Origin of the sequence: Cytobacillus gottheilii (assembly GCF_900166665.1) — a bacterium.
Lineage (GTDB): Bacteria > Bacillota > Bacilli > Bacillales > Cytobacillaceae > Cytobacillus > Cytobacillus gottheilii_A.
Genome location: NZ_LT800493.1, coordinates 3,451 through 61,121, shown reverse-complemented (window position 1 = coordinate 61,121; position 57,671 = coordinate 3,451). Strand labels below are relative to the sequence as shown.

Genomic DNA, 57,671 nt, shown 5'->3' with positions numbered 1-57,671 from the left:
TGCCAAGAACCTGTTTTGCAATATGAGCAATCATGTTTTCTGTCAGACTCATGATATCTCTGTAATCCGCATATGCTTCATACAGCTCAATCATCGTAAACTCAGGGTTATGACGAGTAGATACCCCTTCGTTTCGGAAAACGCGGCCGATTTCATAAACCTTCTCAAGTCCGCCAACAATCAGTCTTTTAAGATGAAGTTCGATGGCAATACGCATATAAAGCTGCATATCTAGAGCATTGTGATGTGTAATAAATGGTCTTGCAGAAGCTCCGCCAGCAATTGAGTGCATCATTGGTGTTTCAACTTCAAGATAGCCATTAGAATCAAGATAGCGTCTCATTTCTTGGATAATGCGGCTTCTGGCTACAAATGTTGCTTTACTTTCCTGACTCATAATAAGGTCAAGGTAACGCTGACGATAGCGTTGCTCAACATCCTTAAGTCCATGGAACTTCTCAGGAAGCGGACGCAGAGATTTTGTTAAAAGAACAAATTCTTCTACTTTAATTGAAAGCTCCCCTACTTTAGTTTTAAAAAGTGTACCCGTAACCCCTACAATATCCCCAAGATCAGCAGTTTCAAAGATAGCGTAGCTTTCTTCACCAATCGCATCCTTACGTACATAGATCTGAATTTGACCAGTCAGATCCTGAATATGAGCAAATCCAGCTTTCCCTTTTCCGCGCTTTGTCATGATTCTGCCCGCTAAAGTGACAGAAACATTCTTCTCTTCAATCTCTTCTTTTTCAAGACCGCCATACTGATCTATTAAAACATCGGATTGATGTGAACGGTCAAAGCGCTTGCCGAAAGGATCCATTCCTTTATCACGCAAGTTTTGCATTTTTTCGCGTCTTACTCTTAACTGGTCATTTAATTCTTCATGACTCTGACTCACTTATATCATCTCCATTTTTTCATTCGTGAAATATGTAACGCACTAGGCGAAGTATCACATTTTCAGTACATGTTTATTATTTTACACAATATGATTCAAACAGACAGCATAATTGATTATAAAAATTGAATGTTCTAGTACTTTTATTTCCAATAAACTTGAAGTTAAAAAGCATTTTCCAGCTTGGATAATAAAAAACTGCCAGTTCATCCACTGGCAGTTGTCTAATCAAAGCTATTATAGGCAAAGAAATTTTCCATGTCAAACAGCATTAGCCAACCTGTGACTCCATGCGCTCTTTTTCTTCCGCATCCAAGACAATAGCATTTAAAATGGCAACAAGTTCATCACGAGTATTACTTTCATTAACAGCATTGCGGAATCTTGCATTTCCGCGGATCCCCTTCAGGTACCATGCGGTATGCTTTCTCATCTCTCTTACCGCAATATGCTCGCCCTTCAATGCAACCAGGCGGTCAAGATGCAGGATACATACATCCATTTTTTCTCGCACTGATGGTTCGTCGATCAATTCACCCGAATCCAAATATTTTACCGTCTGATAGATCATCCAAGGATTCCCTAAGGCGGCCCGGCCAATCATGACACCGTCACAGCCAGTTTCATCAAGCATCCGCTTTGCATCCTGAGGTGTTTTCACATCTCCATTTCCAATGAGCGGAATCCCAATGCTTTGCTTTACTTCACGGATAATGTCCCAGTTTGCTGTTCCTTCATACATCTGCACGCGTGTACGGCCATGAAGGGAAACAGCCTTCCCGCCAGCCCGTTCAATTGCCTGTGCATTACGGACAGCATAAATATGGTTATCATCCCATCCCATTCGCATTTTTACTGTAACCGGCTTTTCAACAGCATCTGTTACCGCTGCAACCATTTCATAGATTTTATCCGGGTCTAATAGCCACTTTGCACCCGCATCACATTTTGTGATTTTCGGCACTGGGCAGCCCATGTTTATATCAATGATATCCGCATTGGTATTTTGGTCAACAAATTTGGCAGCTTGTACAAGCGTATCTTTCTCTCCGCCAAAAATCTGCAGACTAAGCGGTTTTTCCTGTTCGTCGATATAGAGCATATTTAACGTTTTTTCATTTTGAAAAACAATGCCTTTATCACTAACCATTTCCGCACAAACCAGGCCGGCACCAAATTCTTTAACCGTCAGACGAAAAGCAGAGTTGCAGATGCCAGCCATCGGTGCCAGCACAACTCGGTTTTTCATTTCAATATCGCCAATTTTAAGCATAGTGGTACCTCCTTCTTTATCTATTATTATTCCTTTGGAGCAATCTCATCAACTGACGTTTTCAGCACATCACTGATCTTCATAAGGAGCTGCTCGCTCGGCATCCTATTTCCTCTCTCAATTTCTCCGAGGATTGATACTGATATTCCAATTTCGCGCGCAAAGCTTTCTTGTGTAAAACCCTTCAGCTTTCGAAAAGCGCGAATGCGTCTTCCCCATTTTTCCGCTTCCATATTTGAACTCCTTTTTTGTCTGGAATCTCCTCAGCCAATATACGCAAAGGCATGTCCATCGCCGGAAGGGTGATGTCAGGCTTTATCTCTAAAAGAGGTATCATAACAAAAGCTCTTTCTTGTATCCGCGGATGAGGAACAGTTAGCTTCTCTGATTCAATATTGTCTTGATTATATAGCAGAATGTCAAGGTCTATTGTCCGGGGTCCCCATTTGATCAGCCGTTTTCTTCCAAGTTCCTTCTCAGCCGCCAAGCATATTTCTAACAATTCATAAGGACTAAGCTCCGTATCTACCTGGATGACCATATTCAGAAACCGATCTTGATCTTCATAGCCCACCGGATCTGTTTCATAAACAGAGGAGTAATTTACCATATTTATTTTGTTATTTGACGAGAGCATTTCAATGGCATCCTGCAAATAAGAGAATCGGTCTCCTATATTAGAGCCTAAAGAAATAAAAGCACTATTCATGATCGGGACCTCGTAATTTCAACTGCAACGGATTCATAATGTCCAGGAATAGGAGGATCTGGCTTAATCACTTTTACCGTAAGGGAATCAATTGTACTGAAACGCAGTAATAAAGCTTCAGCAATTGATTCAGCGACCGCTTCAACAAGCTTATAGGGCTTCCCCTCCACAATCTGCTTACAAACATCATAAAGCTCCCCATAGTTAATTGAATCATCAAGCTGATCGGTTTTTCCGGCCTGGCGCAAGTCTGTTTCTACCGTTAAATCCAGGATAAATCGCTGCCCTAGCTTTGTTTCTTCAGGAAAAACGCCATGATATCCATAAAAAGTCATCTTATTCACATAGATTTTATCCATTATATTCACCCTTTCCGCAAAGAGCATCCATCATTTTAGCCATTCTTGCCATTTCCTTTACATCATGAATGCGGATGATTTGGCAGCCCTTCTGTATGCCATAGCAAATTGTCGCTCCAGTGCCTTCGATGCGTTCGTTTATCGGCAAATGAAGCACTTGTCCGATTATGCTTTTTTTAGAAGTGCCCAGCAAAACCGGATAGCCGATATCGACAAGCTTATCCAGATTCCGCATCATTTCAAGGTTGTATGTTAAATCCTTCGCAAAACCAATGCCCGGATCGAGAATGATTTGTTCATCCTTTACTCCTGCCTTTTTGACAAGCATGATGCTTTCAAACAAATCATTTATGACATCTCGGTGAAAATCATCGTAAGCCATGTCAGAGCGGTTATGCATTAAGACAATTGGCGCTCCCGTATCTGCTGCAACACTCGCCATGTCTTCGTCCGCTTTCGCTCCCCATACATCATTAATGATATGTGCTCCAGCCCTGATCGCCTGTTTGGCCACCTCTGCCTTATATGTATCCACCGAAATAGGAACGTTAACTCTAGAGGAGACAGCCTCAATCACTGGAATGACTCTCTGAAGTTCTTCCTCTACTGAAACAGCCGTATGTCCCGGTCTTGTTGACTCTCCGCCGATATCAATGATATCGGCGCCAGCATCCACCATCTCCTGCGCCCTGATAACCGCCGCTTCTGCACGGTTATATTTTCCACCATCTGAAAAAGAGTCTGGTGTGGTATTCAAAATCCCCATAATCAGTGTTTTCTTGCCATAATCCAGCGTATAGGGACCACAGTTTAAACTATTTTTTTGCATTCTTTGCCCTCCTATAATTCATGCCGGCTTAACAGCTGTGAGGTTAAACTCTTATACTGATGGGATAAAAGCATCGTATACCTTCCATTCATACCCGGCATTACATCATTTTCAAAAGCTGAAACCGGGACAATCTCCTGAATAGAATTGGTTACAAATATCTCATCTGCTTCGGTAAGAGCTGAAGGCAAATAGTGCCCCTCCTCAACTGATAGTCCGTTCTTTTCAGCAAGCCTCATCACAAATAGACGCGTAATTCCATTTAAGATCCCTAAATCAACTGAGGGGGTATAAAGTGTTTCCCCCTTTATCCAAAAGATATTAGATGCAATTCCTTCTGCAGCAAACCCGCCTGCTGTTAAAAACAACCCTTCCTTTTTCGAGTCATCTCCTAACTCTTGTTTAGCTAAAAGATTGTTCATATAGTGGTGAGATTTTAATCTGATTTCACCTTCAGGAGTATTGCGCCGGAGGTTTAATACTACGACCTGCTTTTCATGGGTAATGGCATGCTCAGGTAATTCCTTCGCAAAAATAATCATATTCGGTTCAGTATATGGTGCCGCTCTTAAACCAATTTCACCTGTACCGGCGGAAATATTCATGCGAATATAAGCGTTGGACAGTTGATTTTTCTGCAGCAGTTCTTCCAATGCAGCTTTTACTTCTTCTTCACTGATCTGCCTGCGGATATTCATAGCCTCCAGTCCATGGTGGAGGCGCTCTATGTGATCTTTCAGCAAAAAGGGATGCCCGTCATAGATCCGAAATGTCTCAAATAGGCCCATTCCATATAAAAATCCATGGTCAAAAGGAGAGATCAAAGCTTCCTCTTGCTTAACCATTTGGCCATTTAAATAGATATACATACCTACACCTCTTTTACTTCAGTAACTCCTGTACAGAAGAAATTTCTCAGCAAATCCTTCCCTTCAGCGGTCATGATCGATTCAGGGTGGAATTGCACTCCCTCCACTGGAAGCTCTTTATGGCGAATGGCCATAATTTCTCCTTCATCTGTCCAAGCAGATACTTCCAGGCAGGATGGCAAGGTTTCTTTTTTAACAATTAACGAGTGGTATCTTGTCGCCGTAAACGGGTTTGATAGTGTCTGAAAAACCGTCTGACCATCATGATAAACAGGAGACGTTTTCCCATGCATCAGCTTTTCAGCACGCACTACTTCCCCCCCGAATGCCTGGGCAATAGCCTGCTGCCCTAAACAAACACCAAAGATCGGAATAACCCCTGCAAAAGCAGTGATTACTTCTAAGCTTATACCTGCCTCATTGGGGCTGCACGGCCCTGGGGAAATCATAATATAATCTGGCTTCAGGTTTCTAATCTCTTCGATTGAAATTTCATCGTTTCGTTTTACAACTAATTCATGTCCCATTTCACCTAAATATTGAACGATGTTATACGTGAATGAATCGTAGTTATCGATCATTAAAATCATTGTAATGCTCCTTTAGCTTCTTCTGCTGCTTCTTTTGCTTTCCATAGAGCAATTGCCTTCTTCATGGATTCTTTATATTCATTTTTCGGATTAGAGTCGATGACAATTCCAGCTCCTGCCTGCACATGAGCCATACCATCTTTTATAAGCATCGTGCGAATAATGATATTTAATTCAAGATCGCCGCTGAAATTCATCCATCCTAATGAACCAGTATAAACTCCCCGGCGCACCGGTTCGAGTTCCTCAATGATTTCCATCGTACGCACCTTTGGAGCCCCAGTAATCGTCCCTCCCGGAAAAGCTGCATCAATAAGATCAACACCATGCTTTCCTTCAGCAATCTTTCCTTTAACATTCGAAACAATGTGCATGACGTGTGAGTACTTTTCAATGACCATAAACTCGTCCACTTCGACTGTTCCATATTCACAGACTCTGCCAAGATCATTTCGTTCAAGATCAACAAGCATCACATGCTCCGCCCGCTCCTTCTCATTTTCAATCAATTCATTTGCAAGCCGGATGTCCTCAAGTTCATCTTTTCCTCGAGATCTAGTGCCGGCAATCGGCCTTGTGCTGACCGTGCTGCCTTTCTTTTTCACGAGCAGCTCTGGTGACCCGCTGACAAGCTCATATTCATCTGTTTGAAAATATCCCATATACGGAGAAGGATTCAGCAATCTTAGCTGATCATACACTTCAATCGCTTTAACATTTAGCGGCTTACTTTGGCGAACAGACAAATTGACCTGAAAAACGTCTCCCGCAGCAATGTATTCCTGTATTCTTTCAACTGCCTTTATAAACTCTTCCTCACTCATGGATACCTCTAGTCGCTGTTCAGGCGGAGAAAGATACTTCGGTTCCTCTTTCATCTCAGCAGATCCTCGCCACCTCTGCAGCCATAAAGCTTCACGTTCAGGCAGCTTGTCCGCTTCTTCCTCTTTATATAGCAATAACATCCACATTACTTCTTCTTGATGATCATATACAAACCACTCATTGTGAATGAAAAAATGAATGTCCGGCAAATGAAGATCATCTTCCGAGAGAGCAGGCAGCTTTTCAATGTAACGGCCATACTCATAACTAATATATCCAATTGCTCCACCTTGAAAATCGGGGAGATCACTGATCGGTTCAACTTTATATGCTTCCAGCCACTGTTTCATACTATGAAGCTGATTTCCTTTGATAATTTCTTTTTTCTCTCCTGTTATAATCTCAAGCTGATGATCTTTCCCCTTTAAAACCACTTCAGGCTCAAAAGCAGCAATGCTGTATCTTCCGCCTCTGCCGCTTTCCAGAATAACATGCTGTATACATGATTCTGAGAGGAACCTATATCTGCTGTAGAATTGTTTATATGAAATGGATTCCTTTTTTGCGTATATCTTATATCCCATTAAAACACCCTCTTTAAGATAAGTATAACCTTCTAAATAATAACATGTTTTTAGAAAGCGAATATTGTTTTGGAAGGAGCCTGTTATAAAAGTAAATTCCATAACTTTCACATTACCATTTGCTTTATAGGTTTATAAGAAATGCGGTATTACATCAGAGCAATTGCTTAAATCATGAATGTACCATTCCTTAAGCAGCAAAAAGACAGCTTTCTGAGAAAGCTGTCTAATACACTCTAGTGAACAATCTTATTCATTTTCAAATTGGTACAGAGGTGTGCTTAAATATCTCTCACCGTTACTTGGAATGATGGCAAGAACTTTTTTACCTTTGCCTAGTTCTTTTGCTACCTGTAGAGCAGCATAAATGGCTGCTCCAGATGAAATTCCTCCAAGAATTCCTTCTTCCTTAGCTGCACGGCGGGCATATTCAAAAGCCGTTTCATTTTCGACCTTAATAATCTCATCATAGATTTTTGTATTTAGAATATCAGGAACAAAACCAGCTCCAATTCCTTGGATTTTATGCGGACCCGGCTTTCCTCCAGATAGGACTGGAGAATCAGAAGGCTCAACTGCGTAAATTTTAATATTATCATATTTCTCTTTTAGCACTTCACCTGCACCGGTAATCGTTCCGCCTGTACCGATTCCTGAAATAAATGCGTCAAGCTGATCGCCCATTTGCTCTGTAATTTCCTTGCCTGTTGTTAAGCGGTGAACTTCAGGGTTCGATTCATTTTTAAATTGCTGCGGCATAAAGTAGCCGTGTTCCTTTGATAGCTCTTCAGCTTTGCGGATCGCCCCGCCCATACCTTCTGGTCCTGGAGTTAAAACTAATTCCGCTCCATATGCACGAAGCAGGTTGCGGCGCTCCATACTCATTGTTTCCGGCATAACGAGAATGCTTTTGTATCCTTTTGCAGCAGCCACCATCGCCAAGCCAATTCCAGTGTTTCCACTTGTCGGCTCTATGATGGTATCTCCTTCTTTAAGACCACCGTTTTCTTCTGCAGCTTCAATCATTGCAAGAGCGATTCGGTCTTTTACACTGCTGCCAGGGTTCATGTATTCTAATTTAAGATAAACTTCAGCAGATCCATCTTCTACAATCCGATTTAACTTTACAATTGGTGTCTGTCCAACTAATTCAGTAATTGAATTTGCTACACGTGCCATATTCCCACCTCTTATTCCGAGTATTTTTATTGGTTTTATTAAAACTTACCAATTGATGATTGAAAAGTCAATTATTTTGCAGAGTTGTGTTTTCTTTCTATGATCGAAAAATGCAACAGCCTTATATATAGCATACTCTCAAGAATGGGATTCTTTCCGTTTTAACAGAAAAAAATAACACGGAGTTCATCTCCGTGTTATTGTGTTTTATCATAAAACCATTCAACTTCTGCTTCATCCCAGAAAGGTCTTGCAGAGACTGGTGTATCCATCTGCTCAATGGCCAGCTGCCGGCGAATTTGCGCTTTCACATCTTCATACTTATACGCTTCTTCTTCTATATACTCATGAAGCAGCACAATCGCATAGCCATCTTCAACTTCGATTACATCGCTCCACTCACCAGGCTTTAATGCGCTTATTTCTCCAAGCATCGTTTCACTTACATGCTCCGTATCAGCACTTACAAAGCCTGCGTCTCCACCTTGACCCGCAGTGAAATCGTCAATCGAACGTTCCATAGCCAGTACAGAGAAGCTAGATCCTTGTTCGAGCTCTTGCAGGGTCTGTTCTGCCTCACCTTTTGTTTTTACAACAATTTTAGAGATATGGTAAGAATCAGGGAACGTAAACATAGCGCTATTTTCCTCATAATACCTTTCCAACTCTTCATCTGAAATATCAGCATCTTTTGTCAGCAGTTCTTCTAATACTAAGCTGTTTTCAATTTGTTCAGCCAACTTTTCTTCATCATATAAGGAATAACTGCCTGCTGGACCATATACAGTTTTCATCATCTTCATTTCACGATCAATATCTTCCTGTGAAATAGCAATATCGTACTTTTCTCCAGCTTGACTAATAACCTTTTCATTCACAAGCTCATCTAATACTTCTTTTCCATATTTTAATTCAATTTCACTGAGCCATTCCTGTCTTGTTATTTCCTGATTGCCGATCGTTGCGACAACCTCACTACCCTTTTGGCTATCACCGGAAAGAAGGAAAGTGAGAGTGACGCTATTTGTTATGATTAGAGCAGCAATGATCAGCCATAAATGCTGTTTTTTCATTTCTCCCTCTCCCTATAGAAAAACACTAAAGCTAAACACTGTGCTGCAGCAAATGATTAGCTCTATTTAGTTTGTGCAGTCTCTCTCATTTCCTCTAACTCTTCCTTAGAGAAGACATAGATTTCATTACAAAAATGACATTGCACCTCAGCTTGTCCATCTGATTCGATCATATCTGTAATCTCTTCCGCTCCAAGCGTTACGATCGCATTAGAAAAACGGTCTTTTGAACAAGTGCATGTAAAGGCGACAGGCATTTTCTCCAGAACCTTCACTTCATCTTTTCCTAGCACCTCTTCTAAAATTTGTTCTGGTGTTAAGCCCTTTTCAATCATTTTAGAAACAGGATCGATTAGAGTCAGACGTTTTTCAATATGTGAGATTACCTCGTCTTCTACACCTGGAAGCAGCTGAATAATAAAACCGCCAGCAGCTAAAATGGTGTTATCTGGATTGACAAGCACACCAACCGCAACAGAAGAAGGCACTTGCTCTGAAGAAGCAAAATAATAGGTGAAATCTTCTCCTAGCTCACCAGAAACGATTGGTACTTGACCAGTAAAATGTTCGCGCATCCCAATATCTTTTATGACCGTTAAAAATCCTTCTGTTCCAACAGCTCGGCGAACGTCCAGCTTTCCTTGTGCATTTAGATCAAAGTGCACTTGAGGATGTGTCACATAACCGCGCACTTCCCCTTTTGCATTGGCATCCACTAAGACAGGACCAAGCGGACCGCCACCTTCAATTTTAACTGTGATTTTCTCCTCACCTTTTAGCATAGCACCCATCATTACAGATGCAGACATTGCTCTTCCTAAAGCTGCTGAAGCAGTTGGCCATGTTTGATGACGGCGTTGTGCTTCTCCGATGGTTTCTGTGGACGATACTGCGTATGCCCGAACTTGTCCGTTGTAGGCAAGTGCCTTAATTAAATAATCACTCATATTTCAATCTCCTTTATTCAGATGTCATAAGAGCATTTACAACAGCCCCTATGGCAATCGTTTATGCCTTATCTTTTATACTATCCATGTTGCGTTTATAAATAAGCTGTAATCCTTTTAAGGTTAAAAAAGGATCAACAATATCAATCATCGTGGATTCCTTTGCTATTAATGTAGCTAGACCTCCCGTTGCAATGACAGTTGGCGCAACGGACGATTCGTCCTTCATTCTTTTTACAATTCCTTCAACCTGTCCAACATAGCCGTAAAAAATACCAGCCTGCATAGCAGAAACTGTATTTTTACCAACAACTCCATCAGGACGGGCAATTTCAATACGAGGAAGCTTAGCAGCCCTCGAATATAGAGCCTCTGTTGAAATGCCTATTCCCGGGGCAATTGCGCCTCCCATATACTGTTTATGTTCATTTATATAGCAGTACGTAGTAGCTGTTCCAAAATCAACTACAACAAGCGGGCTTCCATATTCATGAATAGCCGCAACTGCATTTACAATTCGGTCTGCCCCTACTTCACGAGGATTCTCGTATTTTATATTTAAACCTGTTTTAATCCCAGGTCCAACAACTAAAGGTTTGAGCTGAAAATATTTCTGACACATTCTTTCAAGCGAAAACATAATGGGCGGAACAACCGAGGAAATAATAATGCCATCGATCTCATTAAAGCTTAATCCTGCATGATCAAATAATGATTTAATCATCATTCCATATTCATCTTCTGTTTTATTGCGGTTTGTTTCAATACGCCAGTGATGTTTTAACACATCCTTGTCATATACTCCAAGCACAATGTTCGTGTTGCCTACATCAAAAACAAAAATCACCATTCTCACCACTTTATTTTTATTCTTGCCTATTATACTGCAAACATCATACCATAACTAACAACTGATCGTGTAATTGAAAAATCGCATGAAGAGAATCAGCAAGAGCCTTTGGAGTATGATTTACTTTGAAGGAATGAAAAAATGCCCCAATGTCAATGACATTGGGGCATTCTTCTATCTATTTGCGCTCTTCATCGATGGCTGGAGGATCAACAGATTCTTCAGGAGAGGTATTCTCTCTGCTTTCTGTGATTTCACCTTCACCTGTTGTTTCTTCTTTTTTCATGTTGATGTTTACTTTCACATCATTAGAAGTTTCGATTTTTTTAGCTGACCGATCTGGAAGTGTTCCATGATCAACAAGGTGTTTAATTTGTTCAGCATCAAGCGTCTCAACATCTAATAGCGTATTGGCAATAAGGTCTAGCTTCTCGCGGTGTTCAGTAAGAAGCTGCTTACATCTTTCATAAGACTCCTTAATAATACGCTGAATTTCTAAATCAATTTCGTATGCAATAGCATCCGAATAGTTTTGTTCATTATTGAAGTCTCTGCCAAGGAATACTTGCCCGCCCCCGGATTGACCAAATTGAAGCGGTCCAAGCTTATCACTCATACCGAATTCTGTTACCATTCGGCGAGCAATACCTGTTGCTCTTTGGAAGTCGTTATGAGCACCTGTGCTCACTTCTCCAAACACAATTTCCTCAGCAACACGTCCTCCAAGCAAGCCGACAATTTTATCAAGCAATTCTGGTTTTGTCATGAAATAACGATCTTCTTTTGGAAGCATAACAGCATATCCGCCTGCCTGGCCTCTAGGTACAATCGTTACCTTATGAACCATTTCCGCTTCATCAAGCACAACTCCGATCACTGTATGACCAGCTTCGTGGAATGCAACAATATTTCTTTCTTTCTTTGAAATGACACGGCTCTTCTTCGATGGACCAGCAATAACGCGGTCTGTCGCTTCGTCCACGTCCTCCATGTCTACCTTCTTCTTATTTCGGCGAGCAGCTACCAGCGCCGCTTCGTTTAATAAGTTTTCAAGGTCAGCTCCAGAAAAGCCTGGTGTACGCTGTGCAATGGACTTTAAGTTAACTGATTCATCAAGCGGTTTATTGCGTGCATGTACTCTTAATACCGCTTCACGGCCTGTTACGTCTGGTCGGTCAACCGTAATTTGACGGTCAAAACGTCCTGGACGCAATAAGGCAGGATCAAGAATATCTGGACGGTTAGTTGCGGCGATGATAATAATACCTTCGTTTGCACCGAAGCCATCCATTTCAACTAGTAACTGGTTCAGCGTTTGTTCACGCTCATCGTGACCGCCGCCAAGGCCGGCTCCACGCTGACGTCCGACTGCATCAATCTCATCAATAAAGATAATACATGGCGCATTTTTCTTCGCATTTTCAAACAAGTCACGAACACGGGATGCACCGACACCGACAAACATTTCCACAAAGTCAGATCCGCTGATTGAGAAGAACGGTACGCCCGCTTCACCTGCTGCAGCACGTGCAAGCAATGTTTTACCAGTTCCCGGAGGTCCAACTAAAAGGATTCCTTTTGGAATTCTAGCTCCGAGTTCGGCAAATTTGCGCGGATCCTTCAAGAAGTCAACAACCTCTACAAGCTCTTGCTTCTCTTCATCTGCACCGGCAACATCTTTAAAGCGGACTTTCTTCTTGCTTTCATCATAAAGCTTCGCCTTGCTCTTTCCGAAATTCATTACTCGGCTGCCGCCGCCCTGTGCTTGATTTAAAAGGAAGAAGAACAGGATAAAAATAATGATAAATGGAATGATTGAGGTGAAAAATGTCACCCAGCCGCTTGTTTCTTTAGCAGGCTGAATGTTCACTTCTGATTCTGAACCTGCTGCTAATGCATCAATTCGAGTAAGTACTGAATCACTATTCGCTACATAAGTAATAAATTGCTGACCCTCTTCTTGGGATTCTAATTGACCCGTTACTGCAAATACTCCTCTTTCAGGCTGCAGTGAGACAGATTCAATATCACCATTTTCTAAGTGTTCAACAAAAGTGTCGTAGCTCATTGGTTCTGCTGGTTCATTGCCGCCGTTAAAGAAGCTGACAACCCCTATAATCACTAAAAATATTAATAAATAAAAGATGGTATTACGGAAGATCCGATTCATCCCTTACCTCCTCCCACGGTAAACAAACTACATAGTATAGTATCATAGAAAATCGTGCCAATTCAAATATTTACACTTTTCACACCGGGCTAATTCATGCTGTAAGTAAAGGGCTTACCAAGATTATTTCCTTTTATCTTTCTCTTAATCGTTGCTGCTGTATACCTCTGGTTTCAGAACCCCAATATATGGAAGGTTGCGGTATCTTTCAGCATAATCTAAACCATAGCCAACAACAAATTCATCTGGAACGATAAAACCGACATAATCTGCTGTTATATCTACTTTTCGCCCAGTTGGTTTATCCAATAGCGTCACAATCTTGATGGATTTTGCTTTTCTGTAACGGAAAAGCTCTACTAGATAGCTTAACGTTAAGCCGCTATCGATAATATCCTCAAGAATCAGAATATCTCTTCCCTCAACTGAGGTATCAAGGTCTTTTAGGATCTTAACTTCTCCTGAAGAAACAGTGGAATTTCCGTAGCTGGAAACATCCATAAAATCCATTTCTAAGTATGTATCCATGCGTTTGAGCAGATCACTCATAAAAGGCATAGCCCCTTTTAACACACCGATTGCAAGCGGGAAGCGATCTTGATATTCATCTGTAAGCTCTTTTGCAAGATCAGCGATTTTTTCTTGCAGCTCTTCCTCTGAAATCAGTACCTTTTCAATATCATTTTTCATTTTTGTGCCCCCTAGAAGATCATTGCTTTATGTATTTTAAAAGAATATAACAAGGATGAGCATCACCCAGCATTGGTTCATCTGACTTCCTTAAACCCGGTAGCCATAGAATTTTCCCTTTTGCATCTGTCAGGACTGGCCATTGATCCCTTTCATTCCGAGGAACCTTTTGATCGATAAAGATATCTTTAATCTTTTTCGTCCCTTTCATTCCTTTTAAGTTGATTCGATCTCCACTTTTTCTCGTTCGGATAATGAGCGGCAAGGGAATACTGGCCGCAGATAAAAGGAGGGATTCGGAATGACCTTCCACATGTTGACTGCAGGTATATTCAAATTCAATTCTGCTGCCATTCGGAAGATCGATTTTCCCAGGTTCATCTAGCTCATAATGATAGGATGCCCGTAAAGTTTCCGTATAGAAATAAAACATACACTTTCTATACGAGCGTTCAATAATCAATCCACCTGGCAAATGCAGGACTCCTGATGGGTGAGGATTACGTATTAAAGAAAAAACATTTTCAATATGCACCGCTGATAAAGAAGAAGGTTTTTCCTTATAAAGATAGTTTAATATTAGTTGAATCCCTCTTCTTTGTAAAGGCATTGGCATATCTAGAAACAAATCAATGGCTAATCGCACTTCATTATCTTTTTTCTTCTCTATTACTTTATTCATTTCTCTGAAAGTTAATTCCTGCAGCAGAACCTCATCACTCTCCAATTCCTCACTAAATCGCTGGAATTGTTCATGCATTTGCGGATTTTCGTGTTTTAAAAACGGCAATACATGATGGCGAAACCGGTTTCTGCTATACGTATCCTTCTCATTGCTAGGATCACGCCTGGGGTTTAATTGATGCTCTGTGCAATAATCTTCTATTTCTTCTCTGTTAAGGCATAAAAATGGTCTAATAATGGTACCTCCAGCAAAGCTCCTCTCAAAAGGAATCCCTGCTCTAGCTGCTCCTGTACTGCCTCTTACAAGCCTCATTAGAACCGTTTCTGCCTGATCATCCCCGTGATGTCCTAGTGCCAAATAAGTGAATTTTTCGTTCTCCATCACTTCCTCAAAAAAACGATAACGGCACTCCCTGGCTGCTACTTGACTGCTTTTACCTGTTTCTTGCATATAAGCCGGAACATCTATTCGCTTCATTCTAAAGGGGATCCCTTGTTGTTTACAAAAACGTTCAACAAATCGCGCTTCTTCGAAAGATTCTTCTCCTCTAAACATATGATCGACATGCAGAGCAAGAATCTCTAGATCGAAGTGTGAACTTTTCTCTTTTAAATAGTGGAGCAGCGCTAACGAATCCGGACCGCCTGACACAGCGACCGCTATGCGTTTATGATGCAAATCAAAGCCCCGTTTAAAGAGAAATAATTTTACTTTTGAATCCAGCATCTTCGTTTCCCTCTATACAGTATTAATCAATGAAACAGAGGAATGCCTGCTATAATGGCCAATATATGCCCCTCATTTCATCTGATACTAAAATCATATCATTCTTATGCTGTTTGTTTCAAAGTCTGACTGCACTTCTTTAAATTAATTGACCATAGATATAAAGGAAATACAGGCAGGAAATCACCGCAACAATACAAGCTGTTTCAAAAAAACCACCGTTTTTCTTTCTACGGACATTATTCTGTGTGCGTGTAACCGTGCTGCCAGCAGATACAGGCGGAGGCGAGTGTCTGTTAACTCTGCCGCTGCTCTTCTGAACATCCATTTTATTCATTGAATCCAGCAGTGCATGTCTCATCTCTTTAGCTGATACATATTTACCCATTAAAGCTTGTGAAATAACCTCTTCAAACTGAATTAATTCTTTGCTGCTTTGAATTTTCTCCTTTAATTCTGCAAATCCGCCGTTTTTTTTTGTAAAACGGTTTGGGTATGCTGTATTAATAAGAATCATTGCTACTGCAAATAAGTCATAGCCTGGTTCAGCCTTTCTTGTTCCAAGATTCCAGTACCCCCGGTCATAAAATTCTGTAAACTCTTTGATTGCTCTTCCTTGCAAGGTTGTCCCGCCTACATCAATACAGCGCACCTTGGATGGCGGACCGGTAACAATTAAATTTTCAGGTTTTAAGTCCCCAAATACCCAGCCGCTGTCATGAAGCTTGGCCAGATCATTTAAAAGCTGAAGGATCAGTACAGCCGTCCAGGAAGGTCCCTTTTGCTGGATAAATGACAGCAGGTCAGGACCATGTATATATTCCATCACATAAAAGGATATATTTTTCCCATTAATGGCCCAGTCATCGACATCAAGCAAAGAAGGTCCGAGGGCAGACCCTTGGACCTTCGCAAATGATTTAAGCACATTTACTTCGGATGTAATGGACATCCCGTTATCACTCATTTTAATCGCTACTTGCTGATTATTAAACTTTGACAAGTAAACAACGCCATTTGCTCCATATCCAAGCTCTTTTAAGATGACATAACGGTTATTGTGCCATTTCCCATCTATAACTGTGCCTGAGCGAACGTTAAACTGACTCTTCATAGAATGATTCATCATCACGAGAAAGCAGTCCCCTTAACGACCGTTTTTTCTTAAAGTATTGCAATGCCTCGCGCAGTGCTGGCCCTGTTGGTGTAATTCCACCCACTGTCAGCTTAGCAAAAATACTATTTAGTGACTCAAGCCTCGGTGTCCAATCAAGCAGCTTCTCAACATCCTTCTTTTTCCCGGGAAATACAAAGACCGAGAAGCGATTATCTCCTGACCGGGCGTTTAAACTTAATGATAAATCAAATAACGCTTCTTTTACGGTCGGCAGCTTTTGTTTCATACTGGCACTCGTATCGACTAAAATCAGCACTTCCAGTTCTACTGTTTCACCAAGTTCATCCACCACTTCCATGACCTCGCCTCTTTGCTCGGGCGGGAGATCTTCAACCGTTTTAGAGCTGCCTAAAATCTCCTTTAATTCTTTATTAACGACTCCTTGCAGTGTTTGAGTCATTGCCTTCCTTGTCACCATTTGAACCGTTTGTGATAATTGTTTTGCATAAACAACCTGACTCACACCGCCGCCTGACATGGCGATTCCTTCAATTTCACTCATCCCTTTTTCATCTATCACATCATTTTCCATAACTCCAATAACATTAACGGTGATTCCCTGTTCTTTCGCCAAGGCAGCCATTGCAATTGGATCTTCTCCTTGATTGGAGCAGCCATCTGTAATCAGCAGAATTTGTTTCAATGTTCCTGTTTTCATATTTTCCCCTCCATCTCAATTTATTACCATTTTCGACGGTATGGGGTAGAAATATACATCATTTCATTTCATTTAGCAGATCATAATAAATTTATATACATTAGTTAATTTGCCTTCTTTCGCATATTCTGAATGGGAATACTCGACCACTTCGGTGTATTGTGAGTTACTTTTGAAACAACAACTGTCATATCATCTTCAATTCTGCCTGATCGGGACCGAATCACTTCCTCCATAATTAAATCTGCCACTTCCTGTGGATCAGAGGTCTTTAATTCAGTAATTTTCCGCTTCATCCATAAATCGAAATTCTCAACATGCTTTGGACCTTCAAATACTCCATCGCTCATCATAATCAATAGATCACCTGCCTTCAGCTGTTCGCTGACTACATCAACATCAAACTCTTGTATAATTCCCATCGGCAGATTGCTTGCCTGTATTTTCATCACCTTTGAACCACGCTTGACAAAGCTTGGTGTTGAGCCAATTTTCAAGAATTTCACTTCCGCATTTTGCAAGTCAATCATGGCTAAATCCAGCGTAGAGAAAATCTCGTCAGTGGTCCTTAGTGATAAAATAGAGTTCACTGATTTAATCGCCACCCGTTCCTCTATACCCGATTGCAGGATTTTTTGAAGAAGCTCTAGTGTTTCTTGACTCTCAATATGTGCTCTCTCTCCATTGCCCATTCCATCACTGATGGCAATCGCATATTTCCCGCTGCCTAGTTCAATCGTAGAATGGCTGTCACCTGAAATAAAGCCTCCGTCCTTTGCTGCATGTGCCACACTCGTTTCAACCGCATACGCTTTCGCTGATCGGAACGTCACATGACAAAAACCAGTTGAGTAGGCGGCACACTCTTCTTTACCGACCAGGATGGTTTCGCCAAGAATATCTGAAAGCATCGGTGCAATCAGCTTTTCACATTCCCCATGTCCATTGCAGTATGGGATCGCCATATCAATGTCTACATTGCCCTGCTCTAAGCTGTAGATATCAACCTGCTCAATTTCCACTCCGAATTCTTGAAGTGCCTCTAGAATCTGTTCTTCCTGTTTATGGTGGTTTTCCCTCTCCCGCTGAATTTCTTTCGCAAAGTCTCCCATCACCTCTGAAACACCCAGCAGCTGATCTGCTACAAGTCTTCTGCTTTCATGGACTTGCTGCTTCAGTTTTTGATTTGCTTTTAGAAAAGTAAGCTCCTGCTGAATCGTTTCTGTCACTTTTTTTGAACGTGTACAATGCTTTTCCCATTCTCTCCCCAGTTTTGCTGAGACAATTCCATCATTGCTATCTATTTCTGTCATAATATCCTTCATATAATCATAGGTTGTATTAAAATTCCTTGCCCAGCAATGGTCCTTCTTAAAACATGTCTGGCATGTTTTTTCAGTGACATTGCTTAAGAAATAATCAATTTCACGGTCTTCATCATCATCATCTCTGCTGGAGGTTGCGTCATAGTTAGAGAAACTTTTTGATAATGCTTGAAACACGTTCGAGAATTGAGAGACTCTTTGAGCCGTAACGTCTCGCATCTTTCTCATATAATGCTGCTGCTCTGCTGCATATTCAGGGGTACCTGGTATATGCTTCGCAAGCTTTGAGGTCAAACTAATCGGTGTAACCAAAAAAATAAATATCGCAGCACCTGTTTCATACAGCGTAATCACGAGGTTTCCATTGCCTTCTCCATACATGCCCATTAACAATGTTGCAATAAGCAGTCCTAGAGATACACCCAATTTCCTGCCTTCTTTTAAAAGCCCTCCAAGTAAACCGGCAAAGGCCAGCAAACTCATATGAAAGAAGCTAGAGATATTGGCAAGACTGAATATCAAGCCTGTTACAACCCCGACGGTGGAACCAACTGTTGCTCCTGCGACAAAGGCAAATAATAAAACCAAATATCTCGACATGATATGCTCAATCGACAAATCGTAAATCGTCCAGCCAATTGTCCCGGTCATCACAGAAGCAAGAATAATAATTAAACAGACAATTTCTTCTGTCTTTAACGATTGTCTTCTCTTATTCATAGATAGAAGCGGCAGACCTTGAAGGAAGATCATCGTTAAAATAAATCCGAGGCTAGCCTCTACACCCGCCATCATTCCGTTATATAGGGTTACTGTGCTTGTAAGAACAAAACTTTCAGCTATTTTCCCAACTATCAAAATGGCAAACACATAAAACGGAAGAGCCTTCATCTCATTACTTAGCCATTTTTTTGAAATCCTGAACACAAATAAAAATAAAAAAGCGATACAAAATGCTGATGCTGCATTTTGCACGGATAGAGTGGCTGCACCGGCCGTGAGTCCAACAAGTGCCAAAGGAGCCCGATCCTTCCTTAATAAGTATACAGCTGCGAAAAAAGGAAGCGTAAAAGGGGTCAGCTTGGCTAAAATTAAAGCTCTGCCCAGCAAGAAGCCGATAAACAGAAGGATGTATCCCTTCTTTAGAAAAAAAGTTTCCAGCCATAATTGAAAATTGATAAAGGCTTGTCCAATATCCACCTTAGATCGATTAAGCTGAACTTCCCCGAGCGGCTCTGTCATTGACCTTCCAACCTTTTGCATATATTGCTCACTCCCTATTCAGATTCGTATTGTTTGCTGATCATTATAAATTTCTAAGATAAAAAAGTTTGTCAAAATCGCAGACAAGCTTTATTTTTTCGTTCGACTTGTTTCTCCCAAATGAGCGAATTCTGTACAAAAAATATGGGAAATCGAGGCATGGCGATGATAGCTGTTTATGTTAAAAATGTTCTTGTTGATGCTATGCGGCATTAATAGGGAGCAATCTGACAATTTTTTTAGGATTTAAATGAAGGACGTAGTTTTCTGGCCATTTTCTAAAAACAGTACAGTTCCCTTCAAGTGCATAAAATACTTTTATAATTTTTTATTGACACTTCTTATAAAAGTTTGTATGATATTACTTGTGTCTGATTGATACATTTGGCGGTGTAGCTCAGCTGGCTAGAGCGTACGGTTCATACCCGTGAGGTCGGGGGTTCGATCCCCTCCGCCGCTATACTTTTTTTAAAAATATGTACTGGCCCGTTGGTCAAGCGGTTAAGACACCGCCCTTTCACGGCGGTAACACGGGTTCGAATCCCGTACGGGTCATCTATAAAAGCGTCTGGAGAATTCCAGACGCTTTTTTTATATATTTGATCGGGTTCTTATCTGGAGCATCAGTTTTAATTATTCTATTTTATACATTTTAGGCTTAAAACCTTTACCCCTTATTTGAAGTTATTTTAAAATGAAGATAAAGGCTGGATTGCCCGGAGGTAAGAGTCGTATGAATTTAGGAAATCCGATTGCAAGTGGAAATACCGCAAATATTTATCTATCAGAAAAGAAAATCATTAAAGTCTTTAAAGACTTTTTGCCAGAGTCAGAGTCGATTAATGAAGCAAAGAAACAAAACTATGCCCATTCATGTGGACTTCCAGTACCTAAAATATATCAAGTTACAAAGATCAATGGAAAACAAGCTATCATTATGGAGTATGCTGCAGGAGAAACATTGGGAAATTTACTAGCAAAAGAACCTGCGCATTTCACCTATTACCTCAATATGTCCATTGATGAACAGCAAAAAATTCATCGCATTATTCCAACTCCACTGGAATCCATGCATGATAAGTTAACGAATCAGATTAAATCAGTGAACCTGTTGAATAGTAAACAGAAATTACTTTTGCTGAAAAAATTAGATTCATTTTCTTTTGAGCCGAGATTATGTCATGGAGATTTTCATTTATATAATTTGATTAAAACAAAAGACCGTGTTGTCGTGATCGATTGGATTGACTGCAGTGCGGGAGATAAATGTGCTGATGTATACCGTACGTATCTTTTGTATACTCAAGTATCTACTGTTTTGGCTGAACAGTACATTAAACTTTATTGTAAAAAAAGCGGGATGAAGATGTCGGATATTTTTAAATGGGCTCCAATTGTCGCTGCAGCCAGACTAGCTGAAAACGTATCATCAGAAGATTCGGGAAGGTTGCTGGCAATCATAGAAAAATACGATTTCCCATCATTCAGATAAAAAAAATGAGACAGTCCGAAATTGGACTGTCTCATTTTTAAGGGAATATCACGTAAACCCTGCGATATATGAATAAAATCAGCAACAAGTTAGCCTCGTCTAGCGCCTCTTCCCCCACGTTTTGATTCCGTATTGCGCTTTAAAGATGATAGGCGGTCTTCACTGTCCTTTAAGAAGCGTGCCATTTTTGATTCGAAATTTTCTCTTGGAGCACGATTATCATTTGTTCTGCCTTGACGTGGACGTTGAGAAGGACCTCTAGACTCTCTTCTTTCAGGTCTTTCTGGTCTTTCCGGTCTTTCAGGACGGTCTTTTGCCTTTTTAATAGATAAACCGATCTTTCCGTCTTTTTCAACATTAATGACCTTAACCTCAACCATGTCACCAACCTTCAAATGGTCGTTGATATCTTTAACATAGTTGTCTGCTACTTCACTAATGTGAACAAGACCAGTTGAACCTTCCGGCAGCTCCACAAACGCTCCGAAATTTGTAATTCCTGTGACCTTTCCCTGTAACTTGCTGCCTACTTCGATTGACATAAAAAGAAATTGCCTCCTTAAAGATATAAAGTGAAACTAAAAAATTTCATACTTACTCTATATTATAACGAATTAGAAAAAAGGGTGTCAATACAGCTCTATTCCGATGCCTTTTCTTTTTCCTTATCCTTCTCCTTATCAGGAGTCTCTTCTGACTCCGGCAAAACAAAGATCGTTTCACTTTTGTCTGATAAATAATAATCCTTGCGGGCAAGCTTTGCAATGTACTCATCGTCATTCAGTTTAACGATTTCTTCTTCCAGTACGACTTGTTTACTTTCAAGCTCCGCCAGCTCATCTTCAAGTTTTTTCTTTTCAGCCAACTTTTCATCCAGAGCAGCGGATTGCGAGACGAGTGTGGTAATCATAAATATGGATACAGCAGCTGCTGCAATAAAAAAAGCTGCTAGCCTTCTAAACAATACTTTTCTTTTTCGATTGGCGCTAATCGTTGCATCCTCTTTCTGTTTCACATAGCTCGTTTGCATCTTAGCTACATTTTTTATCTCGTTGTCACTCATTCTTCGCTCCCCCTCTCTGCTTATTTCTTTTGCTTAAAGCTGTTTATTTTCTTAACACAATAATTCTTTATTTTTATAAAATATCCTGCTGCAGCTCTATAGAACTTATCGACCATTTTTTTAATATGTTTCGGCAAAAGTCTCCATATGAGCATAAAGATCCATTTTAGCGGTGAAGTAATTATTTTCATTATAAGTATAATGACCTTATATAAAAATAAAAATAGTCCTAAAGTCGCTTTTCCTAACATTAGTATAACCGCTATCACAGCTGATACAAGAGCTTGAATCGGCTTTATGACAAAAAATTTCAAAAACTTTACAAAAAAATGGTAAATAGAGATAAACATGGAGATAAGCAACTCTAATAGTTTTAGATAAATTCTTTTGAATAAGCTTTGATAAGCTGCAAACCCGCACAGCAAGGCGAGAAAAACATACAGACGCAATTCTCCCTGATTCACGAGGAATAGAATATAGAAGATGGCTAGTCCCTGCAGGAGCCAAAAGAAAATATCATTTATAAAGACAGCCCATCTCTTTCTTTCCGTCCTCTTGAGAAAACGCTGGTACGTATCAAGCGACGCACCGAACATCCCGCCCATGCCGATCATCGCTAGCATTGTCATAAATTGAGTCGTCAGTGTCATCTGAATAGCTTGCTAAAGAAACCTTTAGCTTTATCTCCGTGCTGATCATCAATGTAGACAAGGTCAAAAACCTTCCCTTTAATAGACACGATCCCTTTGTCGACATCAAGGTTTTTCATTTGCAGATTTTGCCCGCGTATTGCCAAAAATCCCATGACTGTTTCGAGTAAGAACTCCTCATTATCAAAGCTTTCCACTTGTTTAACCCCTGAAATTTCCAGTGTTCTTCTGCCCCGCATCACCACGTCATGCTCCTGGGCATTCGGCTTATTGGCGTTTGATTCATAATATTGGCTCATATAACATCCCTCACAATCGCAATGTACTGCTGTTTGTACATGTTTATGAAGGTGAGGGATGAATTAGAACAAGCCATTCTTTTACAGGATAAGAAGTCCTAGAATGATAAGCAATCTTATCATTTTTCTTCCAGCTCTAAACAGCTTATGGATTAGTTTCTAAGCTGCTCGGATTTTCTTGCACTGGTTCTATTATATTGATTCCTTTAGAAAGGAATCTTTTATTCGTTTCCAGTTTCTGCTCCCGCATTTTCTTCTTTTAAAATGCTATAAAGCTCTTGTGCTTCTTCCTTCCGGGTTGTTTCCTGCAGACCATCAATTCTGACCGTTACAAGCTTTTGACCAAAACGAATCGATAGTACATCGCCAACTTTTACATTAGAGCTTGCTTTGGCTTGTATTCCATTTATTGAAATTCTCCCTTGATCGGAAACCTCTTTTGCTAATGTTCTCCTTTTAATCAGACGGGAAACTTTTAAAAATTTATCTAATCTCATATGCAAACGCTCCATCACTTATATTTTAGTTTTATAATCCAGATTTTTTGGCCTCGTCCCAATATTGATCCAGTTCTTCAAGCTGGAAGTCTGCAAACTCTTTACCTGTCTCCTTTACCCTGTCTTCTATATAATTAAAACGCCGGATAAATTTTTCATTGGTCTCATGGATTGCTTGTTCTGGGTTAATGCCTAAAAATCTTGCAATGTTTACAAAAGCAAATAAAATATCGCCAAACTCTAATTTCATTTTTTCACTGCTTAATGCTTTTTCTGCCTCAAACTCACGGACTTCTTCCTTTACCTTTGCCCATGCAGCATCCGCTTCATCCCAATCAAATCCAACAGAAGCAGCCTTTTTCTGCAGCTCCTCTGCTCTCATTAGTCCAGGGAAAGAGCGAGGAACAGAATCTAGAAGAGATGTTTTGTCTACCTTGCCTGCCTTCTCTTCCTTTTTGATTTCCTGCCAATTCTTAACGACTTCTTCTGCATCCTCCGCTTGTGCATCACCAAAGACATGCGGATGTCTTCTAACCATCTTTTCTGATATGCCTTCTATGACATCTTTAATAGAGAAGAAGCCTTCATCTTCCCCAATTTGGGCATGAAGCATAATTTGCAGCAGCAGATCACCAAGCTCTTCAATCATATTATCAATATCATCATTGTCGATCGCGTCGATCAATTCATATGCTTCTTCAATTACATATTTTCTTAACGATTCATGCGTTTGCTTCCGATCCCAAGGACAGCCATCCGGTCCGCGTAAAATGGCAATGATGTCTTTCAACTTAGCAAAATCTTTATAAAGAATGGTTTCATCCTGAACAGGCGGAACATATAAAGAAGTCAAATTGTTCAGCTCTACCTCACGATCAAGTTCAACCAATTCTGCTTTTTTGATGTATTCCTGATCGCTTCCCGCAGCTGTCACTATAAAAACAGGATAATCATGCGGCAGCATTTCCATTAACTCCAGCTTAACGTTTGAAGCAACAAACTGGTCGTATACTTGTCCTATAATGATATGCTGGCGCAGCTGTGCTTCCTCAACCGAAAAGTCAGTACCGTCAAGAAGCTGAAACCCTTCAATGGGATCAATTCGCAGCGCTTGAAACAGAGCATCTAAAAAGCTCTGCCCACCGCCAATTTCTAATTGGATTCCATGTTGTTCTGCCCGTTCGATCAGAAGCTGTACCGTTCTTTCGGCAACGAGCGGATGACCAGGCACTGCATATGTAACCTCTTCACCTTGAGCGGCATTTAAGAGCACCTGCGTAATTTCTTCATACACAGCCTCAAAGGTTTCATTTTTATCATACACCTCATCAAATGAATGGAAGTCAGCACCTTCATTCATTAGCTCCTGCACAACGGGATGGTCCTTTGTCCGCAAATAAAGATTTTGAGTGTTTTTTATCGTTTTATAGACTCCCAAGGGAAGCTGATTCAAATCCCCTGCACCAAGTCCAATTACCTTAATTCTTTTCATTTTTCGTCATCCTCATTTTATTTTTGGGAAGCAGCAGCAAAAGCTTACTGCCTAAAGGAAGCATGTACAGTTCCTCCTCAGTAAAGACACGGCTTCTCAGCACGACTATTAAATAAATAAATCCGCCTAAAATAACAGCACTTATAGCCTGAAAACTTGATGCCATTCTTTCATAGCCAACCCCATAAAAGAAATCGGTAAGCAGTAAATACCCTTTTAGAACAATATACATACAAACCGCTCCCTTTAAAATGGGAGTGATAAATTCCAACTGAACAATTTTAATATGCAATTGAAATTTTAACTTAACCACTAGTGCCATTACAATAAAGAACAAGGCAATGCACGACGCTATTGCTGCGCCGTTTACCCCTGCAAGAGGCACCAACAGTATGTTTAATCCATATTTTATAATAAAGCCGCCTAAAATGACAAAAGCAGGATATAAGGTGAATCCTAAACCTTGTAATACGGCTGATGATGTCATAATGATCGAGCTTAAGAAAATCAGTATACTTAAAATCTGCAGCACATTAGAGCCCGCAGCATTTTCAAATAGCATGGTATTCGTTGGTTTTATAATGGATATTAGCCCAACCATCGCTCCTGCTCCAGCAAAAATGGCAACACGAAAGGCCAGCTGGAGCTTCTCTTTTAAAAATTGCTGATCGTTCTTCAGCTTCGCCTTGGTAATCAAAGGGACCAGCGAAAGTGATAATGAAGTAGCAACAACAGTTCCTAACTGAATAATAGGCTGTCCTCTGTCATAAATCCCCTTTAACTGCTTTGCCTCTTCACTGCCAAAGCCTGATGTAATGAGCAATGAATAGAGATTAAATGAGTCTGCCAGCTGAATAAAGACGAGCAGCAGGCTGCTTACACAAATAGCAAATCCTTGAACAATGAGTTCCTTTGCTATTTTGACAGATGAAGTTAACTCAAGCCGCTTTCCCCATAAAGTCTTTTTCAAATTTGCATTCCTTTTAGCAAAAAAAATGCTCAACAGAACAATCGCCATTAGTCCACCTGCCAAAGAACCTAAAAATGCCGAACTCCCTATGTTATAAAGTGATTCGTTCTGTCTCACTAACAAAATGGCAAGTGCTAATATAGTCAAAACCCGTACAAGCTGTTCCCCAATTTGAGAAATCGCTGTTGGGACCATATCATTTCTTCCTTGAAAATAGCCTCTAAGCAAAGAAATCGGCGGAAGCAAAAGAAATACAAATGAGACCGCTCGAATGGGATCTGCCAAATGCGGATCCTTCATCCTTTCAGCAAGATAATCGGCTCCGCCATACAATAAAGTAAAGCCGCCAATGCTTACGAATAATAAAATTATCGATGACACAGCTAGTACATGGCGGGCTCCATGCCATTTATTTAGACTAATTTGTTCTGCATACAGCTTAGAAATAACAACAGGAAATCCATAAGTAGCTAATGCAAGCACAATCCCATAGAAAGGGTAGACTTGCTGATAAATATAAAAACCAACATCTCCTACAATATTTTGAAAAGGCACCCGATACACAGCACTCAATATTTTCGTAATCACTGCCGCTGCTGTCAAAACAAGCGCCCCTCTAATAAACTCACCTGAACGACCCACCCGCTCCATCGCCCAACCCCTCTCAAAAACAACTTTAAACATTATAGCATACTAAGAAATGTGGAGGCGGCTTGCTCAGCCCCGACAAGCATAAGGCGAGACGGCTGGAAGGTTGTTCTTTAACCTTCTAGATGGATCGACTTATGACCTCGAGGGGCTAGCCGCCGGAACTGGACAACTTGAAATGTGGAAGGCGCTTGCCCAGGGGCGACAAGCATAAGGCAAAACAGCCAGAAGGTTGTTCTTTAACCTATAGGGCAACATGGCTTATGACCTCGAGCCCCTAGCGCCTGGAGCTGGACAACTTGAAATGTGGAGGCGGCTTGCCCAGCATCGACAAGCATAAGGCGAGCTGGCTGAGTTTTATAAATGCCTAAAAGATACCGGCTGACGACCAAAAGTGCGGAATTTAGCTCTACTCCATATACCAATTAACAGAAAAGGCAACACAGCAAGTCTTTTTTTATCTTAAATCGTTTAAAGAAGGCGGTTATCCGCCGTCCAGAAATTATATCCGCCAAAAAAGTGAAGATATCCGCCGTTATGTTCGATATATCCGCCAAAAACGTCCATATATCCGCCAAACCCCAACTAACTACCACCATAAAGACTCCGCCGCCGTCCTCTTCCATACAAAAAAATACAGAAAAAAAACAGGCAGCCCATGCCGCCTGTTTCTTATGATTCCATTTGTCTTGCGAGGAAGCCAGCTGCTGTTTCAACTGCTTTTTTCTCCACTTCGCCTACAGTATCCTCTTTTGCAAAGATAACAACTGCACCAATTGGATCACCATTCGCTACGATTGGTCCAATCGTATAAGAAGCAACTGATTCTGTGTTTCCATCAACAATTGAAATGTCACCGGATTGTGTGACAAGGACGGAACTTCTGTCCTCAAGCGTCTTTTCAATCAGATCACTAATGTTTTTGTTTAAGTAATCTTTCTTGGAACCGCCGGCTACTGCGATATAAGTATCACGGTCACAGATTAAAATGGCATTTCCGAGGCTGTCATATAGTGCCTCTGCATATTCCTTCGCAAAATCGCTTAATTCGCTGATTGGCGAATATTTCTTTAAAATGACCTCGCCATCTCGGTCTACAAAAATTTCAAGTGGGTCCCCTTCTCGTATGCGCAAAGTTCTGCGGATTTCTTTCGGAATGACAACACGACCCAAATCATCGATACGACGAACTATACCAGTTGCTTTCATCCAACGTTGCCTCACTTTCATCTGATGATTTTTTTGAACAGCGGAAGCACTTAACCTTTCCTCAAGCAAAAAATGGATGTATAAGGGATTTGCAGTCTTAATACTTGCAGGAAGGTTTGATATGTAGAGCTGCACCTTCATGGTCTATTCCATGAACACGCCAACACCAATATATCGGGCACTTCTGCCATTCTAATACGGCAATGCTTCAAAATCACAATTGGGAGAAAATGAATCCATCACCATGTTTGAACTTAGTATCTTTCATATGGAAAGTTCTATACACGTGCATATAGGTTTTCTTTATGCTGTTTTAAATTCCATAAACGGATAAACATTCCAATAGATGATTTATTGTGAAATTACCCCTACTTTGCGCAATTAAACATTTCATATATTTCAATTTATTTACAAAATTCTTATAGCTCATCCTGAAAGGTTTCAATAAGATTCAGAAATGCTGATTTAACCACTATAAAAGGGAGCTCCTGAAATATACTGGTCTATGCTTTAGCCGGTTTTTCCTTCTTTTTTGCGTCCTGAAGGCCTTGAATGAATTCATACAATGTCTCAAGCCATTTGCTTGCCTCGATCCCTTTAATATGGAATACAGCTTTTAGCTTTTGACCTTCCATACCTAGTCCGATCATTCTGCCGTATTTACTCGACAGCTGAAATACCTTTTGTCCATCGATTTGAGCGCTTGCCTGCTCAGAAAATAACAATAAAATCTCCTGTTTCGACTGCTTAATGATTTCAATACCTGAGAGTTCGCCAAATACCTTCATCTCTGCAATCGTAAATAAGTAGGAAACTTCCTGCGGATAATCGCCAAAACGGTCAACAATTTCTTCTTGAAGCTCTTCAACATCCTCAAGAGCAGAAATTCCTCTAAACCGTTTGTACATTTCAATTTTTTGATGACCGTCTGCAATATAGGCATCCGGAATATAGGCATCAAGCTCAAGATCAATTTCCATTCTTGCCTTTTTCTCTTCGGTACCCATCATTACATCTTTTCGTTCCTCAATCGCCTCTTTCAGCATTTGAGAGTACAAGTCAAAACCAACTGAATCAATAAACCCATGCTGCTCTGCTCCCAGAAGATTCCCTGCACCTCGAATCGTCAAGTCTCTCATCGCAATCTTGAAGCCAGATCCTAACTCCGTGAACTCTTTAATGGCTTGCAATCTCTTTTCTGCCACTTCTGTTAATACTTTGTCTTTTCTATACGTAAAGTAAGCATACGCTACCCGATTTGAGCGTCCTACACGACCTCTTAACTGGTAGAGCTGCGAAAGCCCCATTCTGTCTGCATCATGAACAATCAGTGTATTAACATTAGGAATGTCTACACCTGTTTCAATAATGGTCGTGCTGACAAGCACATCATATTCACCCTCGAGAAAACCAATCATCACCGATTCAAGTTCATTCTCAGTCATTTTCCCGTGTGCATATGTGACTCTGGCATCAGGAACAAGCATAGAGATTTCCTCTGCCTTCCTTTCAATATCCTCAACACGGTTATATAGAAAGTACACCTGTCCATCACGAGCCAGCTCTCGTTCAATTGCTTCTCGCACTAGTGCTCCATTATATTCCATTACATAAGTTTGCACTGGAAACCGATTTTCAGGCGGTGTTTCAATAACAGACAAATCACGAACCCCAAGCATGGACATATGTAAAGTCCTTGGAATTGGCGTAGCTGTGAGTGTTAAAACATCAACATTGGTTTTCAGCTGCTTAATCTTTTCCTTATGCGTAACACCAAAGCGCTGTTCCTCATCAATGACAAGCAAACCTAAGTCACGATACTCAATATCCTTTGAGAGGATACGATGCGTTCCAACAACCACATCAATCGTTCCTGCTTTTAAGCCTTTTAATGTTTCTGTTTGCTGCTTCTTTGATCGGAAACGGCTTAATAGACCGATTTCAATTGGATAATCCTGAAAACGCTCACGCATTGTCTCAAAATGCTGCTGTGCCAAAATCGTCGTTGGCACTAGGAAAGCCACTTGTTTTCCATCTGCTATAGCTTTAAAAATAGCACGGATAGCAACTTCCGTTTTGCCATATCCAACATCTCCGCACAGAAGACGATCCATCGGACGTTCCCTTTCCATATCTTTTTTAATTTCATGGATAGAACGAATCTGATCCTCTGTCTCCTGGTATTGGAAAGCAGCCTCAAAATCACGCTGCATCTCTCCATCCGGGCTGAAGGCATATCCTTTCGATGACTCCCGTTCTGCGTACAATTTAATTAAATCATCCGCTATGTCCTCGACTGAGGATTGAACCTTTTTCTTTACTCGCTTCCAGTCATTTCCGCCAAGTTTATAAATTTTCGGTTCTTTCGATTCGGAGGCAACGTATTTCTGAACAAGATCAATTTGTTCAACAGGCACATATAGCTTATCACTGCCTTGATAGCGAATATGAAGGTAATCTTTGTGCACCCCATTAATTTCTAGTGTCTCAATGCCAATGTATTTACCAATTCCGTGATTGACATGAACAACATAATCACCAATTTTAAGTTCAGAATAGCTTTTAATACGCTCTGCATTGGAAAGCTTTTGTTTTCGTGCCTTTTTCTTCACTTTTTTATTAAATAATTCTTCCTCTGTTATAACAGCCAGCCGCTGTGAGCTTAGCTCAAAGCCAGTCTGCAAGCCGCCTGGAAGGATTTGAACTCTTCCTTGAAGAACTGCTTGATCGGCACTAATCTTAACAGCATCAATTTCATAATCCTCGAGCACCTTTTGAAGTTTATTGACTCTCTCATCGTCAGATGCTAAAAATACAACAGAATAGTTATTCTTCTCCCAGCGTTCTAACTCGCCTTTGAGCACATTCATTTGTCCATGAAAATTCTGCATTTGCTTACAAGTCATATTCACAATATTTTGCGGACTTGTATTTGGGACATGCCGAAGAAACAAGGACATATAAGTGATGGAATGGTTCGTTCTGGCAGTAAGCTCCTTTAGTGTGAAGGCAACTTTTACATCATGGATCATTTTCCCTTCACCAAGCATGCTTGTATACCATTCTGCTTCTTCCTTTTCAAGTGAATCATTCATTTCCTGCACTCTGCTGATTTCATCTATAAAAACAAGACCTGAATCTGGTAAATAATCTATTAAACTACTTCCTGATTCATAAGCAAGGGAGGTATATTTAAAGAGCTGCTCAGGCTTATGGCCTGTTCTCAGCTGTTCAAGCTCATATCCAATATTCTGTGATAATAATGTCTTATCTTTCTCATTTTTAAGCTTTTTTAAGCTTTTTCCCAAGTTTAATTCAATTTGCTTAATCAGTCTGTCATAATGTGCCTGTTCCAGCGGTATTTCGGTTGCCGGGCCAATTAATGTCTGCTGCAGTTTATTTTTCGATCTTTGATCTTCTAATGAAAAGGTTCTAATAGAATCAATTTCTGTATCAAATAGCTCTATTCGTATAGGATCATTTTCAGTTAATGGATAAATATCAATAATTCCGCCTCTGACGCTGAATTCCCCTGGAGCTGAAACCATATCAACACGAACATAGCCCATTTGAATAAAAAGATTCAGTTGCTCTTCCAGCAGGTCATCTCCTACAGACAGTGTCATCTGGTACTCTTTCCAAAGGTCTGATGGCGGAAGCACCTTTCTAACTCCTGCCATTGGAGCAATAACAATTCCTGTTTTCTGCTGGATTAAATAATTTAGCGCCTCTATTCTTTGCGCCTTAAGCTCTGGGCTTGCGATGCTAATCTCTGCAGCAATCAATTCGTTGGCTGGATAAAGAAGTACTTCTTCTTCTCCTATTAAACTGACGATATCATCATATAATTTTTGCGCCTGTAATAAATTATGGGTCACAATGAGTACAGGCTGTTTCGTCTGTTCATAAACTGACGATATGAACAGCGCCCGCGCAGAACCAGATAAGCCAGCGATCAGTTGCTCTTTTAACCCTTCTTGAATACCAGACAAGATGCTTACTACATCATCCTGCTGGCCAAATATTCGCTTTAGCCCTAACATACAGAAAAGTCCTCCTATATAAAGTCCGATGCTTCACAACAACCCTGTGACGCGATGAAGTATATTGTTTCATTGTATACATAGCATTAGGTATTTCCTATTTATAAACTATTAAAAAATACTATAAATGCAAATAGAAAAATGCTTTGGACAAACGGCCCAAAGCGTTAATGAATCAGAAAATCCTGCTGGTGGTAATCGGGATTGCGTTCTAAAGATTCCTGGCAGTCCTCACAAATTGCCTTTACCTGCAGATCCCCAGAGGCATCGTACATTAGCATATCCTGACGCTCTGCATCATTTAGTTTATGAAATCCAAGCTGTTCTGTCTGAACAGACATTGAATCAATAGATCCAAGCTTTACTCCGCAATGGCGGCAATGATAATGAATGGCCATTAAAACCCCTCCTATCCTGTACATATCCCTATTATGGACGTACGGAAAGGAAGTTATTCAATCGATTCGAAGGCTCCCATTTAGCAAAAGGTGATGATGTATTAATCTAGCTTATTAATTTGATCTGCTAAATATGAGAACTAAGATTGGTTAAACTTGTTCATCACTTGTAAGAATGGCTCTGTAATGGCCGATTCACATGCGTCTACACATTTCTCGATTACGGTCTGCATTTCCTGCTGTTCGTCAGAAGAAAATTTTCCGAGTACATAATCAGGAACCTTCATACCTGCTGGAGGACGGTCAATCCCTACCCGTATTCTATTAAATTGCACCGTTCCCAGATGAGCAATCGTTGATTTAATTCCATTATGTCCGCCGGCGCTTCCTTTTTGCCGAAGACGAATTTTTCCGACAGGCAAATCAAGGTCGTCATATATTACGGTTAATTCTTCATCTTCAATTCCATAGTAATCCATAAGCGGGCGAATGGATTCACCAGATAAATTCATATATGTAAGCGGCTTTAGTAAGAATACTTTTTCTCCATTACAATGGCCTATTCCATAAATACCTTTAAACTTTGCTTGATCTAATGTAATGCCTAGCTTCACAGCCAGGGAATCAATCACTTCAAAGCCGATATTATGTCTTGTTTGTTCATATGGTTTGCCTGGATTTCCGAGGCCAACAAATAATTTCACGTCACTTCACCTGCTTTATATTCTAATGACGGCAGATGGCAGCGTCAGACGGCTTGTTAGAAGCTGCATATCAGCTGTAATAGCTAATTTACCTTGTCAAAGAGAAAAGCAAAAGCTGGCCTAACATCGTAATGCAGCCAGCTCTTGGCAAGTATAAAAGGGTTTCTTTTTTACTCGCTTTCCGTCTCTCTTCCTTCTTCTTGTTCAGGCGTGCCTTCCTCCTGCTGTTCTCCGCTGTTTATTTCCTCTTCCTGTTTAGGAGGAAGAATAGAAGCAACCACTTCTTCAGCATCGTGGTTAAGCGTATAGGAACGGCTTGTCTTAAGATCAGCAACCGTTATCGTTTCATTTACTTGAAGCTCCGCTACATCTACATCAACTGAAGAAGGTATTTCATTTGGCGTAGCTGTTACGGAAACTTCATGCAGTGATTGCTGCATGACACCGCCGTCTTTCACACCTTGTGCATCGCCGACCAAATTGACCCGCACCTCTGCCGTTATTTCCTTCGACATATCCACTGCTAGAAAATCAATATGCACAATATTATTGCGCAATGCATTTGTTTGATATTCCGTTAACATGACGTCATGTTTCTTGCCGTCAACATCTAATGAAAATACACCATTGCGGCCTACTTCCTTAATGGTTTTCACAAAATCAGACTCACTCAGATAAATAGGTGTACTCTCTAGCTTTTGTCCGTAGACAACTGCTGGGATATTCCCTTCATGCCTAATTTTAGTTAGAGATGAATGACGAAATTCATTTCGTTTTTTTGCTTCTAATACTACTGCCATAGTGATCCCCTTCCTCCTGTTTAATAAGTGGCTTCTATATAAAAAATGCCCTAAAAAGAGGAAGTCTAAACGTTTTAGTTTATAAGACCAGCATAGCGGGAAGCAGAGAAGTATTACCCTATAAGCTTAGAGCCGCAGTTTTCCTGCAATACAGGCAGACCTGCTTTTAATTAGCAGGCCTGATTATATATTAATCAAACAATACACTTACGGATTGTTCTTCATGTACACGGATAATCGCTTCACCAATTAATGATGCTACTGATAGCTCGACAACTTTCCCTGATTTCTTTTCTTCTTGCAGTGCAATTGAATTGGTGACAACAAGCTCTTTAATCTTGCTGTTTTCAATTCTTTCAATTGCAGGTCCTGATAAAACCGGATGACTGCAGCAAGCATATACTTCAGATGCTCCATTTTCCACTAGTGCATTAGCAGCTAACGTGATGGTACCTGCTGTATCAATAATATCGTCAATTAGGATTGCAATTTTGCCGTCAATATTTCCAACAATGTTCATAACCTCAGCAACATTTGGCTTTGGACGGCGTTTATCAATAATGGCAATCGGCGCTTTTAACTGATCAGCCATTTTGCGTGCGCGGGTCACACCTCCGTGGTCTGGAGAAACAATAACCACATCCCCTTGCAGATCTTTGTTCTTAAAGTATTCCGCTAGAATTGGCACACCCATTAGATGGTCAATCGGAATATCGAAGAATCCTTGAATTTGCGGAGCGTGAAGATCCAGTGTAATGACACGAGTTGCACCTGCTGTTTCAAGCAGATTAGCCACAAGCTTTGCTGTAATTGGCTCACGAGCTCTTGCTTTACGGTCTTGGCGTGCATAGCCATAATAAGGCATAACAATATTAATTGTTTTAGCAGAAGCACGTTTTAATGCATCAATCATAATAAGAAGCTCCATTAAATGCTCGTTAACAGGAGCGCTTGTTGATTGGATCACATACACGTCACAGCCGCGAATACTTTCTTCGATGTTGATCTGAATTTCTCCATCACTAAAATGGGTTACAGAGCATTTTCCTAGTTCAACGCCAATAAATTTGGCAATTTCCTCGGCTAATGCTTTATTTGAATTTAAACTGAATACCTTCAAATTTGGATCTAAGTACTGATTCGACATGCCTGTGCCTCCGTGTTTTTTATTTCTTGATATCTAGCTTTTGTACATAATTCTCTTTATTTACTTGGCGAGCTCGCGCGATAGAAAGCGCCTCTCCTGGAACATCCTCAGTAATGGTTGAACCAGCTGCAACATATGCGCCTTCTCCAATTGTTACGGGTGCGACTAAGTTTGAATTGCAGCCAATAAACACACCATTCTCAATTTTGGTTAAGAACTTATTTTTCCCATCGTAATTTACTGTAATCGCTCCGCAGCCGATATTTACATCCTGCCCGACCTCTGCATCACCAATATAGCTTAAATGCGAGACCTTGCTGCCTTTTTCAATTACTGATTTTTTTATTTCAACAAAGTTGCCGATTTTCACCTCATCATGAACATTTGATTGCGGGCGGATATGTGCAAATGGTCCAATCTGGACATCTGTACCGATCTCGCTGTTGAAAGCCGCTGATTGGCGAATAACCGTTCTATCGCCAATTTCACAATTTTCTATATGGGTGTTAGGACCAATCGTACAATCTGAGCCGATTTTCGTTACTCCGCTTATCGTCGTTCCAGGATATATTACCGTATCAGCTCCGATCTCAACATCTGCTCCAATATAAGTAGCAGCCGGATCGATGATGCTAACACCTGCGCGCATATGGTATTCATTAATACGTTTTTTCATAAACAGTTCGGCTTGAGCCAATGCTACACGATCGTTAACACCTAAAGTCTCTTCAAAATCATCTGTTCCAAAGGCAGTTACAATTTCACCCTCTGTTTTTAATATCTCAATGACATCAGGCAAATAATACTCTCCTTGTACATTATCATTTTTGACTTTCTTTAAGGCTGTAAACAGTGCTTCATTATCGAAACAATACGTGCCTGTATTGATTTCATTTAATTGCAATTCTTCTTCAGAGGCATCTTTGTGCTCTACGATCTTCTCCACATGACCTTTTGCGTTACGCACAATACGGCCATATCCCGCTGGATTCTCCGCAAATGCAGTTAGTACTGTTGCTTTTGCATTTGTTTTTTCGTGATGAGCAAAAATCGCTTCCATCGTTTCCGCTTTAATTAGAGGCGTATCTCCGCAAACAACAACTGTGACACCCTCTTTATTTTCCAGATGATCTGCTGCTTGCATAACAGCATGAGCTGTACCGAGCTGCTCTTCCTGCAGGGCATATACACTTTTAGCGCCTAATTGTGCTTTTACTTTTTCCGCTCCATGCCCAGTAATCGTAACAATATCTTTGATATCAAGCTTCGCAACTTGATCAACAACATGCTGAACCATCGGTTTTCCACACACAGGATGCAGGACTTTATATAATTTTGATTTCATTCTTGTCCCTTGGCCTGCGGCTAAAATGACCGCGTATCGATTAGACATTTAATAGCCTCCAATTTCACCTTTTTATCCATTAAGAATATATCTTAAATAGAGGCTGATTTCAAGGAATCTCGTGTAAGTAGTTATATTTTACAGGATATTTTTCACTTACCTCACAAGATATAATCAGACCGAAATAATAGATGCATGCTAACCATCCTTATTTGTCTGCTAATGTTAAGAAGGAATTATACTAAAATATAGCTGCTATTTAATTATACTACGAAAAGTCTGTTTGGAATCTTGAACAATATAACAACTTTTCCTGCTCAGATAGGTTTAACAAGGGTTAACAGAGGGTATAAAATGGAAGTGGTATTTCAAAGAGGTACATTTTATAAATAAAAAAGAGCCCTACTTAACACAGCAGGCTCTTGTTGGAATCTCTTTCTAGGAAGCTCCAGCTTCTTCAAACTCTACTTCTAACTCACCTAAACGGTGGTATTCTGCTAAGACCGCTTCTTGGATTTTACCGCGGGTTCCGGAATTAATAGGGTGAGCAATGTCCCTGAACTCTCCATCCGGAGTGCGTTTACTTGGCATTGCAACGAATAAGCCGTTATTCCCGTCAATCACCCGAATGTCATGAACAACAAATTCATGGTCCAGTGTAATAGAGGCAATCGCTCTCATCCGTCCATCCGTATTTACACGGCGTAATCTTACGTCAGTTACTTCCACTATGTTCACCACCTTTTCCAGTAGATAAAATCCTATTTATTAACATTCAACATCATTTGGCATATTTCCTCCTTTTATAGAAAAAATTTTTTGAATAATTAGGCCTTAATATGGAATTAGACAGAAATACATGTCAAAAAGTCCCGAAAAAGATTCATCAACGGCTGTTTCTGCAAACTTTTAAGATTTATAAGAATGAAAAAGCACCCGTTTAAAGCCGGGTGCTTTTTCATTCTGCTATTTTCACAAACTTTGTTGTTTTACTTAAACATATAGATATTTCCACTTCAAAGAACTTACTTTTCCGGCAAGGAGAATCTGAGTCTCCTCGTCCCGCAGGAGTCTTGCGCTCTTTCGTTTCAATCAAAATATCCTTTAAAAAGTGTTATTCAAAACAATAATCACTCAGAAAAGAGTATTTACATAATCCTATTTATTTTATTTAACCAATGCAACAACTTCAATTTCTACTAAGCTATCTTTTGGCAGGCGCGCTACCTCAACACAAGAGCGTGCGGGTTTATGCGTATGGAAATACTCGCCGTATACTTCGTTAATACTAGCGAAATCATCCATATTTTTAATAAAAACAGTTGCCTTGACAACCGTTTCAAGTGAAGCACCTGCCTCTTTAAGAACAGCCTGCAGGTTTATAAACACTTGATGAGTCTGTACTTTTACATCTCCCTCTGCCATCACTCCGTCAGCTTTTAACGGAATTTGTCCAGAGCTGTAGAACAGATTATTTACGGTTATCCCCTGTGAGTATGGTCCAATTGCGGCTGGTGCTTCATTTGTCTGAATGATTTTCATGAATGTCCCTCCACTAGTTTATTCGTAAAGTAGTTGCCATGCGACACATTGATTTTCTTTTCTTTCACATCAACATCTGAGAGTTTGACTAAAGATAAATAATCATCCACCAGTCGTTCTTCAGCTTTTTCTGCCTCTACTAAAACAGCAATGCCGACAAGCTCTGCATTAAACTCCTCCAGCATACTAATCATCCCGTTAACCGTGCCGCCCGCTTTCATGAAATCATCAACAACAAGGACTCTCGAACCTTGTTCAAGACTTCTTTTCGACAGAACCATTGTCTGGATTCTTTTCGCGGAGCCTGACACATAATTAATACTAACGGTAGAGCCTTCCGTTACCTTGCTGTCTCGTCTCACAATCACAACAGGTACATTTAAATAATTCGCAACCGCATAAGCTAATGCTATTCCTTTTGTAGCCACAGTCATAACTACATCTATTTCTTTATCTGCAAATGCCGAAGCAAATAAGCGACCTACCTGCTTTACAAGCATAGGATCACCTAATATATCTGTCATATAAAGATAACCGCCTGGAAGCAGTCTATTTGGACTGGCGATTAACTCACAAATCTGATCGATAATTGGGCGTGCATCCTCTTCCGTCACTCTCACCTGATATTTCACTCCGCCCGCTGCACCTGGTACAGTTTGCAGTGTGCCAATCCCTCTATGTTCGAAGGTTTCTTTAATGATAGCTAAATCTTCACTAATGGAAGATTTAGCCGATCCATATCTTTCTGAGAAGTAGGTTAAGGATACCAGTTGCTGCGGATGCTCTAATAAATAGTTCGTCATATCTATTAAACGTTCACTTCTACGAAACTTCATCATTGGCCCTCCCGTTAAATCCGAATATTTTAACAGTAATATACCATTAATATACGGATCTAATCAAGCGTATGTCGTTCCCCAAGCATTCTGACTGCAAATACCTGGTCACAGAAACCGCGTAGTCCATTATAAACACGGTGCATGCGCGAGTCATGATGGGCAAGTCCAAATACTGTAGGACCGCTCCCGCTCATTAGGACCGCATCTGCTCCGAAGCGTTTCATCTGATCTTTGATCTGAGCGACCTCAGGATGCATTTTTAATGTCACAGTTTCTAGTACATTCTCAAGATGGTCACACACCATTTCATAGTCATCATTCTCAATTGCTTTAATCATCTCTGAGGTTTGCGGGTGTTTTACTCCGGCCAAATCAAGTTTACGATATACATCAGCCGTTGATACCCCTATAAATGGTTTAGCAAGAATAACCCAGCATGTCGGAGGTGCATCGAGCTGCCGGATCATTTCTCCTCTTCCTGTAGCTAAAGCAGTTCCTCCATATACACAAAAAGATACATCTGATCCTATCTCAGCGCCAAGCACAGCCAGTTCATCCAAACTTAATCCTAGATCCCACAGCTTGTTTAAACCTCTTAATGCCGCAGCTGCATCACTGCTTCCGCCTGCCAGCCCTGCTGCAACCGGAATCATTTTTTCAATTGTAATAGCAGCACCCTGCTTTACATGAAATCGTTCCTTTAGCAGCATGGCTGCCTGATAAGCTAAATTCCTATGATCGTCTGGAACAAAACGATTATGTGATATGATTCGAATTTCGTCTTTATCCAATCGTGTTATTTCAAGCCGGTCGGCTAAATCAATGGTTGTCATAATCATTTCTACTTCGTGATAGCCATCATCACGCTTATGTAGTACATCCAATGATAAATTAATCTTCGCCGGGGCCTTCACCAAAAGCTTCAAAATCTCCACCTACTTTATATAATGAATCCGCAAATGCCGTTTGCGGATATAAATCCTTATCGGTCCTGCTGCATACTCTTTTTCAAGTAAATCAGCATCTCCATTTTTTGTCCTATTTTACCACAAAACGAATATCGTAAGACCTGTGAATCCATATTATTAAAAATTATTATGCATTTTTACTCCAGCAACTAATTAATTTAGCTTACTAGAGTTCTCTATCTGCTTTATTTTTTCGGGATAAATACCCGTTTATTTTAAATTAAGCCGGAGCAGAAGCCCCGGCTGTAATCGCAGTGCTATTATGATGTGATCATGTGTGAGTGAAGTTTGGAATTGTCTAGCGTTTGTCTTGAAGATTTTGCTGGGCGATCTCTATGGCTCTTTTCACCATATTACCGGCATCAACAGCCTTGATGCCGCCCCAGCCTTCTTTTTGAACCGTATCATAAAAACCGAGTTCCTTTGCGATTTCTTCTTTCAGCCGGTACGACATGATTCCTCGTCTTCTAGCCACTGACAACCTCTCCTTTTTCACACTGCGATAGTATTAGTATGAAACACTGATCGGTTTTCATAAGAGGCTATTTTCTCCATTATACATTTTTATAAAAAGACAAAGCAAAAAGCAGCAAACCATGTTCACTGCTTCAGATGTAGCCATTATTTTATGTCAGCTTAAAGCAACATGTCCTGATGTGTCATCATAGAAGGTAATCTGAACCGTTTCTGTCAGTATATCCGCATAGCTGTATGATACACGTTCAAATGCATTTTCATCCTGGTCTAGCTCAATGACGAATACTGAGGGATATGTTTCAGCTAAAACGCCTGAACGCTCGATCGTCTTTCTCCGTCCGCCATTTGCTTTCAGCAATAGCCTTTTTCCAAGATTTGAATCAAGAGCTTTCTTAATATCCGTTAATGTTTTTGCCATTCGGTCCACCTCACTATGTAAAGTATATCACACTGACACAACAGAAGTCAAATAAAAATATAAATTATAACAGGATTTTAAAATGTATGTCAATATATTTTTTTCTTCTTTTTCTGTTGATTTTCAACATTTCTTAGCATATCCCATCGACAAAGTGAATATGTACACTTTTTTAGTTTTTTTATATTATATTTCTTTAAGGTCTTCATCAATCGACTTTGCAGGCACAAGTCATAAGGAAAGTGCATAGTTTATGTCAGAACCGTTATTGTAACGAAATGCCTAATTGGAGTGACGACATTGACTATAAATATGATGGATATCGTCGGGAGGGTATCTTACAATTGTGATATTATGTTTCGCGTCATCGATATTAAAGAGGAAGCAGGACAAAAGCTGGCCATTTTATATGGAGAAGATGTTCGATTAATTGCTGATGCACCTTATGAAGACTTAATTACAATCAGCGGTCCGGACCGAATGAGGAAAGAACAGGAATACCGTTCTCTCGAAGAACAGTCATTCCACTTATTTCGCCAGGATGTTGATCTCATAAAACAAAAACAAGAATACGCAGCTACAGATAGCTACAGCAAATCGTATAACTATTTTCAGATGCCAGGAAAAGTTCTTCATCTCGATGGCGATCCTGCTTATTTAAAAAAGTGTTTATCATTATATGAAAAAATCGGTGTTCCCGTCACTGGTATACATTCAACCGAAAAAGAAATGCCTTTAAAAATTGGAGAGCTTGTTGAGCATTATAGGCCTGATATTCTCGTTATTACAGGCCACGATGCCTATTCAAAAGCAAAAGGCAGCAAAACAGATATTAACGCCTACAGACATTCAAAGCATTTTGTTCAGACAGTAAGAGAAGCCCGCAAACGAGTTCCGCATTTAGATCAGCTTGTCATTTTCGCCGGAGCATGCCAATCTCATTTTGAATCTCTTATTCATGCTGGAGCGAACTTTGCCAGCTCTCCTTCAAGAGTCAACATACACGCCCTTGATCCAGTCTATATTGTAGCTAAAATAAGCTATACGCCCTTTATGGAGAGAATTAATGTTTGGGATGTCCTCCGCAATACGTTAACAGGCGAAAGAGGAATTGGAGGCATTGAAACAAGAGGTGTATTAAGAACGGGAATGCCCTTTAATATGGATGAACAAAAATAAACAACAACGCAAGTGGCTCAGTCTAGCCTTTGCACTTAACCCCCTTCAGCTGCATCTTTAGAAATACTCAATAAAACCATTCCGTCTAACCTGCCCTATTGGAGACAACGCCTTCTTAAAGCAGTTCCTATTATGTCAACTTCTTTTAGAAGCTATCATCAGAGATAAATAATATAGTGAAGATAAAAAAAAGCCTGCAAAAGTGAAAAAAGCAGGCTTTTTATATAGTACGACTTAAAACAATCCTTTAAAATGCGGATAAAGCGCATCACTCGCCTTGCCAAACTCCTCGATCGAAAGGGTCTCTCCTCTTCTGCCTGGATCAATTTCGACTTGTTCTAATGCAGAGAGGATTTGTTCTTTTTTTTCTTTTCCATTCGGAAGCTGACTCGTTAAATTATTGAGCAGTGTTTTTCGTCTTTGTGCAAAGCTCGCTCGTGTCACAAAAAAGAAAAACTCTTCATTGTGCACTGTAACGGCAGGTGCTTCTCTTTTAATCAGCCGAATAACAGCTGAATCCACATTAGGCTGTGGCATAAAGACCGTTTTCGGGACAATCATAACCGTCTCAGCCACCGTATAATACTGAATTGCAATGGATAGAGAGCCATAATCCTTTGTACCAGGTTTAGCCGCTATACGGTCAGCCACTTCTTTTTGCAGCATACATACAATACCTCTAATGGGCAGCTTGTCCTCAAGCAATTTCATAATAATCGGTGTTGTAACATAATACGGGAGGTTTGCAACCACCATAATATCATCTAAACCAGCAAATTCTTCTGCGATTGCCTTATGTACATCTGCTTTTAATATGTCACTATTAATGATTTTTTTATTCTCGTATGGTGACAATGTATCTTCCAGGATTGGCAGCAGCCGCTGATCAATTTCAAAGGCAAGCACTTTGGCGCTTCTTCGTGCCAGCTGTTCTGTCAGCGCGCCAATGCCGGGACCAATTTCAATTGCACCTGAAGTTTCCGTTAATTCCGCATGATCCACAATCCGCTTCAATATATTCGTATCAATTAAGAAGTTCTGACCAAGACTCTTTTTAAAAGAGAAGCCGTATTTATCAAGGATCGCCTTCGTTCTAACAGGTGTCGCTATATCTTTATTCATGATTCTCCTCCTGGCTGATTGCTTCTATTGCACGTTCCAAATCTTCCTTCTTCACAGAAAACATGGTAAGCCTTTTATGAAGCTGCTTTCCATTCGTATAGCCAATTTTCAGCAGCCTGCCCAGCTTCTCACGGCGCTCCTTTGCCCCGGGACCGCCAATCAGTCCTGCTTCAAGTAAATCATCCTGTGTAATGTCTATTTCTACGATTTGGGTCATCACATGAGCATGCTTCAGTGCCTCACGGATGACGTCTGGCGATGCATGCTCGACTCCTACTCCTCTGCCCAGCTTTTCAATTGCTGCACTTTTCTCAATAAACGCATGCTTGCAGGTTGGAACGTATTCACTGATGATTTGCCGGATCTTTTGACCAGGAAAATCAGGATCTGTAAGCACAATAACTCCTCTTGCTTCCTGTGCATGTTTAATTCTTTCCAGTGTATCTTTATTAATAGCAGAGCCATTTGTCTCAATAGTATCCGCTTCAAGGGCTCTTTTTATAGCTACAGTGTCGTCCTTGCCCTCTACGACGATAATTTCTTTAATTTTCATAAATGCTCCTCTTTAAAATGAAAAAATAAAATAATTGAAAAATAAATGAAACATTTTTGTAATGTGAATCGTCTATATAGATACAAAGATATTTTTCCAATGCAACTTATTATATATGAAAATATAACGAAACAAAAGAAAGCACTGCCACACAAGCTTATACTTCTGAAAGTATAAAAAAGCAGAGGATGTAAATCCCCTGCCATGTTCTTAATTTAATATTTTTATTTTAACAGATTTGCGTCCCCAGCGATAAGCATCGGATTTATTAGCAAAGAAGACATCAATCTTGTTTCCTTTAACAGCAGAGCCTGTATCAGCAGCGACTGCGTAGCCGTATCCTTCAACATATACCTTTGTGCCTAATGGAATGACACTAGGATCAACCGCGATAACTTTTACATTCGGGTTAGCTTTTAAGTTAATGCCCGTAGCTGTAAAACCAGAGCAGCCGTTACAGCTTGCTGTATAAGCAGTAGAGCTGACATATATCTCTTTTCCGCCAGCTGGCGCACTGCCGCGGGAAACAACCTTTGTTTCAGCAGCTACTTTCGTGCCGACAGCAACAACTTTATCCTGTTTTTCTTTAAGTGTTTTCTCACTAATTAATTTACGTGAGATTTCTTTCCCATTTTCCTTAATAATCTCGAATTGTTTTGAAACGAGACCTTCTTGACCAGGTGTAACAACCTTCTCAGAGCCTCTGTTCAAGCTGTTATCCTTTTTTGTTACAACTGCATAATTGATTGGTTCTTCCACTACATCGGTGACTTTTTCAACTCGAATGACTTTTATAACGTCATCTACTTTGACTGTCTCTTCCAAATTTGGCTCAACACGATCTAATTCCTTCAGCTCAATTCCTTGCTGTGATAAAAAGTCAGCGACCGTAGTCGAAGTTGACCAAACCTTCTTTTCTTCCCCGCCATTTGAAAGGGTTAAAGAAAATGCTTTTTCAATCTGTATAGCTGTATTACCTGTAATTTTTTCATCCTGCTTTGGTTCTACCAGGTCATGCTCGGTAATCTCAATATTTTGTTCCTGCAAAAACTCACCAACTGTTTCAGCTGCGGACCAAACTGATTTCGTCTCACTGCCATTCACAAGCTCAATCTCGTTAGCAGGATTCCATACTACTTCTAAATCATTCTCAACCTTTGTGTTAACCGAGGGAAACACGTAATCTTCTGAGCGTAATGTTATATCCATTTCATCAAATATTTCATTGATGGTATCTGCATGTGTTTTGATGATTTCTTCCCGGCCATCAAGCGTCAGCACAACGGACTTTTTTGTCATTTCAAAAATAACAAAGCCAAAGGCTGCTGCAAATACTATAAAACTAGCAGAAATAATGGCCAGCTTCTTTTTACTCAAAGACTCGGATAACAGGTTTTTCATGTTTTGTATCACGATGAAAAACGCCTCCTTTTCTCTCGGAGTGATTATATAGACAATCTTTCAGGCTGTCAACTCTTTCTCTTTTCCAGTTTGAAAGGTTTGGGCGTTCGAACTAGATTTTTAAAGGAAAAGATCGTCTTTCTTAAAAATAGGTATAGAAGACCGTTTTGGATCCTCCTCTCCAAAGTTCGAAAGCAAAAATCAGCAAAGTGACTCCTCCATTTTCACCTCCAAATCATGAATCTTAGTTACGATCAACGCCTATATCCCTAAATTTACAAACTTGCCTGATAACGTATATCCTATTATGCAAAAAAAGAAGGAGAAAGAAAAGAGAGAGTTATCGACATGGTTATCCTATGTTGACGATAAGACATGTAGAACTTTTTAGAATTAGAAAAAAATCGGACAAGCTTATCCAAAAGCCGACAGTATTTGCTATCAGTTTATGCCGAATAATTTTTTTGCATTGTCAGTTGTAGCCTTCGCAACCTCTTGAACGGGAATGTCTTTAATTTCAGCAATTTGCTGTGCGACAAGAGTGACATAGCTTGGTTCATTACGTTTTCCTCGAAACGGGTGCGGTGCTAAGAAAGGGCAATCCGTTTCAATCAATAATTTTTCTAATGGTATAACATCTGCGACTTCCTTTGGTTTCTTGGCATTTTTAAATGTTACAGGTCCGCCTAATGAAATAAGGAAGTTCATTTCCACACATTCTTGCGCTGTTTCAGCACTTCCGCTAAAGCAATGCATAATGCCTCCCACTTCCGCTGCCCCTTCTTCTTTTAAAATAGCCACAATATCCGCTGTTGCCTCACGGTTATGAATGACGATTGGCAGACCCACTTTTTTAGCAAGACGAATTTGCTTGCGAAACACTTCCTTTTGAATTTCCTTTGGCGATTTATCCCAATGATAATCGAGTCCCATCTCTCCTAAAGCAACCACTTTTGGATGTGAAGAAAGCTCTTCGATCCATTGCAGATCTTCATCTGTCATGTCAATCGCATCAACAGGATGCCAGCCGACACTTGCATATAAAAAATCATATTTCTCTACAAGCTCCATTGCCTTCGTAATAGTAGGCCGGTCAAAACCAACAACGACCATATTGGTGACACCCTCTTCAAGCGCTCGGTCAATTACCTCTTGAATGTCCTCTTCGAATTGTTCAGCATTTAAATGTACATGTGTATCAAAAAACATCAGAATACCCCTTATTGTCATATTTTTAATTTCTATAACAAATGTTTCAGTTGCATAACAGCTATTTTTACTATAGTAGTATACATTTTTTTCTCTTATTAAGTTTCTCTTTTATTTTCAATCCATCTAATAATAAGAAATATAATCAGAATGAATTTATTAATACTACTAAAGATAATATTCCAAAAAATCATTTCTGGATATATGATCCATTTTGTATTCAGCTGTATATTCAAAAATTTATTTTTTGTAACAATCAAATTTTCACAATCCATCGAGACTCTTAGCGCTCAATATATGATGAAATTCTCCTATAACTGTAAAGAAAACATAGAAGCGCCTGCAATAAAGTCCGCGGCACTTCTATGTCCCTTATAAAAACAGATTTATTTCACCCGAGCTCCTAGCGGCAATGATTCGGCAATGGTTGCAAGAGAAAGCTCTCCATCTTTGCTGCCGGCAAGGATCATTCCTTCCGACAATTCACCGCGTAATTTAACTGGCTTCAAATTTGTTACACAAACAACTTTTCGGCCAACTAAATCTTCTGGTTTGTAAAATTGAGCAATACCTGAGACAACTTGACGTTTTTCATACCCTAAATCAAGCTGGAGCTTTAGAAGCTTATCTGCCTTTTTAACAGGCTCCGCTTGAATAACCTGGGCAACCCGTAAATCAACCTTCATAAAATCATCAATGTTAATTTCTTCGCTGTCCGGCTTTTCCTCCGTTTTCTCTTGAGGCTTCTTCGCTTCAGGAGCAGGAGTGCTTCCTTGCATTTTTTCTTTAATATAACCAACTTCCTCATCCAGCTCTAAACGAGGGAAAATTGGTTCTCCCTTCTCAACCTTCGTTCCAGATGAAATTTTTCCAAACTGGTCCAAACTTTCCCAAGATGTCAGTTCTGGGCTGTTAACATTCAGCTGATTAAAGATTTTAACCGGTGTTTGTGTAAGGAATGGCTGAAGAAGGACTGCAATTCTTCTTAAGGATTCAGCAAGATGATACATTACGTTTCCTAATTCATCTTTCTTGTCTTCTTCTTTTGCCAGTGCCCATGGTTTGGTTTCATCGATGTATTTATTTGTCCTGCTGACAAGCTGCCATAGTGCTGTTAAGGCTACAGAAAACTCCATTTTTTCCATTGCTGCTTCGTACTTTTCAACTGTTTCTTCATTTATTTGAAGAAGAAGCTGATCGAACTCCCCATTCGACCCATTATAAGATGGGATGATTCCATCAAAGTATTTATTAATCATCGCAACCGTACGGTTAAGGAGATTTCCTAAATCATTGGCTAAATCGAAATTAATTCTCTCAACAAAGCCTTCAGGTGTGAATACACCATCTGCTCCAAACGGAACTTCGCGAAGCAAGTAGTAGCGAAGTGCATCTAAACCATACCGGTCGATTAGCGTTACCGGGTCTACTACATTTCCTTTTGATTTAGACATTTTTCCGTCCTTCATCAATAGCCATCCGTGTGCAAACACCTTCTTAGGCAGTGGTACATCCAAAGCCATCAGCATAATCGGCCAATAAATCGTATGGAAGCGGACAATTTCCTTTCCAACTAAATGAACATCTGCCGGCCAATAGTTTAAATATTTCCGGTCATCATCTGTTCCATAGCCTAGTGCTGTAATATAGTTTGAAAGAGCATCAATCCATACATATACAACATGCTTAGGATTTTCCGGCACTTTTACGCCCCAGTCAAATGTTGTTCTGGATACAGCCAAGTCCTCCAGACCAGGTTTAATAAAATTATTAATCATTTCGTTCTTACGTGATTCAGGCTGAATAAAGCTTGGGTTTTCCTCATAATACTTCAGCAGGCGATCAGCATATTTGCTTACTTTAAAAAAGTAAGACTCTTCCTTCACTTTATGAACATCTCTGCCGCAGTCAGGGCATTTTCCATCTTCAAGCTGACGTTCAGTGAAATAAGATTCACATGGCGTACAATACCATCCCTCGTATTCTCCCAGGTAAATGTCACCTTGCTCTAAAAGCTGTGTGAAGATTTTCTCAACAATTTGCTTATGGCGATCTTGTGTAGTTCGAATAAAATCATCATAAGAAATGTCTAGCTTTTCCCAAAGTGATTGAATACCAGCTACGATTTCATCCACATATGCTTGCGGAGTAACACCTTTCTCTTCTGCTTTCTCTTGAATTTTTTGACCATGTTCATCGGTCCCCGTTAAATACATAACATCGAAACCGCGTAAGCGCTTGTAACGAGCCATTGCATCACCTGCAACAGTAGTATAGGCGTGCCCTATATGTAGATTTCCGCTTGGATAGTAAATCGGCGTTGTTAAATAAAACGTCTTTAATTTTTCTTCCATTCCTATTACCTCCTATAAATAATAAGTTCGTTCAGCCCTGTTATACTGGGAAACAAAAACTTTGTATTTGGCTGCAGCCTGACGAGTTTGTCTTTTATATAATTCCATTTCATTTTTCAAAAAAATCCCGTCCGAAAAGACGGGATTAAGGAACTTCCATATTCTATTGATCAGTGCAAGCTTAATGAACAGCAAGAGCTTGCTCTGGTTAAGTCAAACTATGGATAACTGACCCATTTAACGCTTAAACCCGGCCAGATTATTTTGCCGATCGCAGAACAAAATATTTTTATTATTACACTCGTCAGCATTACCTCTTATATCAACAAAATATACCTAAAAATAAGAAATTGTGCAAGGAAAGATCCTATTGTAAACGTTATGATCTTACCCGATATCTCCCTCTTCATTTAATCGACTAAAAGAGCTTTGTCGACACACTACATTAAATATGTAGAATTTTGTCGAATCAAGTAAAAAATACTCTTAATTAAAACTATTCAATTGATAATAATCAAGAAAAAATATATACTTAATTCAAGATTTTTTTTATGAAATTCGCTCTATATCAGCCTTCAATCTACTAACTAAATTTTCCACATAAAAATATTATAAAGTAATTGACGAATATGGTAATGGCTGGTATCATATAAATATAGAGAATTTTGTCGAATAATGACGAAACATAGAGAGATAGACATAAATTAATTGGAGATTTGAGAGGAGAAACAATAATGAAATCTACAGGTATTGTTCGTAAAGTTGATGAGCTTGGCCGCGTGGTAATTCCGATTGAATTGCGTCGCACACTAGGAATTGCAGAGAAAGATGCTCTTGAAATTTATGTAGATGATGAAAAAATCATTCTTAAAAAATATAAACCTAACATGACTTGCCAGGTAACTGGTGAAGTTTCTGATGATAATCTTGCTTTAGCTGGCGGTAAATTAATTTTAAGCCGTGAAGGTGCAGAGCAGCTTCTACAAGAAATCCAAAACAACTTTGAAACATCTAAATAATATTAAAAAGCTTCTCAACTTATTGAGAAGCTTTTTTTGTATTATGTTCGTTCCCCATTAATCATTCTCAACATGATAAGCTTGGTAAACATCCCTTTTGGGCATCTGCCGATCTAAAGCTGTGTGCTTTATGGCCTCCTTTGCTGCCAGTTCCTTCATATTTATATAGTGTTCTACATGCTCCACTACTGTCAGCTGCTCCCACCAGGCAGAATGATTACTTTCCTCAGGCAAACCGCCTTCAACAATTACACAGAATTCACCGCGAATCTCTTCTGTTTTGGCCCAGTGTACGGCTTCTGACAAGCTTCCTCTTATAAATTCTTCATATTTTTTTGTTAGCTCACGGCATAAAACTACTTGCCGATTTCCTAACTGTTCTTCCATGATTAGCAGTGTTTCCTTCAATCTGTGTGGTGCCTCATAAAAAATTAGCGTTGACTCCATATTAGACAGTTCACTCAGCTGCTTTCGTTTTACCTTTTTCTGACGGTCTAAAAAGCCGTAAAAGTAAAAAGGCTGTGTGGTAATACCTGAAGCGATCAGTGCGGTAAGAGCAGCGTTTGCACCGGGCAATGGAACAACTGTAATATTCTCTTCCAATGCAGCTGCCACTAATTCATAACCTGGGTCGGAAATGGCAGGCATTCCCGCATCACTGACAAGAGCAATCTTCATGCCTTCCTTGAGTTTTTCCACAATTTTGTGCCCGCTCGCTTCTTTATTATGTTCATGATAGCTAATCAGCGGCGTCGTCATTTCAAAATGGCTGCAAAGCTTTTTGGTATTCCTTGTATCCTCTGCTGCAATAAAATTAGCTTCTTTCATGATTCGGACTGCTCTATACGTCATATCCTCTAAATTGCCGATTGGTGTTGGAACTAAATAAAGGATGCCTTTCTGTTCTTCATTATGAAAGCTTTTTTGCTGTTGCATCATCTCACCCGTCTTCTATTATGTATAAGCGCCTTCACCGTTCACAAAATAGGCGCAGTTTGCTTTATAAAATGAAGCTTTTTTTGCCGTGAAAGCTGCTTAAATTGATATTCTGCCCTCAAAGCATCTCCCTGATTATTAAATGTCTGTGAAAAGACAAGCTCTACAGGGCCTCTTCCTCTTGTGTACTTGGCCCCTTTTCCTTCATTATGCTGTTTTACTCTTCTTGCTAAGTCGTTTGTATATCCAGCATATAGACTTCCATCCCGGCAATGCAGAACATAGAAGTAATGGCTAGTTGTCTCCATATAATAGTTCACGCACCTCTGCCGTGTATTCATTATTTTGATCATAAACGATTAAAGGAGGCAGGATTTTGAGATCTGGTTTGCCATGCTTGATTGCTTCAATTAATAAGGTATTGGCTTCCTTGCCTAATTTCGGGTATACAAAACGGATTCGCTTTGGTTCAAGCTGATAGGCTCTCATATGCGTTATGATATCCATCAGTCTGCCAGGTCTGTGTACAAAGGCAACTTTACCGCCTTGCCGTACTAACTGGCTGGACACTTTAATTGTATCTTCCAGTGTACAATGGATTTCATGCCGGGCAATAGCAAGATGTTCATTTTCGTTTATCTCTTCACTAGAAGGAGTCGGGAAATATGGCGGATTGCATGTCACCACATCATATTTCCCATACCCAAGCTCAGATGGCATGTCTTTTAAATCTCCATGAATCATATGCAGGCGATGCTCCAATTCGTTATATTTTATACTTCTTACCGCCATATCATATAGTCGCTCTTGAATTTCAACTCCAGTAATCGTCCCCTTTGTTCTCGCACTTAAAAAAAGGGGCACAACCCCATTCCCGCTGCATAAATCAATAAGATTGCCTTTTTGGATCGGTACATAAACAAAACGGGACAGCAATACTGCATCTAGGGAAAAAGAAAATACAGATGGACTCTGAATGATCCTTAGATTCTCTGCAAGCAGATAATCAAGGCGCTCATCACCTTTTAAAAATTCCATTTTAAATCCTCCAGGTTTTAACTAGGCTATTTTTGTAAACTTTGATGTTTAAGAGCCTAACTATATGTAAAGGCCAGTTGTAAAAAAAACCTTCCTAATAACAGGAAGGTAATCACACTACTTTTTATTAAGAAAAGACAGGCAAAATAGACAATCTCCTTCTTTTCTCGGACTGCCAAAATGAAGATTACAGATGTGAAAGCCTTCTTGATAAAGTCTTGCAAGATTATCATAGCCTTCACCGACATCCAATAGCTTATCCAGTTTCTCTGCCTCTGTCTCAGGTTCGTTCTTTTCTTCTTTCCTCTGAGATGTATCTTTCGTGGCAGCAGTGCTGTTCATATGGCGGCGTAAATGCTCGTTTTCTAATTTTAGTGCATTGTTTTCTTCTAATATTTCTGCCAAATGCTGTTTTAGCTCTCCAAGCTGCTGATACAACTGGCCAATTTGCGTTTCCATATTAATGACTGAATCAAATATCTCTTTTTTATCCAAGCATTCCACCTCATTAATCTGTGGATTGAGCCGATACAGCACCTTGTTGTTTCGTAATTTCTTCGAGTGTAAATTCAAGGACGCGTTCCTGCTCCTTAACATCTACTTGCAGAATTCGTTCAAGAATGTTTAAACCTACTACTTTTCCATGACCTTCAGGTGTTTCAATCCATTCACCAATATCCGGCAGCTGTTCTTTTGCTGCTTCATATTCATCATTTTCATATTTTAAACAGCACATTAAACGGCCGCAAAGTCCAGATATTTTCGTAGGATTTAGAGACAGATTTTGATCTTTCGCCATTTTAATGGATACAGGATCAAAGTCGCCTAAAAATGTGGAACAGCAAAGCATTCTTCCACATGGACCAATACCACCCAGCATTTTTGCCTCATCACGTACACCAATTTGTCTTAATTCAATTCTTGTTCTAAAAATAGCCGCAAGATCCTTTACAAGCTCACGGAAATCGACTCTTCCGTCTGCTGTAAAATAAAAAATCACTTTATTGCGGTCAAATGTATATTCTACATCCACTAGCTTCATATCTAGTTGATGGGTGCTTACTTTTTCACAGCAAACCTCATATGCTTCGGCAGCTGCCTGTTTATTCTCTTCAACAATCATTTGATCCTTTTGATCAGCTATACGGAGGACCTTCTTTAAGGGCAGTACAACATCATGCTCATCGACCTTTTTAGGAGCAATAACCACCTTGCCATATTCGACACCTCTTACCGTCTCGACAATGACATAGTCATCCTTTTGTATAGGAAGCTCTCCGGGATCGAAATAATAGATTTTGCCCGCTTTTTTAAAGCGAACTCCTGTTACATCATACAAATGTAGATCCCTCCTGCATTTTTAACACTAGCTGTTCCATAAGGAGCTGTGTGTTCATATTTGCGTGCAATTTTCTCTTTGCTTCTAACACGGCACTCATCTGCTCAGTCAGCCTTTTGCTTGATGATTGCAGCGCAAACATTTCTATACGCTGTTTTTCACTTAGAAAAACGACCTGCTTCCACTTGCCAAGCTGAATATATAATAAATCTCTTAATAAAAGAAGTAGTAAGTCTAAACCTCTATCACACTGTTCTTTTTCTTTAAAGTGTAAAAACCAGCTCTCCTGAAGAGCGACCATGGCTTCAAGAGGGTTTTTTCTTAGTGCTTCATATAATTTTAACACTATTTTTCTTGCTTGTACAAACCAATCATCTCCACTTAATGCCAAAGCTTCTTCCAAATTATTTGTCATTTGCGCAAGCAAAGGCGCTAACAGTGGATCAACCCCATGTTCTACAAGCTGATCCACAACTTTTAAAGGAGATAATGGTTTGAAGGTCACAATTTGACATCGTGATAAAATGGTAGGCAGCATCTGCTGCATTTGTTCTGTTAACAGGATGGCGGTTGTTTCCGCATGCGGTTCCTCTAGAAACTTCAGTAAGCTATTTGCAGCATTTACAGTCATTTTGTCGGCACCCGCTATTAGATAAACCTTCTTTTTTGATTCTACACCTGTTTTCGAAAATTCCTCTTGCAGTTCCTGAATCTGATGTTTCTTAATGGATAGGCCATCCGGCTCAATCATATGAACATCAGGGTGGTTGCCAGCCGAGATTCTCTTGCAATTTAAACATTGCTCGCAAGGAATATATGCATCTTGTGGCTGCAGACAAAATATGCTCTTAGCCAGCAGCAGTCCGGCTTCCCTTTTTCCTGTCCCTTTCATTCCTTCAAATAAATAAGCGTGGGCCAGCCGATTCTTATTTAGGCTATTCTTGAACATTTTTAAGACAACAGGCTGTATTTCTTGTAATTGATCCCACGATTGTGCCAAAAAAATCACTCTCTTACATATATAAATTAATGAGCAGTCCTTTAATCTCTCCAATCTTCCCGAGAAGATCAATTGACTTTCCTTCTTTGTTCAGCGCTTCTTCAGTAAGCTGGGCAAGCTCTTTATCGATGGTTTCTACAATTTTTAGTGTTCTTCCTTGCCCCATCTCATTCCAGCTATGCGATTGCTTCAAATCCATCCCATAGTCAACTGCTTCTTTAACAAAATTTTTGACTAACGTCTTAAATTTAGCCATATCTTTGAAATTTCTCGATCTTCCCAGCCTCTCACCTGCCAGATCAATATCCTTCATTAAGGCTTGAAGCTGAGAAAATTGCATTTTTTGCCCTTGCTTCTGAACAAGTTCATTAAATGTAGAAGAAGATGTAACTGGCTGGCTATGATCTCGTCTTGATTTATCTAAATTCAAGCGCATTTCTTGATTGATTTTCATTATTTACCCCCGATTCACCTATTTTAGAAATGGTGAAACTGTTCTACTGGCAGTACAAACACGGTAGCTCCGCCTACCTCTACCTCGACCGGATAAGGGATGTAGGAATCAGCATGCCCTCCCATTGGAGATACTGGGGCAACTAATTGTTCCCTTGATTGGCAATTATCTTTTATGATCTGTAATGCACGGTCTACTCGAATATCTTCTGTCCCAATCATAAACGTTGTATTTCCAGATTTTAAGAAACCTCCGGTGCTTGCGAGTTTCGTGGCTCTAAAATTATTATCCACCAATGCATTCATTAGTTTATTACTGTCCTGATCTTGAATTACAGCTAATATGAGCTTCACCTTGCACTCCCCCTTCATTTCTTATCACTTTATCTTATTATAGCAATTATTTGTTCATGTAAAAGAGCTGGTAAAAAAAAGAATGTATTACTGAGCAGATATTTTTTTAATAACTGCTTTTTTGGCTTCTTTATATACCTCTTCAAGAGCCTTGCCTGCATCAATCACCTGAATTCTTTCTGGATACGCTTGTACAAGCTTTTGATAGCCTTCCCTAACCTGATGATGAAATTGAAGAGTTTCTAAATCCAGTCGATTTACTTCTCTTTCTTTATGACGATTTATTCGCTCAAGACCTGTCTCTGAATCCACATCAAAATATAATGTTAAAGATGGCATCATGTTTTCAATCGCAAACTGATTTATTGTTAGCACATTTTCCATGCCAAGACCTCTTGCGTACCCTTGGTAAGCAAGAGAGCTATCAATAAAACGGTCACATAGAATGATATATCCTTTTTCCATCGCAGGTATGACTTTTTCAACTAAATGCTGCCTTCTTGCTGCCGCATACAAAAGGGCTTCCGTCCGTGCATCCATGCTTGTATTATTCGTATCTAATATAACGCTTCTGATCTGCTCTGCAATTTCGATCCCACCAGGCTCGCGTGTATACATGATTTGATATCCGTCTGCTTTCAAGCTCTCAGCCAGCATGGTAATGACTGTTGTCTTTCCTGCACCCTCTGGTCCTTCAGCTGTTATAAAAATTCCCTTTTCCATTTAGTAACCCCCAGATGTTTCTTATTTATATATACTAATAAATCCTTTTATTACATTCTCTCCTTGCTGAAATCTTGCGCCTTTCTTCAACAGCAATCTTAAGAGGCTGATATCATCCTCAGTAATCTTCTCACCAGGGTACAATAAAGGGATTCCTGGCGGATATGGGATAACCATTTCAGCACTTATTTGACCAACAGCCATTGATAAAGGAACTTCGGCTGAATGCATCCTTTTCATTTGTTGTTCGTTCAATGTTAATTCTGAAACTGCAGCTTTATGAACTTTAGGTTTTTCTGCCTTTACATGTATCATTTCAAATGAAGAGACAGCCTCTTTTACTAACTGAACTGTTTTTTCCATAGGAAATTCTGTTCTCTGTTTCAGCAGGGGAAAAACAAATAATACATTATAGGGGTCAGCTAATTCTGTAAATACTCCCTTTTTTTCAAGCTGCTCTTGTAGCTCAAAACCGCTTAAAGCTGTTTCCGATTGAATGGTTATTTTTAATGGATCTCCCTTGCCATCTTGGAATTGCAGCAGTCTGATCCCTTTTATAGTCATAAGCTCCGATCTGAAGGATGCAATCTTCTCTAACGTATATTGTTCATCCTCTTTTGTAAAAGAAGCTATATAATGCCTCGCTAAGTCGAGAGAAGCCATAAGTGGATAGGAAGGACTGCTCGACTGTAAAATACTTAAGTATTTTCGGATAGATCCTTTATCAATCCTGTCACTATTAATGTGTAAATAAGCACCCATTGTCATAGCTGGAAGCGTTTTATGAGCAGACTGAACGACAGCATCTGCCTTCAGCTTTACTGCTGATGGCGGAAAGTGATTGCCAGCAGCAAAATGGGCCCCATGTGCTTCATCAATTAGAACAGGAATATTCCTTTGATGTGCTACCTCTATTATGGACTCTAAATCATTGATCATCCCATAATAATTAGGATAGGTAAGGATGATGGCTTTTGCATGTGGATAAAGAGAAAGTGCCTCCTCGACGACCGAGGAGGATATGCCTCCTGCTACTCCCCAATCTTCATGAAAATCGGGCTGTAAAAATACTGGTCGTGCATTGGCCAAGGAAATTCCATTCAAAACTGACTTATGGCAATTTCTTTGCACAAGCACTTCATCATCCTCTTTAAGTACAGCCAAGATCATTGCCAAATTACCGACAGTGGAACCATTAACTAAGAAGTAACTCTGCTTCGTCCTGTAAAAATCAGTGAGCAGCTGCTCCGCCTCTTTAATCATTCCTTCTGGAGAATGCAGATCATCAAGTCCATTCAACTCAGTAACATCAAGCTTTAAAATATGTGAAAAGTGATTATTCCAACTCATCTCTTGTACAAGGATTCCATTCTTATGTCCAGGCACATGATATGAAATCGGCTTCTTCTTTATATGATTTAATAACGTTTCATATATGGGGCATCTATTCTGATCCATTCAAACACTCCGGAATTTAATATCTAATTGATCTATTCTCTATTCTAACAAAACACTCATTAAAAGAGGAGAAATACAAAGGTTAATTATAATAATTGAGTTAGACATACAACGAATAATGGGTTCCAACATACAATGTAATTGTATACATTTTTAGCTTGTGAATTTTCTAAAAATTGTATTCAAATAAACGGATTTGGGCAGAATTAGTGTATGGAGGTGGAGTAATTGGATACACTATTAGCTAGCAAAGATCATAAGATATGCGTGATTTGTGATCAAGCAAAAGTAAGGGGAATACATTTATACACTTCATTTATTTGTACGGAATGTGAAAGAGAGTTAATTTCGACTGATACAAGTCATCCAAAATATAATCATTACTTATCTAAATTAAAAAAAGTAACGACTCCTCAAATATTGTCTTAGGGGCTATATAATCGCTATTCAAATTTATTATCAAGTCAGTTCTGCAGTTTCTTTTAATACACCAAAAAAGCACATCTATACAGATGTGCTTTTCCATGTTGCCCGGCAGCGTCCTACTCTCACAAGGGGACAGCCCCTAACTACCATTGACGCTGAGAAGCTTAACTTCCGTGTTCGGGATGGACGGGTGTGACCTTCTCGCTATCATTGTTCGGAAATCGATAACCTTCACATCTCTTCGTCATCTCACTCGTCAAGGTCCTCACGTACCAACTACGTACGCTCCGGCCTTTCCTCACTCGATTCCTCGACCTGTTCGCTTCTCGCTTCCCTCACGGTTTGGTAAAAAGATAAGTTGAGCAAGCTTACATATTTAAAAATCATTTCAGTTGAAAAATTATTCATTTAAAATGTTAATAGT

The 57,671-nt window shown here is 39.9% G+C and carries 58 protein-coding genes, 2 tRNA genes and 1 rRNA gene (1 of these 61 running past the window's edge); 6 read left to right on the top strand and 55 right to left on the bottom strand.

Annotated elements, in window-relative coordinates; translation table 11 throughout:
• The 19 genes from lysS to spoIIE all read right to left on the bottom strand — a co-directional run.
• Positions 1–901, bottom strand: the 5' portion of a protein-coding gene (lysS, locus tag B7E07_RS25595; protein WP_080843587.1) for a lysine--tRNA ligase. Its footprint begins 590 nt before the window's first position; the window shows 901 of its 1,491 coding nt (coding positions 1–901); the start codon lies at positions 899–901; its stop codon lies off the left edge, out of view.
• Positions 902–1,172: 271 nt separating this feature from the next.
• Positions 1,173–2,174, bottom strand: coding sequence for a tRNA dihydrouridine synthase DusB (gene dusB, locus B7E07_RS25590; RefSeq protein ID WP_080843586.1), 1,002 nt, complete (start codon positions 2,172–2,174; stop codon positions 1,173–1,175).
• Positions 2,175–2,200: 26 nt separating this feature from the next.
• Positions 2,201–2,407: a helix-turn-helix domain-containing protein gene (locus B7E07_RS25585; protein WP_080843585.1), complete on the bottom strand. Its 207-nt coding sequence runs from the start codon at positions 2,405–2,407 to the stop codon at positions 2,201–2,203.
• A complete protein-coding gene (folK, locus tag B7E07_RS25580; RefSeq protein ID WP_080843584.1) occupies positions 2,359–2,886 on the bottom strand; it encodes a 2-amino-4-hydroxy-6-hydroxymethyldihydropteridine diphosphokinase in 528 nt (175 codons plus the stop codon). Before folK ends, B7E07_RS25585 begins: the two co-directional genes overlap by 49 nt.
• A complete protein-coding gene (gene folB / locus B7E07_RS25575; RefSeq protein ID WP_080843583.1) occupies positions 2,880–3,242 on the bottom strand; it encodes a dihydroneopterin aldolase in 363 nt (120 codons plus the stop codon). Before folB ends, folK begins: the two co-directional genes overlap by 7 nt.
• The gene (gene folP, locus B7E07_RS25570; protein ID WP_080843582.1) at positions 3,235–4,071 is read right to left on the bottom strand and encodes a dihydropteroate synthase; all 837 of its coding nucleotides are present in this window, start codon (positions 4,069–4,071) and stop codon (positions 3,235–3,237) included. The genes folB and folP overlap by 8 nt, the downstream gene beginning before the upstream one ends.
• An 11-nt stretch (positions 4,072–4,082) precedes the next feature.
• Positions 4,083–4,940 (bottom strand): aminodeoxychorismate lyase, encoded by an 858-nt coding sequence (pabC, locus tag B7E07_RS25565; RefSeq protein ID WP_080843581.1) that lies wholly within the window; start codon positions 4,938–4,940, stop codon positions 4,083–4,085.
• 2 nt (positions 4,941–4,942) lie between these two features.
• The gene (gene pabA / locus B7E07_RS25560; protein ID WP_080843580.1) at positions 4,943–5,530 is read right to left on the bottom strand and encodes an aminodeoxychorismate/anthranilate synthase component II; all 588 of its coding nucleotides are present in this window, start codon (positions 5,528–5,530) and stop codon (positions 4,943–4,945) included.
• Positions 5,527–6,939 carry an anthranilate synthase component I family protein gene (locus B7E07_RS25555; protein ID WP_080843579.1) on the bottom strand — a complete coding sequence of 471 codons (1,413 nt, stop codon included), beginning with the start codon at positions 6,937–6,939 and terminating at the stop codon, positions 5,527–5,529. The genes pabA and B7E07_RS25555 overlap by 4 nt, the downstream gene beginning before the upstream one ends.
• 249 nt (positions 6,940–7,188) lie before the next feature.
• Positions 7,189–8,118: a cysteine synthase A gene (gene cysK, locus B7E07_RS25550; RefSeq protein ID WP_080843578.1), complete on the bottom strand. Its 930-nt coding sequence runs from the start codon at positions 8,116–8,118 to the stop codon at positions 7,189–7,191.
• Positions 8,119–8,315: 197 nt separating this feature from the next.
• Positions 8,316–9,191 carry a peptidyl-prolyl cis-trans isomerase gene (locus B7E07_RS25545; protein ID WP_080843577.1) on the bottom strand — a complete coding sequence of 292 codons (876 nt, stop codon included), beginning with the start codon at positions 9,189–9,191 and terminating at the stop codon, positions 8,316–8,318.
• Between the two features lie 62 nt (positions 9,192–9,253).
• Positions 9,254–10,138, bottom strand: coding sequence for an Hsp33 family molecular chaperone HslO (gene hslO, locus B7E07_RS25540; RefSeq protein WP_080843576.1), 885 nt, complete (start codon positions 10,136–10,138; stop codon positions 9,254–9,256).
• A 61-nt stretch (positions 10,139–10,199) separates the two neighbouring features.
• Positions 10,200–10,985, bottom strand: coding sequence for a type III pantothenate kinase (locus B7E07_RS25535; protein ID WP_176215077.1), 786 nt, complete (start codon positions 10,983–10,985; stop codon positions 10,200–10,202).
• 181 nt (positions 10,986–11,166) lie between these two features.
• Positions 11,167–13,158, bottom strand: a complete 1,992-nt coding sequence (gene ftsH / locus B7E07_RS25530) for an ATP-dependent zinc metalloprotease FtsH (protein ID WP_080843574.1) — start codon at positions 13,156–13,158, stop codon at positions 11,167–11,169.
• A 144-nt stretch (positions 13,159–13,302) separates the two neighbouring features.
• On the bottom strand, positions 13,303–13,848 hold the full coding sequence (hpt, locus tag B7E07_RS25525; RefSeq protein WP_080843573.1) for a hypoxanthine phosphoribosyltransferase: 546 nt from the start codon (positions 13,846–13,848) through the stop codon (positions 13,303–13,305).
• 19 nt (positions 13,849–13,867) lie between these two features.
• Positions 13,868–15,259, bottom strand: coding sequence for a tRNA lysidine(34) synthetase TilS (tilS, locus tag B7E07_RS25520; RefSeq protein WP_080843572.1), 1,392 nt, complete (start codon positions 15,257–15,259; stop codon positions 13,868–13,870).
• A 139-nt stretch (positions 15,260–15,398) separates the two neighbouring features.
• On the bottom strand, positions 15,399–16,388 hold the full coding sequence (locus B7E07_RS25515) for a protein kinase domain-containing protein (protein WP_080843571.1): 990 nt from the start codon (positions 16,386–16,388) through the stop codon (positions 15,399–15,401).
• Positions 16,357–17,094 carry a vWA domain-containing protein gene (locus B7E07_RS25510; RefSeq protein ID WP_080843570.1) on the bottom strand — a complete coding sequence of 246 codons (738 nt, stop codon included), beginning with the start codon at positions 17,092–17,094 and terminating at the stop codon, positions 16,357–16,359. The genes B7E07_RS25515 and B7E07_RS25510 overlap by 32 nt, the downstream gene beginning before the upstream one ends.
• Positions 17,095–17,198: 104 nt before the next feature.
• The gene (gene spoIIE, locus B7E07_RS25505; RefSeq protein WP_080843569.1) at positions 17,199–19,682 is read right to left on the bottom strand and encodes a stage II sporulation protein E; all 2,484 of its coding nucleotides are present in this window, start codon (positions 19,680–19,682) and stop codon (positions 17,199–17,201) included.
• Positions 19,683–20,068: 386 nt separating this feature from the next.
• On the opposite strand from spoIIE, the gene B7E07_RS25500 reads away from it, so the two are divergent.
• The 3 genes from B7E07_RS25500 (at position 20,069) to B7E07_RS25490 (ending at position 21,174) form a co-directional block, all read left to right on the top strand.
• A tRNA-Met gene (locus B7E07_RS25500) sits at positions 20,069–20,142 on the top strand.
• 23 nt (positions 20,143–20,165) lie between these two features.
• Positions 20,166–20,237 (top strand) — tRNA-Glu (locus B7E07_RS25495).
• Positions 20,238–20,415: 178 nt separating this feature from the next.
• Positions 20,416–21,174 carry a phosphotransferase family protein gene (locus B7E07_RS25490; RefSeq protein WP_080843568.1) on the top strand — a complete coding sequence of 253 codons (759 nt, stop codon included), beginning with the start codon at positions 20,416–20,418 and terminating at the stop codon, positions 21,172–21,174.
• Positions 21,175–21,263: 89 nt separating this feature from the next.
• Here B7E07_RS25490 and B7E07_RS25485 read toward each other — a convergent pair whose 3' ends face one another.
• From B7E07_RS25485 to veg, 20 genes are all read right to left on the bottom strand, one after another.
• Complete coding sequence (locus B7E07_RS25485) at positions 21,264–21,716, bottom strand: S1 domain-containing RNA-binding protein (protein ID WP_066441720.1); 453 nt, start codon at positions 21,714–21,716, stop codon at positions 21,264–21,266.
• Positions 21,717–21,814: 98 nt separating this feature from the next.
• On the bottom strand, positions 21,815–22,237 hold the full coding sequence (locus B7E07_RS25480) for an FtsB family cell division protein (RefSeq protein WP_080843566.1): 423 nt from the start codon (positions 22,235–22,237) through the stop codon (positions 21,815–21,817).
• 20 nt (positions 22,238–22,257) lie between these two features.
• Positions 22,258–22,887 carry a spore cortex biosynthesis protein YabQ gene (gene yabQ / locus B7E07_RS25475; RefSeq protein ID WP_080843565.1) on the bottom strand — a complete coding sequence of 210 codons (630 nt, stop codon included), beginning with the start codon at positions 22,885–22,887 and terminating at the stop codon, positions 22,258–22,260.
• On the bottom strand, positions 22,884–23,186 hold the full coding sequence (gene yabP / locus B7E07_RS25470) for a sporulation protein YabP (RefSeq protein ID WP_080843563.1): 303 nt from the start codon (positions 23,184–23,186) through the stop codon (positions 22,884–22,886). Before yabP ends, yabQ begins: the two co-directional genes overlap by 4 nt.
• A 221-nt stretch (positions 23,187–23,407) precedes the next feature.
• Positions 23,408–23,683: an RNA-binding S4 domain-containing protein gene (locus tag B7E07_RS25465; RefSeq protein WP_080843562.1), complete on the bottom strand. Its 276-nt coding sequence runs from the start codon at positions 23,681–23,683 to the stop codon at positions 23,408–23,410.
• Between the two features lie 31 nt (positions 23,684–23,714).
• On the bottom strand, positions 23,715–25,175 hold the full coding sequence (mazG, locus tag B7E07_RS25460; RefSeq protein ID WP_080843561.1) for a bifunctional methyltransferase/pyrophosphohydrolase YabN: 1,461 nt from the start codon (positions 25,173–25,175) through the stop codon (positions 23,715–23,717).
• Positions 25,162–26,796: a putative polysaccharide biosynthesis protein gene (locus tag B7E07_RS25455; protein ID WP_080843560.1), complete on the bottom strand. Its 1,635-nt coding sequence runs from the start codon at positions 26,794–26,796 to the stop codon at positions 25,162–25,164. Before B7E07_RS25455 ends, mazG begins: the two co-directional genes overlap by 14 nt.
• A gap of 669 nt (positions 26,797–27,465) precedes the next feature.
• A complete protein-coding gene (gene spoVT, locus B7E07_RS25450; RefSeq protein ID WP_080843590.1) occupies positions 27,466–28,002 on the bottom strand; it encodes a stage V sporulation protein T in 537 nt (178 codons plus the stop codon).
• A gap of 503 nt (positions 28,003–28,505) precedes the next feature.
• Complete coding sequence (gene mfd / locus B7E07_RS25445) at positions 28,506–32,045, bottom strand: transcription-repair coupling factor (RefSeq protein WP_080843559.1); 3,540 nt, start codon at positions 32,043–32,045, stop codon at positions 28,506–28,508.
• 167 nt (positions 32,046–32,212) lie between these two features.
• Positions 32,213–32,443, bottom strand: coding sequence for an anti-sigma-F factor Fin family protein (locus tag B7E07_RS25440; RefSeq protein WP_080843558.1), 231 nt, complete (start codon positions 32,441–32,443; stop codon positions 32,213–32,215).
• Positions 32,444–32,583: 140 nt separating this feature from the next.
• Positions 32,584–33,147, bottom strand: a complete 564-nt coding sequence (gene pth / locus B7E07_RS25435; RefSeq protein WP_080843557.1) for an aminoacyl-tRNA hydrolase — start codon at positions 33,145–33,147, stop codon at positions 32,584–32,586.
• 170 nt (positions 33,148–33,317) lie between these two features.
• On the bottom strand, positions 33,318–33,947 hold the full coding sequence (locus B7E07_RS25430) for a 50S ribosomal protein L25/general stress protein Ctc (RefSeq protein WP_080843555.1): 630 nt from the start codon (positions 33,945–33,947) through the stop codon (positions 33,318–33,320).
• Positions 33,948–34,137: 190 nt separating this feature from the next.
• Positions 34,138–35,094, bottom strand: a complete 957-nt coding sequence (locus B7E07_RS25425; protein WP_080843553.1) for a ribose-phosphate diphosphokinase — start codon at positions 35,092–35,094, stop codon at positions 34,138–34,140.
• A 19-nt stretch (positions 35,095–35,113) separates the two neighbouring features.
• Entirely contained in the window at positions 35,114–36,487 is a 1,374-nt protein-coding gene (gene glmU, locus B7E07_RS25420; protein WP_080843552.1) for a bifunctional UDP-N-acetylglucosamine diphosphorylase/glucosamine-1-phosphate N-acetyltransferase GlmU, read from the bottom strand.
• A 390-nt stretch (positions 36,488–36,877) separates the two neighbouring features.
• Positions 36,878–37,168: a septation regulator SpoVG gene (spoVG, locus tag B7E07_RS25415; protein ID WP_009336662.1), complete on the bottom strand. Its 291-nt coding sequence runs from the start codon at positions 37,166–37,168 to the stop codon at positions 36,878–36,880.
• Positions 37,169–37,606: 438 nt separating this feature from the next.
• Positions 37,607–37,981 (bottom strand): RidA family protein, encoded by a 375-nt coding sequence (locus tag B7E07_RS25410; RefSeq protein ID WP_080843551.1) that lies wholly within the window; start codon positions 37,979–37,981, stop codon positions 37,607–37,609.
• A complete protein-coding gene (purR, locus tag B7E07_RS25405; RefSeq protein WP_080843550.1) occupies positions 37,978–38,817 on the bottom strand; it encodes a pur operon repressor in 840 nt (279 codons plus the stop codon). The genes B7E07_RS25410 and purR overlap by 4 nt, the downstream gene beginning before the upstream one ends.
• 59 nt (positions 38,818–38,876) lie before the next feature.
• On the bottom strand, positions 38,877–39,746 hold the full coding sequence (ispE, locus tag B7E07_RS25400) for a 4-(cytidine 5'-diphospho)-2-C-methyl-D-erythritol kinase (protein ID WP_080843549.1): 870 nt from the start codon (positions 39,744–39,746) through the stop codon (positions 38,877–38,879).
• 340 nt (positions 39,747–40,086) lie between these two features.
• The gene (locus tag B7E07_RS25395; protein ID WP_080843548.1) at positions 40,087–40,263 is read right to left on the bottom strand and encodes a small, acid-soluble spore protein, alpha/beta type; all 177 of its coding nucleotides are present in this window, start codon (positions 40,261–40,263) and stop codon (positions 40,087–40,089) included.
• 156 nt (positions 40,264–40,419) lie between these two features.
• A complete protein-coding gene (veg, locus tag B7E07_RS25390; RefSeq protein WP_080843547.1) occupies positions 40,420–40,683 on the bottom strand; it encodes a biofilm formation stimulator Veg in 264 nt (87 codons plus the stop codon).
• A gap of 300 nt (positions 40,684–40,983) precedes the next feature.
• Between veg and yabG the strand changes: the two genes are divergently transcribed.
• Positions 40,984–41,862: a sporulation peptidase YabG gene (gene yabG, locus B7E07_RS25385; RefSeq protein ID WP_080843546.1), complete on the top strand. Its 879-nt coding sequence runs from the start codon at positions 40,984–40,986 to the stop codon at positions 41,860–41,862.
• 234 nt (positions 41,863–42,096) lie between these two features.
• Here yabG and rsmA read toward each other — a convergent pair whose 3' ends face one another.
• The 5 genes from rsmA to metG form a co-directional block, all read right to left on the bottom strand.
• Complete coding sequence (gene rsmA, locus B7E07_RS25380; RefSeq protein ID WP_080843545.1) at positions 42,097–42,984, bottom strand: 16S rRNA (adenine(1518)-N(6)/adenine(1519)-N(6))-dimethyltransferase RsmA; 888 nt, start codon at positions 42,982–42,984, stop codon at positions 42,097–42,099.
• Positions 42,977–43,537 (bottom strand): ribonuclease M5, encoded by a 561-nt coding sequence (gene rnmV, locus B7E07_RS25375; RefSeq protein ID WP_080843544.1) that lies wholly within the window; start codon positions 43,535–43,537, stop codon positions 42,977–42,979. Before rnmV ends, rsmA begins: the two co-directional genes overlap by 8 nt.
• Positions 43,538–43,747: 210 nt before the next feature.
• Entirely contained in the window at positions 43,748–44,938 is a 1,191-nt protein-coding gene (locus B7E07_RS25370) for a G5 and 3D domain-containing protein (RefSeq protein WP_080843589.1), read from the bottom strand.
• A 441-nt stretch (positions 44,939–45,379) separates the two neighbouring features.
• Complete coding sequence (locus B7E07_RS25365) at positions 45,380–46,147, bottom strand: TatD family hydrolase (protein ID WP_080843543.1); 768 nt, start codon at positions 46,145–46,147, stop codon at positions 45,380–45,382.
• A 386-nt stretch (positions 46,148–46,533) separates the two neighbouring features.
• A complete protein-coding gene (gene metG, locus B7E07_RS25360; protein WP_080843542.1) occupies positions 46,534–48,501 on the bottom strand; it encodes a methionine--tRNA ligase in 1,968 nt (655 codons plus the stop codon).
• A gap of 734 nt (positions 48,502–49,235) precedes the next feature.
• Between metG and B7E07_RS25355 the strand changes: the two genes are divergently transcribed.
• Positions 49,236–49,520, top strand: coding sequence for an AbrB/MazE/SpoVT family DNA-binding domain-containing protein (locus B7E07_RS25355; RefSeq protein ID WP_080843541.1), 285 nt, complete (start codon positions 49,236–49,238; stop codon positions 49,518–49,520).
• Positions 49,521–49,577: 57 nt separating this feature from the next.
• On the opposite strand, the gene rsmI is transcribed toward B7E07_RS25355, so the two are convergent.
• The 10 genes from rsmI to B7E07_RS25305 all read right to left on the bottom strand — a co-directional run bounded on the left by rsmI (position 49,578) and on the right by B7E07_RS25305 (position 56,821).
• Complete coding sequence (gene rsmI, locus B7E07_RS25350; RefSeq protein ID WP_080843588.1) at positions 49,578–50,456, bottom strand: 16S rRNA (cytidine(1402)-2'-O)-methyltransferase; 879 nt, start codon at positions 50,454–50,456, stop codon at positions 49,578–49,580.
• A gap of 41 nt (positions 50,457–50,497) precedes the next feature.
• Complete coding sequence (locus tag B7E07_RS25345; RefSeq protein ID WP_080843540.1) at positions 50,498–50,764, bottom strand: GIY-YIG nuclease family protein; 267 nt, start codon at positions 50,762–50,764, stop codon at positions 50,498–50,500.
• Positions 50,751–51,494 (bottom strand): tRNA1(Val) (adenine(37)-N6)-methyltransferase, encoded by a 744-nt coding sequence (locus B7E07_RS25340; RefSeq protein ID WP_080843539.1) that lies wholly within the window; start codon positions 51,492–51,494, stop codon positions 50,751–50,753. Before B7E07_RS25340 ends, B7E07_RS25345 begins: the two co-directional genes overlap by 14 nt.
• Before the next feature lie 117 nt (positions 51,495–51,611).
• Positions 51,612–51,989, bottom strand: coding sequence for a DNA replication initiation control protein YabA (gene yabA, locus B7E07_RS25335; RefSeq protein WP_080843538.1), 378 nt, complete (start codon positions 51,987–51,989; stop codon positions 51,612–51,614).
• A 13-nt stretch (positions 51,990–52,002) separates the two neighbouring features.
• Entirely contained in the window at positions 52,003–52,833 is an 831-nt protein-coding gene (locus B7E07_RS25330) for a PSP1 domain-containing protein (protein ID WP_066441806.1), read from the bottom strand.
• Complete coding sequence (gene holB, locus B7E07_RS25325; protein ID WP_080843537.1) at positions 52,826–53,833, bottom strand: DNA polymerase III subunit delta'; 1,008 nt, start codon at positions 53,831–53,833, stop codon at positions 52,826–52,828. The genes B7E07_RS25330 and holB overlap by 8 nt, the downstream gene beginning before the upstream one ends.
• 13 nt (positions 53,834–53,846) lie before the next feature.
• Positions 53,847–54,287: a YaaR family protein gene (locus tag B7E07_RS25320; protein ID WP_080843536.1), complete on the bottom strand. Its 441-nt coding sequence runs from the start codon at positions 54,285–54,287 to the stop codon at positions 53,847–53,849.
• A 23-nt stretch (positions 54,288–54,310) separates the two neighbouring features.
• The gene (locus B7E07_RS25315) at positions 54,311–54,640 is read right to left on the bottom strand and encodes a cyclic-di-AMP receptor (protein ID WP_066441809.1); all 330 of its coding nucleotides are present in this window, start codon (positions 54,638–54,640) and stop codon (positions 54,311–54,313) included.
• A gap of 87 nt (positions 54,641–54,727) precedes the next feature.
• Positions 54,728–55,363 (bottom strand): dTMP kinase, encoded by a 636-nt coding sequence (gene tmk, locus B7E07_RS25310; protein WP_080843535.1) that lies wholly within the window; start codon positions 55,361–55,363, stop codon positions 54,728–54,730.
• Positions 55,364–55,384: 21 nt separating this feature from the next.
• Complete coding sequence (locus tag B7E07_RS25305) at positions 55,385–56,821, bottom strand: aminotransferase class I/II-fold pyridoxal phosphate-dependent enzyme (RefSeq protein ID WP_080843534.1); 1,437 nt, start codon at positions 56,819–56,821, stop codon at positions 55,385–55,387.
• Between the two features lie 267 nt (positions 56,822–57,088).
• Between B7E07_RS25305 and B7E07_RS25300 the strand changes: the two genes are divergently transcribed.
• Complete coding sequence (locus B7E07_RS25300; protein ID WP_306807535.1) at positions 57,089–57,250, top strand: sigma factor G inhibitor Gin; 162 nt, start codon at positions 57,089–57,091, stop codon at positions 57,248–57,250.
• 100 nt (positions 57,251–57,350) lie between these two features.
• Here B7E07_RS25300 and rrf read toward each other — a convergent pair.
• Positions 57,351–57,465: ribosomal RNA gene (gene rrf, locus B7E07_RS25295) — 5S ribosomal RNA — on the bottom strand.
• Positions 57,466–57,671: the final 206 nt, after the last annotated feature.

Bases quoted from the DNA above. Each gene is read 5' to 3' on its own strand.
- dusB (WP_080843586.1), bottom strand. From the start codon at position 2,174: ATGCTTAAAATTGGCGATATTGAAATGAAAAACCGAGTTGTGCTGGCA.
- B7E07_RS25585 (WP_080843585.1), bottom strand. From the start codon at position 2,407: ATGGAAGCGGAAAAATGGGGAAGACGCATTCGCGCTTTTCGAAAGCTG.
- folB (WP_080843583.1), bottom strand. From the start codon at position 3,242: ATGGATAAAATCTATGTGAATAAGATGACTTTTTATGGATATCATGGC.
- folP (WP_080843582.1), bottom strand. From the start codon at position 4,071: ATGCAAAAAAATAGTTTAAACTGTGGTCCCTATACGCTGGATTATGGC.
- pabC (WP_080843581.1), bottom strand. From the start codon at position 4,940: ATGTATATCTATTTAAATGGCCAAATGGTTAAGCAAGAGGAAGCTTTG.
- pabA (WP_080843580.1), bottom strand. From the start codon at position 5,530: ATGATTTTAATGATCGATAACTACGATTCATTCACGTATAACATCGTT.
- B7E07_RS25555 (WP_080843579.1), bottom strand. From the start codon at position 6,939: ATGGGATATAAGATATACGCAAAAAAGGAATCCATTTCATATAAACAA.
- cysK (WP_080843578.1), bottom strand. From the start codon at position 8,118: ATGGCACGTGTAGCAAATTCAATTACTGAATTAGTTGGACAGACACCA.
- B7E07_RS25545 (WP_080843577.1), bottom strand. From the start codon at position 9,191: ATGAAAAAACAGCATTTATGGCTGATCATTGCTGCTCTAATCATAACA.
- hslO (WP_080843576.1), bottom strand. From the start codon at position 10,138: ATGAGTGATTATTTAATTAAGGCACTTGCCTACAACGGACAAGTTCGG.
- ftsH (WP_080843574.1), bottom strand. From the start codon at position 13,158: ATGAATCGGATCTTCCGTAATACCATCTTTTATTTATTAATATTTTTA.
- hpt (WP_080843573.1), bottom strand. From the start codon at position 13,848: ATGAAAAATGATATTGAAAAGGTACTGATTTCAGAGGAAGAGCTGCAA.
- tilS (WP_080843572.1), bottom strand. From the start codon at position 15,259: ATGCTGGATTCAAAAGTAAAATTATTTCTCTTTAAACGGGGCTTTGAT.
- B7E07_RS25515 (WP_080843571.1), bottom strand. From the start codon at position 16,388: ATGATGAATCATTCTATGAAGAGTCAGTTTAACGTTCGCTCAGGCACA.
- B7E07_RS25510 (WP_080843570.1), bottom strand. From the start codon at position 17,094: ATGAAAACAGGAACATTGAAACAAATTCTGCTGATTACAGATGGCTGC.
- spoIIE (WP_080843569.1), bottom strand. From the start codon at position 19,682: ATGCAAAAGGTTGGAAGGTCAATGACAGAGCCGCTCGGGGAAGTTCAG.
- B7E07_RS25490 (WP_080843568.1), top strand. From the start codon at position 20,416: ATGAATTTAGGAAATCCGATTGCAAGTGGAAATACCGCAAATATTTAT.
- B7E07_RS25485 (WP_066441720.1), bottom strand. From the start codon at position 21,716: ATGTCAATCGAAGTAGGCAGCAAGTTACAGGGAAAGGTCACAGGAATT.
- B7E07_RS25480 (WP_080843566.1), bottom strand. From the start codon at position 22,237: ATGAGTGACAACGAGATAAAAAATGTAGCTAAGATGCAAACGAGCTAT.
- yabQ (WP_080843565.1), bottom strand. From the start codon at position 22,887: ATGACACTGACGACTCAATTTATGACAATGCTAGCGATGATCGGCATG.
- yabP (WP_080843563.1), bottom strand. From the start codon at position 23,186: ATGAGCCAATATTATGAATCAAACGCCAATAAGCCGAATGCCCAGGAG.
- B7E07_RS25465 (WP_080843562.1), bottom strand. From the start codon at position 23,683: ATGAGATTAGATAAATTTTTAAAAGTTTCCCGTCTGATTAAAAGGAGA.
- mazG (WP_080843561.1), bottom strand. From the start codon at position 25,175: ATGAAAAGAATTAAGGTAATTGGACTTGGTGCAGGGGATTTGAATCAG.
- B7E07_RS25455 (WP_080843560.1), bottom strand. From the start codon at position 26,796: ATGGAGCGGGTGGGTCGTTCAGGTGAGTTTATTAGAGGGGCGCTTGTT.
- spoVT (WP_080843590.1), bottom strand. From the start codon at position 28,002: ATGAAAGCAACTGGTATAGTTCGTCGTATCGATGATTTGGGTCGTGTT.
- mfd (WP_080843559.1), bottom strand. From the start codon at position 32,045: ATGTTAGGGCTAAAGCGAATATTTGGCCAGCAGGATGATGTAGTAAGC.
- B7E07_RS25440 (WP_080843558.1), bottom strand. From the start codon at position 32,443: ATGGCCATTCATTATCATTGCCGCCATTGCGGAGTAAAGCTTGGATCT.
- B7E07_RS25430 (WP_080843555.1), bottom strand. From the start codon at position 33,947: ATGGCAGTAGTATTAGAAGCAAAAAAACGAAATGAATTTCGTCATTCA.
- B7E07_RS25425 (WP_080843553.1), bottom strand. From the start codon at position 35,094: ATGTCGAATCAGTACTTAGATCCAAATTTGAAGGTATTCAGTTTAAAT.
- glmU (WP_080843552.1), bottom strand. From the start codon at position 36,487: ATGTCTAATCGATACGCGGTCATTTTAGCCGCAGGCCAAGGGACAAGA.
- B7E07_RS25410 (WP_080843551.1), bottom strand. From the start codon at position 37,981: ATGAAAATCATTCAGACAAATGAAGCACCAGCCGCAATTGGACCATAC.
- purR (WP_080843550.1), bottom strand. From the start codon at position 38,817: ATGAAGTTTCGTAGAAGTGAACGTTTAATAGATATGACGAACTATTTA.
- veg (WP_080843547.1), bottom strand. From the start codon at position 40,683: ATGGCAAAAACATTAACGGATATTAAGAAAGCTCTTGATTCAAATCTT.
- rsmA (WP_080843545.1), bottom strand. From the start codon at position 42,984: ATGAATAAAGATATAGCGACACCTGTTAGAACGAAGGCGATCCTTGAT.
- rnmV (WP_080843544.1), bottom strand. From the start codon at position 43,537: ATGAAAATTAAAGAAATTATCGTCGTAGAGGGCAAGGACGACACTGTA.
- B7E07_RS25370 (WP_080843589.1), bottom strand. From the start codon at position 44,938: ATGAAAAACCTGTTATCCGAGTCTTTGAGTAAAAAGAAGCTGGCCATT.
- B7E07_RS25365 (WP_080843543.1), bottom strand. From the start codon at position 46,147: ATGTTTTTTGATACACATGTACATTTAAATGCTGAACAATTCGAAGAG.
- metG (WP_080843542.1), bottom strand. From the start codon at position 48,501: ATGGAAGAAAAATTAAAGACGTTTTATTTAACAACGCCGATTTACTAT.
- B7E07_RS25355 (WP_080843541.1), top strand. From the start codon at position 49,236: ATGAAATCTACAGGTATTGTTCGTAAAGTTGATGAGCTTGGCCGCGTG.
- rsmI (WP_080843588.1), bottom strand. From the start codon at position 50,456: ATGCAACAGCAAAAAAGCTTTCATAATGAAGAACAGAAAGGCATCCTT.
- B7E07_RS25345 (WP_080843540.1), bottom strand. From the start codon at position 50,764: ATGGAGACAACTAGCCATTACTTCTATGTTCTGCATTGCCGGGATGGA.
- B7E07_RS25340 (WP_080843539.1), bottom strand. From the start codon at position 51,494: ATGGAATTTTTAAAAGGTGATGAGCGCCTTGATTATCTGCTTGCAGAG.
- B7E07_RS25320 (WP_080843536.1), bottom strand. From the start codon at position 54,287: ATGAAAATCAATCAAGAAATGCGCTTGAATTTAGATAAATCAAGACGA.
- tmk (WP_080843535.1), bottom strand. From the start codon at position 55,363: ATGGAAAAGGGAATTTTTATAACAGCTGAAGGACCAGAGGGTGCAGGA.
- B7E07_RS25305 (WP_080843534.1), bottom strand. From the start codon at position 56,821: ATGGATCAGAATAGATGCCCCATATATGAAACGTTATTAAATCATATA.